The following is a 56,918-nucleotide window of genomic DNA, read 5'->3' on the forward strand; positions in this document are numbered from 1 at the left end:
GTGCGCAAGCCCCGTGGCGAAGACATCATGGCCGCCTGTGGTCAGTTGAAATCGGCGACAGAGCGCGCGCGCAAGTCGCGCAAGCAGATCGAAGCCGATGCTGGGATGAACGGCTAAGCCAATCCCGCACGGCCCCTTGCAAGGCCAGCCACAGTAACCCCCTCGGCGGTAATGTCGCCGGGGATATCTTCTCCCCGTAGCAAAGCCGCGGCAAGGCGCGCCAGCGCCGGCGCAGTCTGAATGCCATAACCGCCTTGGCCCGCCAGCCAGAAGAACCCCTCCCCCTCGGGATCATAGCCCGCCACCGGATCACCGTCGGGCAGGAAACTGCGCAGCCCGGCCCAGCGGCTTTCGATGCGGGGGCGGTGAAGGTTGAATGCGGTTTCGATCCGGTCGATACAGATCGCGATATCCAATTCCTCGGGCTGGGCGTCACAAGGGGGCGAGGGCGTGGCGTCCGCAGGTGAAATCAGCAGTTTGCCCGCATCGGCCTTGAGGTAGAACTGCTCATCGATATCCACCACCATCGGCCAACGGTCCGGTGCCATGCCATCGGGTGGCGCCACCGTCAGCGCCGTGCGGCGTTTCGGGGTGAGACCCGCAGGTGCAAGCCCGGCCAGCGTGGCGATCTCATCGGCCCAAGCCCCAGCCGCATTGACGATGACCGGCGCGTGGAAAATGCCCTGGTTCGTGTCGACCTGCCAGTCTCCTTCTTTGCGAAGTGCCCGCACCTCGGCCTTGGTTTGCAAGACACCGTCCGCGGCGCGGAAGGTCTTGAGGTAATGCTGGTGCAGCCCGTTCACGTCGATATCCGCCGCCGACGCATCGCGCAGCCCGGCACTGGCATAACCCTTGCGCAGCAGCGGCACGAGTGTCTCGATTTCGGCCCCGGTCAGCGGGGTGACATGGGGCCCCAGTTCCTCGGCGGTGCGCGCCAGCGCTGCCTGCTGATCCTGCCGCGCGACAAACACCGCGCCGCGTGGTTCCAGCAGCGGATGCTCTAGATGGGGGCTGGCGGGGGTGTGAAAGAAAGCGGCGGAGGCGCGGGAGAGGGCGCGGATCACCTCCGGCCCATAGGTCACGGTAAACAGGGCGGCAGAGCGGCCCGTGGTGTGATAGCCCGGCTGGCTTTCCCGCTCCAATAGCAGCACCCGGCGGTCGCTAGACAGTTCAGCAGCGACAGAAGCGCCCGCGATGCCCGCGCCAATGACAATGCAATCGAAACCTGCCGTAGAAATATCCATAATCCGCCCTCTCTGCGCGGAGGCTAGCACCGCCGACTGCCGTACAAAAGGGCCGATCCCCCGCTCCATTTTCGCTTCTGGGGCAGCTCGACGAAATCCGGCATATTGTTGCAATTGCATGAAGTTTTCTTGTTTTGCGCCAAAGCCGTTGACCGAACGCCCCCGCCCGGCGCAGTCTGTCACAAAGGGGCGCGCGGCAGGGCCGAACACGCCCCTCCCCACAGGAGTGCTGCCCCATGTCTTATTTGCCCCTCACCAAAACCCTTCCCGCGCTGACGCTGGCCTTTGGCCTTATGTCCTCGGCCTCTGCCGCCGCCGAGCTTGTCATCGGCATGCAGCAGGAGCCCACGTCGCTCGACCCCACGGCGGATGCCACCGCCTCCATCGACAGCATGATGACGCAAAACGTCTTTGAATCGCTGACCACCGTGGCAGAAAACGGCGAGGTGCAGCCCAACCTCGCGGCCTCTTGGGAGGTGTCCGAAGACGGGCTGACCTATAGGTTCACACTGGCCGAGGGCGTGACCTTCCACGATGGCAGCGCGCTGGATGCCGAGGATGTGGTCTATTCCTTCGAGCGTGCCATGGGCGAAGACAGCGTGAACCCTTCGAAGGATATCTTCGAGCCGATTGAGAGCGTCAAAGCGGTCGACTCGCAGACGGTCGAGATCACGCTTTCGGGCAAAGACGCCTTTTTCCTCTTCAACATGGGACAGGGCGACAGCGCCATCGTGGCCCTTGAGAGCGCGGAGACCAACAACGCCAACCCTGTGGGCACCGGCCCCTTCAAGTTCGACAGTTGGACCCGTGGCGACCGCCTGACGCTGGTCAAGAACCCCGATCACCGCGATGCCGCCGATGTGGCGCTGGACAAGGTGGTGTTCCGTTTTATCTCCGACCCCGCCGCCGCGACAGCGGCGATGATGGCCGAAGAGCTCGACGCCTTCCCCGGTTTCCCCGCGCCGGAGCTGCTGCCGCAGTTCGAAGCCGACCCGCGCTTCCGCGTCAACGTTGGCTCGACCGAGGGCGAAGTGATCCTCGCCATGAACAACGCCAAGCCGCCCTTCGACAACGTCGAGGTGCGCCGCGCCGTGGCCACCGCCATCGACCGGGACGAGATCATCGAGGGCGCGATGTACGGCCAAGCCGTGCCCATCGGCAGCTTCTACCCGCCGCATGGCACCGCCTATGTCGACCTGACGGACGCCTATCCGCATGACAGCGCCAAGGCCGAGGAGATGTTTGAAGCCGCCGGCGTGGCCGGCGCCACCATGACCCTGCGCGTGCCGCCGTTCCCCTACGCCACCCGCTCGGCTGAGATCATTCAGAACCAGCTTGCCGAGGCCGGGATCGACGCCAAGGTTGAGAATGTCGAATGGGGCTTCTGGATCGATGAGGTCTATAAGCAGAAGAACTACGACATGACCATCATCGCCCACACCAGCCCCAACGACATGGGCAATTTCGCCCGTGGGCCGGACTACTTCTACGGCTATGACAATGCCGAGATGACCGCCCTGTGGGAGCAGATCACGACAGAGGTCGACCCGGCCAAGCGCGATGAATTGCTCAAGCAGGGCCAGCAGATGCTGTCGGATCAGTCAGTTCATGCTTTCCTGTTCCAGCTGCCATTGCTCGGTGTTTTCCGTGAGGGGGTCGAAGGCTATTGGTCGTCTTCGCCTGTGCTCTACATGCCGCTCAAGGGCGTCAGCGTCGCCAATTGACCTAAACCGGCTGCGGTGCCACGCGTGCCGCAGCCATTGGACCTGACCCCGTGGCCTATTTCCTTTTCCGCCGCACGCTTGGTTTCGTGCTGACCCTGCTGGCCGTGTCGGTCGTGGTCTTTGCCGTGATGAACGTGCTGCCGGGCGACCCGGCGCTGACGATTCTTGGGATGGACGCCAGCGAGGACGCGCTGGCGGCGCTGCGCGAGCAGTTGGGGCTGAACGCGCCGCTGGTGACCCGATATGTTTCGTGGGTCTGGAACGCCTTGCAGGGAGATTTTGGGATCAGCCACTCTTTCCGTGTCCCAGTCTCAGAGCTGATTTCCGAGCGGCTGCCGATGACCATTTCACTCGCTGTGGCGGGGATGTTGGTGACGTTGGTGCTTGCCCTGAGCCTTGGCATCACGGCGGCGGCGCAGCATGGCCGCGCGGGCGACTGGGGGGTGATGTTCCTCAGCCAGCTTGGTATTGCGGTGCCAGCGTTCTGGCTGTCGATCCTCTTGGTGATGCTCTTTGCCGTGAAGCTGCGTTGGCTGCCCCCCGGGGGCTTTGCGGGCTGGGACGATCCGGTCGCTGCGCTGCGCTCGCTCATTCTGCCTACGGTGGCGCTGGCACTGGTGCAATCCGCGGTACTGGCGCGGGTTACGCGGTCTTCGGCGCTGGAGGTGATGCGGCAGGATTTCGTGCGCACCGCGCGGGCCAGTGGGTTGTCGCACCGCCGGATACTGTGGCGCCATGTGCTGCCCAATGCGTTGGTGCCGATTGTCACCATCGTCGGGATGCAGTTTGCGGCATTGGTAACGGGGACCATCGTAATCGAGAACGTCTTCTACCTGCCCGGTCTGGGACGGCTGATTTTTCAATCCATCGCCAACCGAGACCTGCCCACGGTGCAAGCGCTGGTGATGCTCTTTGCCGCCATCGTAGTAACGGCGAATTTCGTGGTCGATCTGCTCTATGTCGTGATCGACCCCCGGCTGAAGGCGCGGGCATGAGGCGGCTTCCGGCGAATTTCTTGTTGGGCGCGGTTCTGGTCAGCTTAGTGGTCGGGGTGGCGGCCCTGTCGCTGGTCTGGACCCCGCATGACCCGCAGACCATGTCGATCTCGACCAAATTCGCGCCGCCTTCGGCAGAGCATTGGCTGGGCACCGATCAACTGGGCCGCGATGTCGTGGCGCAGCTTATGGCGGCGGCGCGCAACTCGATGACCGTGGCACTGGTGGCGGTGCTGCTGGGCGGCAGTATCGGCGTGGCGCTTGGGTTGCTCGCCTCGGCACTCGGCGGCTGGGTCGAGGATGCGGTGATGCGGTTGGCTGATCTGGGGTTCGCCTTTCCGGCGTTGCTCTTCGCGATCATGCTGGCGGCAGTCTTTGGGCCGTCGCTGACCAATGCGGTACTGGCGATCTCGTTTATCAACATCCCCATCTTCGCGCGCGTCACCCGTGCCTCTGCCAACCAAATCTGGACACGCGATTATGTCGCCGCGGCACGCGCGGCGGGGCGGGGGCGCTTTGCGATCAGCCGCGATCACATCCTGCCCAATATCGCCGCGGCCATCATCGTGCAGGCCACCATCGAGTTTGCCGTAGCGATTTTGGCCGAAGCGGCGCTGAGCTATCTCGGCCTTGGCGCACAGCCGCCCGCCTCAAGCTGGGGGCGGATGTTGTCGGAGGCGCAGACGTTGATGTATCTCGCCCCGCAGCTGGCAATCTATCCCGGCCTTTGCATCGTCGTGGCGGTGCTGGGGTTCGGCCTTCTGGGCGACGGGCTGCGTGATATCACCGACCCGAGATTGGTGCGCGCGCGATGATCGATCTTAGCAATCTCTCGGTCCATTTCGGCCATGCGGCGGCGCTGCGTGATGCCAATCTGGTGATCGAGTGCGGCGACCGCTTGGGTGTCGTGGGTGAAAGCGGTTCGGGCAAGACGCTTCTGGCCCTGTGCCTGATGGGCATGGCCCCCGACAGCGCGCGCCTGACCGGACAGCTTCGCATCGACGGGCAGGATATGGCCCGCGCGGCCGAGCGGGACTGGCAGAGGCTGCGCAGCCGCCGCGTCGCGATGGTGTTTCAGGAGCCGATGGCGGCGCTCAACCCGCTGCGGCGGGTGGGCGATACGGTGATGGAGCCGATGCTGCTGCACGACGGGCTGACGCGCCGCGCGGCCCGCGCCCGCGCGCTGAGCCTGTTCGAAGAGGTGGGCATTCCCGACCCAGATCGACGCCTGCGGCAGTTCCCGCATGAGATGTCGGGCGGGCAGCGCCAGCGGGTGCTGATCGCGCTGGCCTTGGCCTGCAATCCGATGCTGCTGATCGCGGATGAGCCGACCACGGCGCTGGATGCCAATGTAGCGCTGCGGATCACCGATCTGCTGCAACGGTTGGCGCGGGAGCGCGAGATGGCGCTGGTTTTCATCAGCCACGACCTTGCCGCCGTGGCGCGTGCCACCGAAGACATTGTGGTGATGTATGCGGGCGATATGGTTGAGCGGGGCCGCACGGCAAAGGTGCTTGGCGCGCCCGCGCATCCCTATACCAAGGGGCTGTTGGGCGCGCGGCCCGATGCCGGTGTGGCGGGGCGGGATGCCCAAGGAAAACGCCGCAGGCTGCCGACCATTCCCGGCACTGTGCCGCCGCTGCATGCGCTGCCGCTGGGCTGCCGCTTCTCGGGACGCTGCCCGGCTGAACTACCCCATTGCGCCACGCAGCGCCCGGCCTTTGCGCAGACCGAAATGGGGCGCGGCGCCGCCTGTCATCTGCTGACGGAGCCGCGGCATGACTGACGCGCCGCCGCTCTTGGAGGTCCGCAACCTGACCCGCCGCTACAAGCTGCCGCGTCAAAGCCTGCTGCGCGCCCCGCCAGTACTGACCGCGCTGGAGGGGGCGGCGTTTTCGCTACACGCGGGCGAGACCTTGGGCGTGGTCGGCGAAAGCGGTTCGGGCAAATCGACATTGGCGCGGCTCATCATGGCGTTTGAGCGTCCGGACGCGGGGGAGGTGCTGTTTCAGGGGCGCGATCTGCACGAGCTTCAGGGCGAAGAGCTCCGCAAGCTGCGGCGCGGTTTTCAGATGGTGTTTCAAGACCCTTTCGACTCGCTCAACCCGCGCCGCCGCATTGGCTGGTCCATCGCGGAGCCGCTGCGCGCCAACGGAGAGACGGAGAATATCACCCATCGCGTCGCCGAAGCCTTGGAGCAGGTCGGGCTGCATCCAGCCGACGCAGGCAAATATCCGCATGAATTCTCGGGCGGGCAGCGTCAGCGCATCGCCATCGCCCGCGCCATCATCACGCGCCCTGCGCTGCTGGTGGCGGATGAGGCGGTCTCGGCCCTTGATGTCTCGGTTCAGGCGCAAATTCTTAATCTTCTGATGGACCTGCAAGATGATCTGGGCCTCGGGATGGTCTTTATTAGCCATGACCTCGCGGTGGTGGGGGCGGTCTGTGACCGGGTGCTGGTGCTGCAGCACGGCAAAACGCTTGAGAGCGGTGCGGCCGCTGATGTGTTGCGCGCGCCTAAGCACCCTTATACGAAAACCCTGCTGAAAGCCGCAGGAGTACGCCCATGACCCGTTTCGTCCACCTGACCGACCTGCATATCTCGCACCCCGATTTGGCCGACCCGCATCTGCAAAGCGATACGCCCGCCACCCTGCGCCGCGTGGTGGAGGTGATCAACGCGATGGACCCGCAGCCCGACTTTGTCGTGGCCAGCGGCGATCTGACCAATCAGGGCGACCGGGAAAGCTATGCGCTGGTGCACGAGATCACGGCCCCGCTGAAAGCGCCGCTGGTGATGGCCCTTGGCAACCACGACAAACGCGCCGGGTTCAACGAGGTCTTTGCGCCGGGGCTGGCTGATGCGCCCTATTTCCACGACGCGCCGCAGGGTGATCTGCATGTTATTGCGCTGGACAGCAGTGTACCGGGCAAGGTGGCCGGGGCGCTGGATGACGCGCAGTTCGAGTTTCTACAGGCGGCGCTGCAGCGTCACCCCGAACTGGCGAAACTCTTGGTCATTCACCACCCGCCGCGCATTGATCCCGAAGCGCTGGCGTGGGGCAGTTTGGATAAGGCCAGCAGCGCGCGTTTGGCTGCAATGCTGAAGGGACAGCATGTGGCGGGGATCCTTTCGGGCCATGTGCATGTGAACCGGGTGAGCCATTGGCACGGCATCCCGGTGGTGATCTCCAACGGGCTGCACTCCACCATCGATCTGACCGAAACCCGCGATTTGCGTATCGTTGAGGGCACCGGATTCGGGATCTGCGAATGGCATCCCAGCGGGCTGAGTGTTTCATTCGCGCCGCTTGACCCGACGGCGCGTGAATTGGCGCGGATTGATCGTGAGCAGCTAAAATCCTTTGAATAGAACGACATCCGCCGCGCACAGTCGTCGCTATAGGCCCCATGCTGCGCCGCAGTAAAAAAATTTTTGTTGACCCTCAACTTTTTTAATCTCACACAACGAGAAACGAAAAGGCTGCGCCCGGCGCAAGATCGGGCCGCTGTTCACGGGGAGGGTGAATTTGCCAACTGCCAATGGCGATAGTGTATCCACGCTTGGCGCACGTATGCGCAAGCAACGTCATCGTTTGTCCCTGACCTTGCAGCAGTTGGGCGAAGCTTCGGGCGTGTCGGTCGGTTATCTGAGCCAAGTTGAGCGGGGCCGGGCCACGCCGTCGCTGGGCACCCTGTCGCAGATTGCCGTCGCGCTTCAGGTCGAAGTCAGCTTTTTCATCCATACCCCCAAGACCCAAGACAGCCTGACCCGCGCGGATGAGCGTCCCCGCTTTGCCGTGTCGGGGTCTTCCATTGAATACGAGAAAATCGGCGCGGATTTTCCCGGCCATGAGCTGTCATCCTATATCATGAACGTGCCACCGGGCTATGCCTCCGAAGAGGTCGTGCATGAGGGCGAAGAGGTGATCTATATCCTTGAGGGTGAGATCGCGCAGGTCGTCGATGGAGGGGAGCATATCATGCGGCCCGGCGACAGCCTGCATTACCTCGGCAGCAGCCCGCATTCATGGTCCAACAAAACTGACAAGCCCGCGCGCGTCCTTTGGGTGGGCCGGATGCAATACGAACAGGCCGCTGGCGCCAACAGAATACGTCCGAATGAAGGGGCATTGGCCACCGCATTCGCGTCGTCTCGCCCGTAAGGGCGTATCACCTGCGGCGGACAAACCGCTGCCAAAAAACAAACCAATCAGGAGAGTGAATATTATGTCTTTTACAACGAAATTGGCCACCGGCGCCATGCTGGCGGCACTGGGTGCCACAGCCGCATCGGCCCAAGCGCTGGTCTATTGCTCCGAAGGCTCGCCCGAGGGTTTTGACCCCGCGCTTTACACCGCTGGCACCACCTTCGACGCCTCCAGCCACCCGATCTACAACCGTCTGGCCGAGTTCAAAGTCGGCACGACCGAAGTCGTGCCTGCGCTGGCTGAAAGCTGGGAAGTCAGCGAAGACGGCATGAAGGTCACCTTCAAGCTGCGTCAGGGTGTGAAATTCCACTCCAACGACCAGTTCACGCCGACACGCGATTTCAACGCTGACGACGTGATCTTCAGCTTTGACCGTCAGGGCAACGAGGAAAACCCCTATCACACCGTTTCCGGCGGCACATGGGAATACTACGGCGGCATGTCCATGCCCGACCTGATCGAGAGCATCGAAAAGGTCGACGATTACACCGTGGCCTTCAACCTGACCCGTCCCGAAGCGCCCTTCATCGCCAACATGGCAATGGATTTCGCCTCGATCGTGTCCAAGGAATATGCCGACGCGATGATGGAAGCTGGCACACCTGAGATGGTGAACCAAGCGCCCATCGGCACAGGCCCGTTCCAGTTCCAAGCCTACCAGAAAGACGCGGTCATTCGTTACCTGCGTAACGACGAGTACTGGGGTGACCCGGCCAAAGTCGAAAGCCTGATCTTCGCGATCACGCCTGACGCTTCGGTCCGCTACCAGAAGGTGCAGGCGGGTGAATGCCACGTCATGGCATATCCGAACCCGGCCGATGTTCAGGCGATGAAAGACGCCGAAGACATCGTCGTGATGGAGCAGGAAGGCCTGAACGTGGGCTACTTGGCTTACAACACGCAGGTTGCGCCCTTCGACAACGCCAATGTCCGCAAGGCGCTGAACATGGCGATCGACAAACAGGCGATCATCGACGTTGTGTTCCAAGGCTCCGGCGAAATCGCCAAGAACCCGCTGCCGCCGACCATGTGGTCCTACAACGACGCCATCGAAGACGACAACTATGACCCCGAGGCCGCCAAGGCGATGCTCGAGGAAGCTGGCGTCACCGATCTGTCCATGAAGATCTGGGCGATGCCGGTTCAGCGTCCCTACAACCCCAACGCCCGCCGTATGGCCGAGCTGATGCAGGAAGACTTCTCCAAAGTTGGCGTCGATGTTGAAATCGTCTCCTACGAATGGGGTGAGTATCTTGAGCGTTCCAAGTCCAAGGATCGTGACGGTGCCGTGCTGCTGGGTTGGACCGGTGACAACGGCGATCCAGACAACTTCCTCGCGGTTCTGCTGGGCTGTGACGGTGTCGAGAAATCCAACCGCGCCCAGTGGTGCAACGAGGAATTCGACGCGCTGATCCAGAAAGCCAAGGTTCTGCCAACCCAAGAAGAGCGTGCGCCGCTGTACGAAGAAGCGCAGCAGATCTTCAAGGATCAAGCGCCTTGGGCCACCATCGCGCATTCGGTCGTCTACATGACCATGCGCCCCGAAGTTGAAAACTATGTCGTGCACCCGCTGGGTGGCCACATCTTCAACCAAGTTGGCCTGAAGCAGTAACCCTGCCGCTTTGACCAAAGGGGGCGGCATTCTATGCCGTCCCCATTTTATTAACTTCGCCAGCTCGAAAGCCAGCCCATGTCCAATTCACTGAATGATCGCCTCTCGGCCTATGCCGATATCGCCGCCGCACTATCGGTGGACGCCGTGGCGCTGGTGCCCGGCCCGAATTTCACCCGCGCCGTCGACCATCTCTTTATGAGCAACGAGCGCCCCTTTCTTTTGGTAATCCCCGCTCACGGCCCGGCCGCCGCTTTGGTGCCGAACCTTGAATTGGGCAGCTGGGATCTGGTCGGCTTTGACGGTGCCGTTTTCGATTGGCGCGACCAGACAGGCTATGACGATGCCTTTGCCGCGCTGATGCAGCGTCTGAACATCACCTCGCTGGCTGTCGAGGGCCAAGTGATGCGCGTCTTTGTGCATCACGCGCTGAAGAAAGCGCAGCCCGACCTGCGGATCATAGACGCCGAGCGTGAAATTTCCGCCCCGCGCATGATCAAGACCGAGGCCGAAGTCGCCGCCCTGCAAGAGGCCATTAACATTTCCGAACGCGCCCTGCGCGCCACGCTCGACTCTGTGAAACTCGGGCAGACCGAGAAAGAGATTGAGCAGAAACTGGTGCAGATGGTCTTTGCTGAAGGGGCCGATGATCTGTCCTTCGCGCCCATCGTCGCCGCTGGCGACGGCTCGGCCCGTCCACACGCCAAAGCGCGCGAAGATTACCGCGTCAAAGCGGGCGATGCGCTGCTGATCGACTTCGGCGCGCGCAAGAACGGTTTTGCCGCCGACATTACCCGCACTGTTTTCCTCGGCCATGTCAGCGACGAGGGGCGCGAGGTTTATAACACCGTGCTGCGCGCCAACCTCGCCGGGCTGGAGGCCACCCGCGCCGGTGTCACCGCGCATGAGATCGACGATGTGGTGATTTCGGTCCTCGAAGCCTCGCCCTATGCCGACCGCATCCGCACCAAGACAGGCCACGGCCTTGGCCGCGATGTGCATGAAGCGCCTTATATCATGCGTGGCAACCATATGACTTTACCCGCCGGAACGGTGTACACCAACGAACCCGGCCTCTATGAGATCGGCAACTTTGGGGTGCGCATCGAAGATGACGTGCTGATCACCGAAGATGGCTACAAATCCCTGACCAACTTTCCGAAGGAACTGATGGTGCTCCCGTGCTGAAATATGTCTTGTCGCGCCTTGCGACCTTCATCCCGACCTTTATCGGCGTCACGCTGATTTCATTTGCCTTTATCCGCATGCTGCCGGGCGACCCGATCGTCGTCATGGCGGGCGAGCGGGGCATTTCCGAAGAGCGCTACTTGGAACTGCAACAGCAGTTCGGGTTTGATCGCCCGATCTATGTGCAGTTCTGGGACTACTTCACCGGCGTTCTGCAGGGCGATCTGGGCAACTCTTTCGTGACCAAACGGCCTGTTTGGGATGAGTTCTTCTCGCTCTTTCCGGCCACGCTGGAACTGTCGGTCTGCGCAATGATCTTTGCAGTGGCCTTGGGCCTGCCTGCGGGGGTGATTGCCGCCGTGAACCGGGGCAAGTTCTTTGATCGGGCGCTGATGTCCACGGCACTCGTGGGTTACTCAATGCCGATCTTCTGGTGGGCGTTGCTGCTGATCATCGTGTTCTCGGGCAATTTAGGCTGGACGCCAGTCTCGGGCCGGATTGATCTGCTTTATTACTTCCCCAACGCCACGGGCTTTATGCTGATCGACAGCATCGCCTCGGGGCAGGACGGGGCGTTTACCTCGGCGCTGCGGCACCTGTTGCTGCCGACGATCGTGCTGGGCACCATCCCACTGGCGGTGATCGCGCGGCAGACCCGCTCGGCCATGCTCGAAGTGCTGGGCGAAGACTACATCCGCACCGCGCGGGCCAAGGGCATGTCCTCGGGCCGGATCAATGGCATCCACGCACTGCGCAACGCACTTATCCCCGTCATTACCGTGATCGGCCTCTCGGTCGGTACGCTGCTGGCGGGCGCCATTCTGACCGAGACTATCTTTAGCTGGCCGGGCATCGGCAAGTGGATGGTCGACAGCATTTTCCGCCGCGACTACCCGGTGGTGCAGGGTGGCCTGCTGCTGATCGCCGTCATGGTCATGGTCGTGAACCTCACCGTTGACATGCTATATGGCATCATCAACCCCAAGATCAGGAAACGCTAATGGACGACGCACTTTCTGCCGAAGCCGAAATGGTACACGCGCGCCCCGGACGCCTGCGCGAATTCTGGTTCTATTTCCGCGAAAACCGTGGGGCCGTAATTGGCCTGTGGATCTTTGCCGTCTTCGCCTTTCTGGCGCTGTTCGGTCCTTGGATCGCCCCGCATGACGCGACCCAGCAGTTCCGCGCAGCCACGCTGCAGCCGCCTGTCTGGCAGGACGGTGGCACGTGGAGCCACATCCTCGGCACCGACCCACTGGGCCGCGATATGCTGTCGCGTCTGATCGTCGGTGCGCGCTACTCCTTCTTTGTTGGCATCGTGGTGGTCTCCATCGCCGCCTCTGGCGGGATCATCATCGGGTTGATCTCGGGCTTCGCGCCCAAGTGGCTCGACACGATCATCATGCGGATCATGGACATCATTCTCGCCTTCCCATCGCTGCTGCTAGCGCTGGTGCTGGTGGCCATCCTTGGGCCATCGCTGACCAACGCGATGATCGCCATCGCCATCGTGTTGCAGCCGCATTACGTGCGTCTGACACGGGCGAGCGTGCTGTCCGAGCGGCAGAAGGACTATGTGACCTCGGCCCGCGTTGTCGGTGCTGGCACCCTGCGGCTGATGGTCGTGACCGTGCTGCCGAACTGCCTTGCGCCGATCATCGTGCAGGCCGCGCTGTCGTTTTCCACCGCGATCCTTGATGCCGCCGCGCTTGGCTTCCTCGGCATGGGGGCGCAGCCGCCCACGCCCGAGTGGGGCACCATGCTGGCCGAAGCGCGCGAGTTCATTCTGCGCGCCTGGTGGGTCGTGACCTTCCCCGGCCTTGCGATCCTCGTCACCGTGCTGGCGATCAACCTCATGGGCGACGGGCTGCGCGACGCCCTTGACCCGAAACTAAAGCGGAGCTGATTGATGTCTCTTCTGCGTATCCGCAACCTCTCGGTCGATTTTGCCACCGCCTCGGGCAAGTTCCGCGCCGTGGACTCGGTTGACCAAGATGTCGACACCGGCGAAATTCTCGCCATTGTCGGCGAAAGTGGCTCGGGCAAGTCGGTGTCGATGTTGGCGCTGATGGGCCTGCTACCTTGGACCGCGACCGTCACCGCCGATGAGCTGACCTTCGACGGTCACGATCTACTGAAAATGGACCGCCGGGCCCGGCGCAAGATTGTCGGCAATGATCTGGCGATGATCTTTCAAGAGCCGATGTCCTCGCTCAACCCCTGCTTCCCAGTGGGCTGGCAGATCAAGGAATCCCTGCGCTTTCACCTTGGCCTGAACCGGGCCGAGCGGCACAAGCGCGCCATCGAACTGTTCGAGCAGGTTGGCATCCCGGACCCGGAAAAGCGCCTCTTGGTATTCCCGCACCAGATGTCGGGCGGGATGAACCAGCGGGTGATGATCGCCATGGCGATTGCTTGTAAACCCAAGCTTCTGATCGCGGATGAGCCGACGACCGCGCTCGACGTGACCATTCAGGCGCAGATCCTCGATCTGCTGACCTCGCTGCGTGACGAGACGGGGATGGGGCTGGTGCTGATCACCCACGATATGGGCGTGGTGGCCGAAACCGCCGAGCGTGTGAGCGTGCAATATGCGGGTCAGAAGATCGAAGAGCAGCAGGTGCTGCCGCTCTTCCGCGAGCCGCATCACCCTTATACGGCGGCGCTCTTGGACGCATTGCCGGAACGCGCGACCGAGAAACGCCTGCCGACGATTCCCGGCGTGGTGCCGGGCCAGTTCGATCGCCCTGCCGGGTGCCTGTTCTCCCCGCGCTGCAAGTTCGCCAACGACAAATGCCGCGCCGAGAACCCACCACCGCTGAGCGAAGACCTCGGCAAGGCGCGTTGTTTCTATCCGCTTAATACCGATGAAAGGGTCGCGTCATGACTGCCCCCGTAATGACCGCCGACGCGCTGGAGCGTCACTATCAGGTTGGTGGCGGCTTCCTGCGCAAGACCCAGACGCTCAAGGCCGTCGCGGGCCTCGATTTCCAACTGCACCCCGGCAAGACGCTGGCCGTGGTGGGCGAAAGCGGCTGTGGCAAGTCCACGCTGGCACGCATGGTCACGATGATCGAAGAGCCGACCGCAGGCTCGCTGACGCTTGACGGCAAAGCGGTCCGGCCCGAGGATTGGGCCGACCTGCGCCAACATGTGCAGATCGTGTTCCAAGACCCCTATGGCTCGCTCAACCCGCGCCAGCAGATCGGCACGATCCTGCAGGAGCCGCTGGTCATCAACCGCAAGGACATGTCCAAGAAGCAGCGCGAGGAGAAGGCGCGTGAGATGCTACGGCTGGTCGGGTTGCGGCCCGAACACTACGATCGCTACCCGCATATGTTCTCGGGCGGGCAGCGCCAGCGGATCGCGGTGGCGCGGGCGTTGATGTTGGATCCGAAGGTGCTGGTGCTGGACGAGCCTGTTTCGGCGCTTGATCTGTCGATCCAGTCGGCGATCCTGAACCTGTTGGTGGACCTTCAGGAGAAGATGCAGCTGGCCTATCTCTTCATCAGCCACGACCTCAGCGTTGTGCGCCATGTCGCGGATGATGTGATCGTCATGTATCTGGGCCGCGCAGTTGAGAAGGGGCCGAAGGACGAAGTCTTTGAGAACCCGCGCCATCCCTATACGGCGGCGCTGCTCTCCGCGACCCCACGCGCCGATCCCGAAGGCGGCAAAGAGCGGATCAAGCTGCAAGGCGAACTGCCCTCCCCACTGGCGATCCCCGAGGGCTGCCCCTTTGCGCCGCGCTGCTGGAAGGTGCAGGACGTCTGCCGGAAAGAGCGCCCCGTGCTTGAGGGGGCACCGCATCCGGCAGCCTGCTACTTCCCCGTCGACGAATGAGGCGTTGCAGGTGGTTCAGACCACCTGCGCCACCACGCCGATACAATCGCCCATCTTGACCAGCCCCGGCACATGCCGGGCGGTCAGGATGCCGCCAAGCTGCGCATGGGCGGTAATTGCGGGCTGACCGCTGCGGTCGCTGGGCCAGAGCCGCGCAATGGCTTGGCCTTCGGTCACTTCATCCCCCAAATCGACCAGCGGCTCCAGCAGCGCATTCGTCTCGCTAAAGGTGAAGCAGCGCCCATCGGGCATGTCGAGCATCACGGTCTCTGCCATCTCGGGCTCGCCTGCCAGAATTCCAGCATGGATCAACAGATTGCGCGCGCCTTTGCGGGCCACGGCGACGCTCTTGGCCGTCGACGTGCCCGCTCCGCCGAGTTCGGTGGTGACGAAGACCTTGCCCTGCTCCTCGACCTCGGTGTCGAACATGCCGCGGTTGTCGATCTCTAGCATCTTCATGGAATAGGGGGCGTTGAAGGCCTCCATCGCGGCCATGCAGGCGGCCTCTTGCGCCTTGTCGGGCAAGATATGCGCGGCGGCGAAGGGCAGGAAATCCAGCGTGCGCCCGCCTGAGTGGTAATCCAGCACGATATCGGCCAGCGGCACCAGTTCGGTCGCGATGTAATGCGCGATCTTCTGGGTCACCGTGCCGCCGGGGCTGCCCGGAAAGCTGCGGTTCATATTGCCGCCGTCGATGGGCGAACAGCGGCGGCCAGCGGCAAAGGCGGGTTGGTTCATCATCGGCAGGATGATGACGCGGCCCTTGATCTGCGCCGGATCGAGCGTTGCCGCTAGTTCCTGCAGGGCAATCGGGCCTTCGTATTCATCGCCGTGGTTGCCGCCTGTCAGCAGCGCCGTGGGGCCGTCGCCGCCGTGGATCACGGTGATGGGGATCATCACAGACCCCCAAGCGCTGTCATCGCGGCTGTAGGGCAGGCGCAGGAAGCCGTGATGTGCGCCGGGTTGGTCGAGCGGGATGGTCGGGGTGATGGGATTGCTGGTCATGCGGAAACAAACAACTTTCGCGGTGTGGTGCAGAAACATTCATGGCCGATCTCGGTGATGCGGATCGGCTCGGTGATCTCTAGCCCGCCGTCGTCAAGCCAGAGCGCGGGCATAAAGTGGAAGGTCATGCCCGGCTCAAGGATCGTCGTATCGCCGCGGCGGAAAGAGATCGTGCGCTCGCCCCAGTCGGGCGGGTAGCTGATGCCGATGGCATAGCCGCAGCGGCTGTCCTTCTCAAACCCCGCCTTGTTAAGCGTTTTGTTGAAAGCGTTGGCAATATCCTCGGCCTTGTTGCCCGGCTTGGCCTGTTCGAGCCCGGCGTCGATGGCATCCAGCACGGCGCTTTCCGCGTCGCGGTATTTTTGCGGGACATCGCCAAAGAACAGCGTGCGCGACTGCGGGCATTGATAGCGCCGGTGCGCGCCTGCGATCTCGAAAAAGGTCGCCTCGTTGGGCTGCATGGGCCGGTCGTCCCACGTGAGGTGCGGGGCAGTGGCATCCATGCCCGAGGGGGCCATGGGCACGATGGCCGGGTAATCCCCCCAGAACCCCTGAGCGCCGCGAATGCCAGTGGCATAGATCTCGGCCACCAAATCGTTCTTGCGCATCCCTGGCACGGCGACTTCGAGGATGCGAACGTGCATTTCCTCCACGATCCGAGCGGCGCGTTCCATATATTCGATCTCGCGCTCAGATTTCACGGCGCGTTCCCAGTTCACCAGCGCCGTGGCATCCAAAAAGGTCGCCTTGGGCAGCTTGGTCTTCAGCGTGTCATGGGCGCGGGCGGAGTAATAGTAGTTGTCCATCTCAACCCCGATACGCGCGTTCTCTAACCCCATTTCGCTCAGCAGGGCCGAGAGGTCTTCCATCGGGTGTTTTTCGGGGTTTTGGACGTAGCTGTCGTCGTAGCCGCGGATGCAGTCATCCTCCATGAAGACGGTGCGTCTTGCGCCAAGCGCGTCCATGCCGCGGCCCCACCAAACGGGCTCTCCCTCATGGGTCACGATCACCGCTTGGTAGACATAGAATGACCAACCGTCATAGCCCGAAAGCCAAGACATGTTCGACGGGTCGCTGACCACGATCGCATCCATGTTGCGCGCGGCCATGGTCTTGCGCGTTCGGTCGACCCGGCGCTGGTACTCGCTGTTTGTAAAATTCGCCTCATACGTGGTCATAGGCCAGCCCCTTTCATGTCTGGTTACCCGAATATTGTGATCCGGCCAGAGGGGCCGGGATCACGGAATGATGCCCTGTGCATGGGCGCTTGGCATGTCGCAGTCGAACAGACGGCCATAGCCATCGGGACGGCCTGACAGCCCGCCCATCCGTTGCAATGCCCAGCACAGCGCTTGGTTGGAGGTCACGACCGGTTTGCCCAAAGCGGCTTCGATCCGGTCGATCACGTCGACACCGCGCAAAGACGTGCAGGAGAGGAAAAATGCCTCTACTTCCGCTCCGTCCAGTGCTTTGGCGCCGTTGATGATGCTTTCGTCGTCGATCCGCGCCATATCGCGGTCGTCTTCCAAACCGAATGCGCCGTTGCGCATGACCTGTAGGCCCTGCTCTTCGAAATAGGCGGCGAGGGGGGCGGCGGTTTCGGGCAGATAGGGGGTGAGCATTGCCACACGTTTCACGCCAAGTGCTGCAAAACCCGCGATAGCGGCAGAGGCGGGGGTGATGACCGGCACGCCGGGGAGCCCTTCGCCGATGGCCTCGCGTACCGCAGGATTACCGATGGCGACAGAGGCCGAGGTGCAGCAAAAGGCGATGGCCGAAAGCTTGATCCCCGGCACCAGCAGCGCCGCTGTGCGGGCCATATCGGGGGTCATGGCGCGCAGGCGCTCGGGAGTGGTGGGGTTCTCAAACGCGATCCGCGCCACATGCAATGCGGCCTGCGCGGGGTCGATCAACCGCGCCGCGTCCCGCTCAAAGGTCATGTCGGTCGACAGTAGCAGTGCGCCAAGGCGCACGGGGTCATCTTCACGCAAACGGCACTCAAGCGTTTCGCTTTGCACAGGGGGTGTCACCTGAATATTCCTTTGATCTAGACGACAAGCACGGGGCATTTCGCAAGCCCCGTGACTTTGTGTGACACCGATCCCAGCAGATAGCTATCGCCTGTCGCCCCCAACCCGCGAGAGCCGATGACGATGAGGTCGGCATCATGTTTCTTGGCAAATTCGGTCACGGCCCGCGCGGGTCGGCCCGAGCGCACGAAAGCGCGTACATTCTCGACGCCTGCGTCTTTCATCAACTGTTTGCCGTGGCTGATGATCTCGGTCGCATGGGCCTGCATCGCATCGTCGATATTGCCCGGATCGTTCACCCGCACCATCGACAGCGACGCCTCCAGCATCGAATGATGCCGGTAGATCGTCAGCAGCGTCACCTTCGCCCCGGTCAGATTGGCCATCTCTGCCGCCTTCATCAACGCGCGATCGGCATTGATCGAGCCGTCATAGGGGGCGAGGATATGGGTGAACATGACGCTCTCCTCTTATTTCGCAAAGGCCAGATCGCGCAGGAACAGGGCGATCTGTGGGAAGAAGATCAGGGCAACCGAGACGCTCAGCAACATGATGATGAAAGGCGGGGTGCCGCGGATGACCTCCATATAGGGGCGTTTGAAGACCGCGATGGCGGTGAAGATGTCACAACCAAAGGGCGGCGTGGCCGAACCGATGGCGACTTGCAGCGTGATGACGGTGCCGACCAGCACCGGATCAAGGCCAACCGAGTCGACCACCGGCGCAAAGATCGGCACGAAGACGAGGATCACCACGATCGGATCCACGAACATACAGCCGATGAAGAAGGCGATGGAGATCACAAAGAGCACCCCAATCGGCCCCATGCTGTCGATCCCGATGCCCGCCAAAACCGCCTGCGGGATTTGCGCGAAAGAGATCACCCAAGAGAAGGCCGCGCCCGCCGCAACAAGGATGAAGACCACAGCGGTGATCAGCCCGGTGGATTTCGCCGTCTCATAGATGCCAGCAAAGTCGATCTCACGAAAGACGATCATCTCAAGGAAGATGGCGTAGAGCACACAGGCCGCCGCCGCTTCGGTCGGAGAGAAGACACCGCCGTAGATGCCGCCGATGATGATCGCCGGGAAGCCCAGCGGCCAAAGCGCTTGTTGTACCGCGCGGGCACGCTCGCCCCATGTGGCTTTCTCTTCGGTGGGGACGTTGTGGCGGTAGGCGTAGATCACGGAATAGACCGAGAAGAGCGCGAGGATCAGCAGCCCAGGCCCAATGCCCGCGATGAAGAGTTCTGCAATGGATGTGTTGGAAACGACGCCGTAGATGATCATCCCGATGGAGGGCGGGATCAGGAAGGCGATGTCGGAGGAGTTCACGATCAGCGCCAGCACAAAGCTGTCTTTGTACCCGGCCTTGAGCATCCGGGGCCGCAGGGGGGAGCCGACGGCGACGACTGTCGCCTGAGTGGAGCCCGAGACCGCGCCGAACATGGTACAGGCCGCAGCCGTGGCAACCGCCAGACCGCCCTTCATGTGACCCACGAAGGACATCACCATGTCGATCAACCGCCCGGCGGACTGGCCGCGCGTCATGATATCGGCGGCAAAGATAAACATCGGCACGGCGATCAGCGACGCGGGCCGGACGCCTGCCATCATCTGCTGCACCATCGTCTCAAGCTGGCCGAAACCGCCGAAGAGGGAATAGAAACCGACAAACGCGCCGACGATCAGCGGGATCATCATGGGAAAGCCGAGCAGCAGCAGGACGACCATAATGGAGAAAATGGTAGTAGCCATCGTTTAGACCTCCCGCTCGTTGTCGTCGTAGCCTTCCAGCACGCTGGTCGACAGGTAGATGTCAGGCTCGATGATGTTTTTGATGGCGGTCAGCAGGTATTGCAGCCCGGTCATGAAGAAGCCGAAGGGCACCCAGACCAGCGTCCACCAGACCGGCACTTGCAGCGCAGGCAACAGGCGGCCACGCCCGGCTTGGGTCATGATATATTGCAGCGCGTACCACGCGAGGCCGAACATGAAGATGGCGGTGACGAAGGCGATAAAGATCATCAGCACCTTGCGGGGGCGCGGGGGCAGGGCGTCGAAAATCGCCGACATGCGGATATGCCGCCCATGCCGCGCGGCATAGGAGATGCCCGCGAAAGTGATGAGAATGATCAGAATGCTGTTCAATTCTTCGGAAAAGAAGATCGAGCTTTGAAAGACGAAACGGCCCACCACATTGGCAATCGTATTGGCCGCCATCAACAGAACACCAGCGGCGAGCATCACAGACTCAAGCCAGCTGATTGCATTGTCGATTGTGCCCAAAGGGCCGGGGAGGGTGGATTTATAGGTGCCCACGGGGGCGTCATCGGTGCCGGTGGTATCTGTCTGCGATTGCAGTTGCGAACTGTGGTTGTCTTCCGTCACCGGCGTCATCCCGTGAATGGTTCAAAATGGATCGCGTCAAAATAAGGTCACCCCCCGGACAGTGCCGGAGGGTGAAAGGATGCGTTTACTTAACGGCTTCGAGGTCGGCCTTGAATTGCTCAAGGATTTCCTTGCCGCTGTCGCCTGTCATCTCGATAAAGGCTTCTTCGACCGATGCAGCCTTGTCTTTGAAGGGCTGGCGCTCTTCTTCGGACAGAATGTTGATCTGCATGTCAGGCTTCGCCGCTGCGATGTTTTCCAGTGACTTTTCCTGCAGGCCGGACTGGTACTCGAGGATATAATCGAATGCCGCGTCAGAAGCGTTCTGCACAACCTCTTTGTCCTCATCGGACAGACCGTCATAGAAATCCTTGTTGGCCATCACAGCGGTGGTGAAGTTATTGTGGCCGATGCAGGTAATGACCTCAGTCACTTCATACATCTTAGTGGATTCCAGATAGAAGCCCGGGTTTTCCTGACCTTGGATGATGCCGGTCTGCATCGCGCCATAGACTTCGCCCCATGGCAGCGGCGTTGGCGTGGCACCAAAGGCTTTGTAGCTCTCCACCAAAAGCGGGTTGGTCATGACGCGGAATTTCACCTCGTTGAGGTCTTCGGGCGTTTTGACCGGCTCTTGCGTGGTCATGCAGACCTCGCCTTCGGGGAACATCTTGAGCAGTTCCAGACCTTGCTCTGCATAAAGCTCTGGGAACATCTCGTTGATGGCCTTGGAGGTGCGGAAGAACTCGTTGAGTTGCTCACCGTCCTGCGGCAGCAGGTAAGGCACGAAGAACACCTGCGCCTCGGGGATCAGCGCGCCGGTAAAGCCGGGCGACTGGTCCACGAACTGCAAGATGCCGGCCTGCGCCTGCTCCATCGTGTCGACGGATTCACCCAAGGTGCCGTAGGGGAAAAGCTGAACTTCGTGGTCGGAGTTCGCTTCAACTTCTTCTTTGAACTTCTGGGCGTATTTGCCCTGCACTTCGTCCAGTGCCTCTTCGAAGGCATAGCGCCATGTGTCGGCAGAGGCCGCGCCTGCGACACTCGTCACGGCTGCGAGGATACCCCCGGTGATAACGGTCTTGAAAATAGCCATGTTACTCCCTTTCATTTATTGCCCGCGCAGCACAAAGGCCGCAGCGAAACTAATGTCCTGACTGCTAGATCATTTAAACCGATCCCAATCATGTCAATGTGAATATTGATCCATGACAATTTGAGACGCTCTCACAGTCACTCCGTCCTACCCCTGTTGCGTAATCTTGCATCGATCATGCGAATCCCGCGGGCAAATTCGGGAAAGGATTGCCCCCCGACGGCGATACGCAGGCCGGGGTGGCGGTCTGGCGGACCGATGGCAAAGCTTGCTCCATTGGCCACGGCGACGCCGCTCTCGCGGATGGATTTGACCAGTTCAGCCTCTTCGTAAATGTCACGACATGGCAGCCAAAGATGCAGCCCGTTTGGGCTGGTGCGCATGTCGAGCCCGCGAAAGACGTTTGCGGCGAAATCGGCGCGGTCGCGCAGGGCCAGTTGCTGACGGTTGAGGAGAGTCTGGGCAGTGCCTTCTTCGATCCAGCGCCCGGCGATCTCGGTCATCATATTGGTGGCCATCCAACTGGTCACCATATGCCGGTTGGCCGCTGAGGCTCCAAGGTGGTCTGGCACCACCAGATAGCCGACCCGTAGCCCCGGCATCAGGCATTTGGTGAGGCTGGTGAAATAGAGCACCCGTTCCGGGGCCATGGCCGCCATCGGCGGTGGCGGCGCGTCTTGCAGCGGCCCCCATGACTGGTTTTCGATGATCAGCAGGTCATGGCGTCTTGCCACCTCGATCACCGCGGCGCGGCGGTTTTCGGTCATGGTAAAGGCCAGCGGGTTGGCCCCGTTGGGGATTAGGTAGACGGCTTTGACAGGCTCTTTCGCGCAGACCCGCTCCAGCGCTTCGGGGCAGATGCCGCCTGCGTCAACCGTTACCCCTTGCAGACGGACGCCTAAAAAACGGGCGAGGGGGCGCAGGGTGTGGTGGCCGATGTCTTCGCTCACAATCAGATCACCGGGTTGGGCCGCCGTCATCATCGCCACGGTCATCGCGCTGGTGCTGCCATTGGTCGGGATCACTGCCATCCCCTGCAGATCCAACCCACAGAGCGAGAGCCAGCGCCGCACCGCGCTGCTGCTGTCTCCGGCGCGGAGGTCTTGGCGAAACCCGCCCATCATCGCGCGGGGCAAGGAGCGTGCCAATGCGCGGAGCGTCTTTTGCATCGCCTCTTCATGGGCGTGATCCAGCACAGGTTTGAGGATCGACATATCCAGCAACCGCCCGGCGGCCTTGCGGCTGACGAAGGGCATGGAGATATCATCGCTCGCCGCACGCACAAAGGTGCCGCGCCCCACCTCTCCGACGATCTTGCCCGCCTCGACCAGCTTGTCATAGGCGCGGCTGACGGTTTGAACGCTAAGCGACAGATCGAACGCCAGTTGGCGCTGCGTTGGCATCCGGTCTCCGGGTTTGAGCACGCCATTTTGAATCGCCGTTTCAATCGCCTGAACGAGTGATCGGTAGGCAGGTCGGGTCAGGGATCCGGGGTCTGGGCGCCATTTTGTCATGATCGGGATGATCACCACAATCATGACAATTGACAAGTCTGACCTGCGCTCTCATGAAACTGCCATGAGCTTTGTCAAACTGGATAAACGCGATATCGCGGTGCTTTCGATCCTCTCTCGCGAGGGGCGCATCGCTAAATCTGCGCTTGCCGACAAGGTTAATCTAAGTCCCACCGCCTGCGGCGAACGGCTGGCGCGGTTGGAGTCTGCGGGCATCATCACCGGCTATCAGGCCCATGTCGCCCTGCGCCGCATCGCCCCGCATGTCACCGTCTTTGTGCAGGCCGAACTGGGCAACCACCGGGCCGAGGCGTTTCAGCGGTTCGAAGCCGTGATCGCGCAGCATGATGAGATCGTGCAGTGCTGGGCTTTGGGCGGCGGGTTTGACTATCTGCTACAGGTCGTCACCGGCGACATCGACAGCTACCAACGGTTGATGGATGCGCTTTTGGATCAGCAGGCCGGGCTGACGCGCTATTTTACCTATGTGGTCACCAAATCGGTCAAATCGGCACCGCTGCCTCTGTCGCTGCTCTTGCCCGAAGACGAAAGCTGAGCCGCCGTAGTTTTTGCGGCGGGCAGGGGGCCGCGCCGCAAAACCTCCTGCCGATGGGCTGATATTCGGTCAAACCCGCGCCGCATCCTGTCTTACCTTCGGGGCAATTCATCCCAAGGAGGTGCCCGATGACCAAGATGATCCCAACCCCCGCCGATGGTCTGCCCGCGCTGACCCGGGGCGAGCTGGCCCGCCATTTCGCCTATGTCGGCGGCGCATGGGTCGCTGGCGCGCAGAGCGACGATTTTAAGGTGACTGACCCGGCAAGCGGTGCGGTCTTGGGGTCGGTTGCCAAGCTTAACGCCGACGACAGCCGCGCCGCGGTGGATGCCGCCCATGCCGCCTTTCCCCATTGGGCTGGCCTGTTGCCGCAAGAGCGTGGAGCCATCCTGCGCCGCTGGCGCGACCTGATGCTGGAGAACCGCGAGGATCTGGCGCGGATCATGACCGCCGAACAGGGCAAACCCATCTCGGAATCGCGCGGGGAGATCGACTATGCCGCGTCTTTCTTTGAGTTCTATTCCGAAGAGGCGCGCCGCCCCAACATCGAAGGCGTCACCTCGCATCTGCCGGACGCCGAGGTGGAAATCTGGCGCGAGCCGGTGGGCGTGGCCGCACTCATCACGCCGTGGAACTTCCCCTCCGCCATGCTGACCCGCAAGGCAGGTGCCGCGCTGGCGGCGGGCTGCACCGTAGTGGCGCATCCTTCGGCAGAGACGCCGTTCTCGGCGCTGGCACTGGCCGAATTGGGCGAACAGGCGGGGCTGCCGAAAGGCGTGTTCAACGTCGTCACCGGGGAGGCCCCCGAGATCGTGAAGCCATGGATGGAAGACACCCGCGTGCGGGCGATCTCCTTCACCGGGTCCACAGAGATCGGCAAGCTGCTCTACCGTCAGGCATCGGATTCGGTGAAACGTCTGGTGCTCGAACTCGGCGGCCATGCGCCTTTCATCATGTTCGATGATGCCGATATGGACCGCGCGGTCGAAGAGGCGATCGAGGCCAAGTTCGCCACCTCCGGTCAGGACTGCCTCGGTGCCAACCGCTTCTTCATTGCCCGAGACAGCTATGCGACCTTCTGCGCGCGATTCACCGCAGCGACGCAGGCGCTGACCGTGGGCGTCGGCGCGGATGATCCCGACATCGGCCCCCTGATGAACGAAAAGGCGGTCGCCAAACAAGAGGAACACGTAAAAGATGCGCTTGACCGTGGGGCGCGGCTGCTTTGTGGTGGCAAGCGGCACGCAGCGGGGCCGCTGTTCTTTGAACCGACGGTGCTGGCGGATGTGCCTGCGGATGCGCTGATCATGCGCGAAGAGACCTTTGGCCCCGTGGCCGCCATCGCGGCCTTCGACAGCGAGGATGAGGCGATCACACGGGCCAATGACACGGAGTACGGGTTGGTGGCCTATGTCCACAGCCAAGACCCACGCCGCATCTACCGCGCCAGCCGGGCGCTGTGTTTCGGCATGGTGGCCGTGAACCGCACCAAGGTGACCGGCGCGCCGATCCCCTTTGGCGGCACGAAACAATCGGGCATCGGTCGCGAAGGGTCGCGGCTGGGGCTCGAAGCCTTTACGGAAGTCAAATACGTCTGCCGTGACTGGGCCTGAGATTTGAAGATACGGCGCAAAGGCGCGTCGGAAGAAAGGAAAGACCAATGCTGAAGAACGATATGCTTGAACAATGGGACCGTGAAAATTTCTTTCACCCCTCCACCCATCTGGCGCAGCACGCGCGCGGTGAAAGCCCGACCCGTGTGATCAAGACCGCGAAGGGCAGCCATATCACCGACCGCGATGGCAACCAGATGCTCGACGCTTTTGCCGGCCTCTACTGCGTGAACGTGGGCTACGGCAGGACCGAGATCGCCGAGGCGATTGCCGAGCAGGCGCATGAACTGGCCTATTATCACTCCTACGTCGGCCACGGCACCGAGGCGAGCATCACCCTGTCTAAGATGATCCTCGACCGCGCGCCTGAAGGCATGAGCAAGGTCTATTTCGGCCTTGGCGGTTCGGACGCGAATGAGACCAACGTCAAGCTGATCTGGTACTACAACAACATCCTTGGCCGCCCCGAGAAGAAAAAGATCATCTCGCGCTGGCGCGGCTATCACGGTTCGGGTCTCGTCACCGGCTCGCTCACCGGGTTGGAGCTGTTCCACAAGAAATTTGACCTGCCGCTGGCGCAGGTCGTGCACACCGACGCGCCCTATTACTACCGCCGCCCCGACGCCAACATGAGCGAGGCAGAGTTCACCGCGCATCTGGTGGGCGAATTGGAAGCGCTGATCGAACGCGAAGGCGCCGACACCATCGCCGCCTTCATCGGGGAGCCGGTTCTGGGCACCGGGGGCATCGTGCCGCCGCCCGAAGGCTATTGGGCCGCCGTGCAGGAAGTGCTGAACAAACACGACATCCTGCTGGTCGCGGATGAGGTTGTCACCGGCTTTGGCCGTCTGGGCAGCATGTTCGGCTCGGATCACTACGGCATGAAGCCGGACCTGATCACCATCGCCAAGGGCCTGACCTCGGCCTACGCGCCGCTCTCGGGCTCCATCGTGGGTGACAAGATGTGGAAGGTTCTGGAGCAGGGCACCGATGAAAACGGCCCCATCGGCCATGGCTGGACCTATTCGGCGCACCCCATCGGCGCTGCTGCCGGGATCGCGAACCTCAAACTGATCGACGATCTGAAACTGATCGAGAACGCCTCGGACGTGGGTGGTTATCTCAACGCGCAGATGAAGGCGGCATTGGGCGATCACCCCAAAGTGGGCGATATTCGCGGCGAAGGGATGCTCTGCGCCGTCGAACTGGTTGAGGACCGTGAAGGCCGCACGCAGTTTGATCCGGCGCGCAAAGTGGTGCCGACCATCGTCGGCGATATGCTCAAGGCCGGGGTCATTGCCCGCGCCATGCCCCAAGGCGACATCATCGGCTTCGCGCCGCCCTTCTGCCTGACCCGCGAAGAAGCGGATAAGGTCGTGGGTGCCACCGCCGAGGCGATCAAGGCAAGCTTGGGCTAAGACCCAAGGGGATGAGGATAGAGCGGCCCGGCGGAAACGTCGGGCCGTTTGCGTTGAGGGGAATCACCCTTGGACGCGAAGTGGCGAGTCGTCCGATCAAAAATGAAAATGCGGTAAAGATGGCCGTTTTTCGGGTCTAATTCCCTCGATATGGAAACAGTGCCCCGGTTTGTCGCCTATTTACTAAGAATTCGTCAAAATTAGGCCACAGTTCCCAGAGAAATTAGGACAAAGCAGCGGTCCGTCCAGTTTGGGGCCCAAAGATTTTGATCTGTGGAGAGATGTAATGAAAATTCTGGCGGTGGATGACGACCCGATTATCCTCGAATTGCTCGGGCAATTTGTAGAGATTATCGGTGCGCATGAACTAACGACCGCCCCATCTGCTCTGCATGCGGTCGATATGTTGGGTGATCCCGACCTCGGTCCGATTGATTGCTTCATGCTTGATATTCAGATGCCGAGCATGGACGGGATCGAACTGGCGCAGCACATTCGCAACTCGGCGCGCCATGCCGATACGCCAATTTTGATGCTCACCGCGATGTCCGACAAACGCTATATCGACGCGGCCTTTGCCGCCGGGGCCACCGACTATGTGACCAAGCCTTTTGAGATTGCCGAGCTGAAATCACGCATCGGGCTGGTCGAAGGCATGGTGAAAGAGCGTCAGCAGCGGACCAAGAAGATTTTCGCCGCCAAGACCATAGCCGATCAGGCCACCCATATGGAGTTGTTCGAGCCGGTCCCGATCTATGATGTGGACAATGTGATCGACTACACCGCTATGGAAAACTACGTCGCGCAGCGCGCTTTTCGGCTCCACCGCCTTTGCCTTTACCATCCGCGAGGTTGACGCCTTCCACGCGACGATGACCTCATTCGAGTTTTATAGCCTTGTGTCCGATGTGGCCGAGATCCTGTCTGATACGCTTGTCGACCATCAGGTGCTCATGTCCTACGCGGGCAATGGCACTTTCGTGTGCGTTACAGAAAGCGGATGGCGTCCTAATATGGGCGGTTTGATGGATGCGGTTAACTTGGAGTTGTCTCAAACCGAATTGTTCGACAATAATGGCGAACGTGTTCACCCGCGTGTCAGCGCGGGGGAGGCCGTGCGGCTGATCTGGAAGAGCGGCAATTCCGTCATGGATGCGCTGGCGCAGGCCCATGCAAGCGCAGAGGCTGCCAGTGAAGCACATACGAAATCGCTCAATGACTTTTGGCAGAATGATCAACAAGCATGACTAAAATGTTAGCTGAACTTCCCGGCATAGAGCGCATTCGCAAGCGCTTTGTCGAAATGCTGGACGAGCGCCAGACGCTGATCGCAACCCATGGCTTGGCCGCTTGGGACGGGACGACCGTGGATGAGATCAAAGGCAATCTGGCCAGCGCGCAGGCCATTCTGCACCAGATCGCAGGCAGCGCCGGGTCGCTCGGCTTTGAAGAGCTTGGCCGTCTGGCGCGTCAGTGCGAAACCCAAATCGTCGAGCATCTCGCCGGACCTCGCGCCGAACGCGCGGATTGCCCGATCGAGATCATCTCGGAACTGGATGGTTTCGTGGCACATTGTCGGCAGCAAATCGACGCCCAAGCCTGACGGCGCGGCGGCCATGCTTTGCGCCGGCTCCATTCCTACAGACAATTTATCTAAAAGCTGCCCAATAGGGCAGGCCAAGTGGTCGCTGGCCTAGTTGGCCTGCATTGCCGCCTTGACCTGATCCGCGAGAGCGATGGGGTCGAAGGGTTTGCTGATCACGTCAGCGGCCCCCAGGTCGCGCAGCTCTTCGATCTCGTTATGCTGGGCGCGGGCGGTCATGAAGATCGCCGGCACGTCACGCAGGCTATCCATTTCGCGCATCTTCTCAAGGGTCTGGCGACCGGTCATGCCGGGCATCATCATATCGAGCAGGATCACATCGGGCGTGTAGGACTGAACCTGGTTCAGCGCCGCTTCCCCGGTCTCGCATTGGACGACGTCGAAATCGCCGCTCAGCTCAAGCGCCATCAGCGCGATTTCACGAATATCGGCGTCATCCTCGACGTGCAGCAGTTTGATCATTCCATACTCTCTCTAGGAGGCTTCGCGCAGCAACGCAGCCGGTTCCTCTGCCGCTACCTGAGAATTTTTCTTCGGCAGGGTAAAGTAAAATGTCGTACCAAATCCCTCGCGGCTGTCAAAACCTATTTTACCGCCAAGATTCTCGACGATGGCTTTGCAGACGCTAAGGCCCAACCCGGTGCCCCCATTGTCGGCCCGGTTGGAGTTGGACAGATCGGCAAACCGCTGGAACACCTTGTGCTGCTCAGAGGCCGGGATACCCGGGCCGCGGTCCGCCACAGAGATGCGCAATTCGTTCTCATTCTCTTCGGCGCGGATGGTAACGCGCTCACCGGGTTTGGAGAATTTGGACGCATTAGATAGGAAGTTCGTCAGCACCTGAATGACCCGGTTCGGATCTGTGGTCACTTTGTTCAGGTCATCCGTGCCTTCTACCTGAATGCGCACGCCGTGGCGCTGCTCAAGCGAGGCGTTCGCGGCGCTGGTCTCGTGTAGAAGTTCTGCGATATCAACCTCTTCAAGGTTGAACTCCAGCCGTCCGTTTGCGATCTTTTCCAGATCGAGGATGTCATTGATGATCAGCACAAGCCGGTCGGCATTGCGGTGAGAGATCTCTAGCAGCGCGCGCGCTTTGCTCGGCAATTCACCCGCCGCCCGCGACAAAAGCAGCCCCATAGAGCCTTTGATCGAGGTCAGGGGCGAGCGCAGTTCATGGCTGACCATTGAGATGAATTCCGACTTCATCCGCTCTTCGCTGATGATATCCGAAACGTCGTGCAACATGACCAGGAACCGCCCTGCGGCGCCGCCGGTGGGCAGAAGTTTGATGGTGACTTGGAAATGATTGCCAAACAGTTGCGTGTCGAACTGCGTCATCGCCTTGCCCGACTTTTTCAGATCTCGGCAGGCATCAATAAGGTCTGGATTGCCGCTTTTTTCTGCCAAGGTTTCGAGCGTTTGCTCGGTATAGGTGTCGGTACACCAGCCGCTTCGGCTCATGGCGACGCGGTTCATATAGCTGAAACGCTCGGTCTCGGCATCGACGATCCAAATGTCATCGCGCAGTTCATACAGCGTTTCCGCTGTGTCGCGTTCGGCCAGAAGTTCCTTGGCGTGGGTCACATCGGTACGGGCTGAGATCGACCCGGACCATGCCCCTTTGTTGTCGAAAAGGGGCATCACGGTGCATTGCGTCTGTATCACCCGACCATCGGCGCAGCGCAGCGGGGTCTCTCCCTGCCATGTTTTGCCGGCCATCAAGGTGGCCCGGATTTCTGCCAGAAGTTCGCGAAACTCATCTTGGTAAAGCATCGACACGGGCTGGCCGATCAATTGGTCGCGGGTATAGCCCGTCAGTTCGATGAACCGATCATTAACCTGTTCCAGCATTCCGCCGGTATCGACGATATTCACAATGGCGTGGCTATCAAATGCCCTAAGCCTTTGTTCCATATCGGAACGATCAGCACCCCTCTCGGGGCTTGATCGGAGCGCATTCGCGGCGAAGGGCGTTAGCCCCGCCAGAATGATCGCGCCGACGACGGGGATAACCTCCCCCGTTTGACCCGCGAAAAGCGCGGAGGTTGCGGTGTACCAACTGCCGGAAATGGCAGTGCCCAGAAAAAATGTGGCGGCGGTACGCTTGTTAAATGGCTTTGACGACACTCGTAATTCCTCGCCCCGAAGCGGACATGCTCGAACTATAGCATGACATGTGCGTTGTAATTTAAACAAAATGCCAGAGCATATTGGCAATAATATGGCATGTCGCACTTTAGCGTCACTTCGCCGTGGTGCGACAGGTTAAGAGGCGCGTGCGGTTGTTCCCGTAATTGAGTTGACCACCGAGCTGATCCCGCTTCGTGATTTTACAAGGTTGATCCCGACGCGGGGATCTGGCTCTCGGTTGTTGTCGGCGGATAGGCTGATGATCTTGGCCTCTGGGTGCAGACGAATGATGTCCTCCAACAAAGAGCGGGCATCGCCGTCAGGCAGGGACCAATCAAGGATCACCACATCAAGCTCTTCTTGGCCGATCAACTTCTGCGCTTGAGCGAGGTTGGTGACATTGGTCACCTCTGCCACGCTGTCCAAACCGGTGCGGATCACCTCGGCAAAGTCGATATCGTCTTCGATATGCAGCACGCGCAGCTTCGTGTCCCGCTCCCCGATTTCCGCGTCGGGTGCGGCGGGCGATTGGACGGTTTCGGCCTCGGCGATGGGGCAGGTGAACCAAAAGACGGTGACGCCTTTCGGGATGCTTTCAAATCCGATGGTGCCGCCCTGACGTTTGATGATCTGCCGGGTGATGTTCAGCCCCAGCCCGGTGCCGCCCTTGGCGCGGGTGTCTGACCCATCGGCCTGAGAGAACGCCTGAAAGATGCGCGGGCGGAAGTTTTCCGGCACGCCGGGGCCAGTGTTCTGGATAAAGACAATCGCCCGGTCCCCCAGCCGCTCGGCGCGAATTTGCACCTCGCTCTCGGCATCGGAATATTTACAGGCGTTTGAGATCAGATTGGCCAAGACCTGCCGCGTGCGGCTTTCATCCACCCGAACCGTCAGCGGCTTATCGGGCAGTTGCACGCCCAAGGTGTTGTTATGAGTGATCGCGAAGGGCGACATTTCGTTGACCGAGTCGTTGATCACCTTGTTCAGATCGACATCGTGGAAATCAAACTGCACCTCGCCCGACGAAATCTTTTCGAGGTCCAGAATGTCGTTCACGATATGCGACAGCCGGTCGGCATTGCTGCGCGCGATGTCGATCAGCCGGATATGCGCTGGGAGGAAGCGGCTGTTGTCGGTGGTGTCGATCAGACCCAAGGCCCCTTTGATCGAGGTCAGCGGCGTGCGCAGCTCATGGCTGACCGTCGAGACGAATTCGCTCTTGATCTGCTCAAGCTTCTTTTGGTCGGTGATGTCGTTGATTTGAACGATAAAGACATAGCCGCGCGTGTTCTTGTCAAAGGTCCACGAGACGTTGAACAGGCCCCAGCGTTCATAGCCCAGCTTGTGGGTGATGCGGTATTCGGCCTGATAGTTCTGTGAACTGCGCGAGTCGACGAGCCCGCGAACTTCACTGTAGAGCTTTTTCAAATCGCCCTCGGGCATCAGATCGCCCAGTTTGGTATTCGACAGCAGCTCTTCTTCGCTATAGCCGCAGAGCGTGCAAAGCGCGCTGTTAACGCTGTTAAACACGCCCCCTTCGCCCAGGATCGCCATGCCCACGGGGGCCGCTGCCAGCACCTGCCGAAACCGCCGCTCGCTGGTTTCAAGCGCGTTGCGGGCATGGACGATGTCGGTCACATCGGTCTGGGTGCCGACCATCCGCAGGGCGGTGCCGTTTTCATCGCGTTCGGTAACCACCGCGTCCGAGCGCATCCACCGCCATTCGCCGGTGCCAATCTTCAGTCGGTATTCGGTGACGGAACGTTGTTGCTGCCCCGAGATGCAGGCCTGATCGGTCTGGGTCAGCAGCGGCAGGTCTTCGGTGTGGACACGTTTGAGAAATTCCGCCTGCGGATCGGTCAACCGCTCGAAATCGGCCATCCCCAGAATGCGCCGCCATGTGTCGGACACCTCGGATTTCCCGGTACGCAGGTCGATGTCGAAAACGCCGATCTGCGCGCCTTCGAGTGCGAGGTCATAAAGCGCTTTGTTCTTTGCCAGTTCATCCTGCACCGCAAGTTCCGAGGTCAGATCGCGCACGATTGCCGTCACGCGCCGCTCGCCGGTGTAGGTGGTCCAACTGTTGCGTTGCAGATCAAGCTTCAGGTCTTGGCCAAAGCAGGTCTTGCCTGCCGCGTTGACCTGCTCGTGGTCATGGTCTTCGATCAAGTCGGTGACGAGAGTGCGGAAATCCATCCCCTTGAGCGCCTCATGCCCATAGCCAAAGCAGACCAGCGCCGCTTGGTTGGCAAAAAGCACGCGGTCCTCGCCGTCGAGCAAGAAAATAGGCGTCACAGCGTTCTCGATGACGGCGCGGTTTTCCTCGTCATGGGCGTCGATCTGACGTTCGCGCAGCACGGCAAGCTCGCTCAGGGCCGCGCTGCGCTGGCGCAGGCTGCGGAAGGCGACAAAGAAAAGGATCGCCAGCAATATGCCGGAAATCAACAGGACCTCCGGCACGGCGCTGTGCGTGGCGCTGTCGAAACTGACCGTGCTGACATGGACCACAGTCCAAGGGCGGCCAAAGCGCTCGATCGTTTGGGTAATGCTGTGATGCCCGCTTTCGACACCTTCGGGCGTGCTGTCGAAAATCCGGTTCTCCGGGGCGGTGGTCAGCCCATCGAAGACTTTGATTTCATAGGCCTGCCCCTGAGCCGGGGTCAGCGCGTTCAGCAGGTTTGCACCGACAAAGGGCGCATAGACCCAACCGATAAAGCCTGCCGTATCCTGCGCCGGGCGGTTGCCGGTGGCAAAGACTGGACGCAGCAACAGAAAACCGGGCTGACGGGATTTGTCCTGCACCAGCAGAATGCGCGGTGTCAGCTGCGGCTCTCTGGTCTCGCGGGCCCGCAGGGCGGCGCGGCGGCGGTCCTCGTTAAAGCTGATATCAAGGCCCACGGCCTCTGCATTCGGCCCTTGGGGGTAGATATATTGGATCACCATCTTCTCGGCGTTGCCGGTGTTGGGGTGAATCCGGAAATCTTCTATCCCGAGGGCGGTTACCTCTTCGATGAAAGCCTCTTCGGTCCCTCGGGCGACCGGGGCGACAAAGCCGATGCCGTTGATGCCGGGCAGGAAGGTGTCGATCTCCAGCGTATCGACGTAATGCGCGAAATCACTGGCGGTCACTTCGTCAGAGGCGTTCATGAAGGCGGCGATGCCGTTGAGGCTCTGCAAATAGGTGTGCATCCGCGCGTCGAGGCTTTGCAGGCTTTCCTCGGCGATCCGGTCAAAGGCCCGTTCGGTGGCAAGATCATTGCTGCGATTGCTGTAGAGAAACACCCCAAAGGTGATGGCGAGACATCCGAGAAACAGTATAAATTCGGGTCGCCGCACCAATAATAGCCCTTGTTTCTGGCCACCAGAAGGCGGCGAAATTTTAACCCCAAGGCAAAACCTAACGCATCGGGGCAATATATCCAGTTCGGCCATATTCACCTAAGGGTCGAAAAAATCAACAAACGGATGCGCTGCACGGGCAAAGCGCGGGGAATGTGGCTTTGCGGCAAATGCTGCGGCGGGCGGGCGACTTACGGCAGGGATTGTGACCTGTCGCCGGGCGCTCTACCAATGACGCGCCGGGGAGGCGGGCCAGAATATCGGGAGAGATCACCATGAATGACGAGACGCAGCTAGAGGGTCGCTATGACTATATCATCGTCGGCGCGGGCACCGCGGGCTGTGTTTTGGCCAACCGTCTCAGCGCTGATCCAGCCAATAACGTCCTGCTGCTTGAGGCCGGGGGGGATGACAACTACCACTGGGTGAAGGTGCCGGTGGGGTATCTCTATTGCATCGGCAATCCGCGCACCGATTGGATGATGAAAACCGCGCCCGAGCCGGGGTTGAACGGGCGTTCTCTGACCTATCCGCGCGGCAAAGTGCTGGGCGGCTGTAGCTCTATCAACGGCATGATCTACATGCGGGGGCAGGCGGCGGACTATGACCACTGGCGGCAACTTGGCAACACCGGGTGGAGTTGGGACGACGTGCTGCCCTATTTCCTCAAGTCCGAGGATCATCACGCGGGCGGCAATGACATGCACAGCGCCGGTGGTGAATGGAAAGTCAGCAAACAGCGTCTGCGGTGGGACATTCTGGAGGCCGTGCAGGAGGGCGCGCGGGAGTTCGGGATCGAACCGCGTGCCGATTTCAATGACGGCGACAACGAAGGGTCGGGCTTCTTCGAGGTGAACCAACATGGCGGTGTGCGCTGGAACACGGCGCGCGGTTTCCTGCGCCCCGCGATGCAGCGGCCCAACCTGCGGGTGATGACACATGCCCATACCAACGGGCTGATCCTAGAGGGCAAGCGCGTGACCGGCGTGCGCTTTACCCACGAAGGCCGCGCCCTGCGGGCCGTGGCCGAGGGCGAAGTGCTGTTGTCGGCGGGGGCAATCAACTCGCCCAAGATCCTCGAACTCTCGGGCATCGGACAGAGCGAGCTTTTGAGCGGCATGGGGATCACCACGCTGCATGAACTGCCCGGCGTGGGTGAGAACCTTCAGGACCATTTGCAGATCCGCACCGTCTATAAGGTGCAGAACACCAAGACGCTCAACACGATGACCCATTCGCTTTGGGGCAAGGGGCGGATGGGGCTGGAATATCTCATGCGGCGCAGCGGTCCTTTGGCGATGGCGCCCAGCCAGTTCGGCATGTTCACCAAGTCCGATCCGGTGCTTGAGACGCCCGATCTGGAATATCACGTTCAGCCCCTGTCGACCGACAAACTGGGCGATCCACTGCATCCCTTCCCCGCGATCACCGTTTCGGTGTGTAACCTGCGGCCCGAGAGTATCGGCTCTTGCCATCTGACCAGCCGCGACAGCGCGGTGCAGCCCGACATCCGTCTGAACTATCTTTCCGCCGAGAGCGACAAGCGCATCGCGGTCGCGGCCATGAAACAGGCGCGACACATCATGACGGCCAAGGCACTGCATCCCTACGCGCCCGAGGAAATTCTGCCCGGCCCTGCTGTGCAGAGCGACGAAGACCTGCTCGACAAGGCGCGCGACATTGCCACGACGATCTTTCACCCCGTTGGCACTTGCAAGATGGGCAGTGATCCGATGGCGGTGGTCGATAGCGATCTGCGGGTGCATGGGCTGCAGGGGCTTAGGGTGGTAGATGCCTCGATCATGCCCAAGATCGTCTCGGGCAACACGGCATCGCCAACGGTGATGATCGCCGAGAAGGCTGCCGATGCCATTCTGGCGGGGCGGTGACGGTATGGTAAGCACGCGATTGACCGAGCGGCTGAGGATTGACCACCCCATCATTCAGGCACCGATGGCCTTTGCGGCGGGCGGGCGGCTGGCGGCAGCTGTCTCAGGCGCCGGGGGCTTGGGCATGATCGGCGGTGCCTATGATGCAGGCGATTGGATCGCCGAGCAGATGGATGTGGCGGGCAACCAATCGGTCGGCTGCGGTTTCATCACTTGGAAACTGCGCGAGCATCCGCAGGCGTTGGAGCAAATCCTCGCCCGTGATCCGGCAGCGGTCTTTCTTTCCTTCGGCGACCCGGCAGAGTTCGTCCCCGCGATCCAAGCGGCAAAAGTGCCGTTGATCTGTCAGGTGCAAACCCTGCGCGATGCCGCCCATGCGATCGATCTGGGGGCCGAGATCATCGTCGCCCAAGGGGCCGAAGCCGGTGGCCACGGCGAGAAGCGCGCGACCTTTACGCTGGTGCCAGAGGTCGCCGATTACATTGCCCGCCACGCACCTGACACGCTGCTTTGTGGCGCAGGTGGCGTGGGCGATGGGCGCGGGCTGGCGGCGGCGCTGATGCTCGGGGCCGATGGGGTGGTCGTCGGCTCGCGCTTCTGGGCCTCGGAAGAGGCGCTGGTGCATCCTGCTATGCTTGAGGCAGCGATCAAAGCGAGCGGCGATGACACGCTGCGCAGCACTGTGACCGACATTATGCGCGGCTATGACTGGCCTAGACGCTATACGGGCCGTGTCTTGCGTAATGAGTTTACGGACCGCTGGCATGATGACCCTGCCGGGCTGCGCGCCGCGCTGGCGCAAGAGTTGCCGCGCTGGCAGGCGGCAGTGGCAGAAGGGGATGCCCGCACTGCCAATGCCTTTGTCGGAGAGGTCGCAGGGTTGATCGGCGCAGTCAAACCCGCGGCCGATATCCTGCGCGATATTGTCCAAGGGGCCGAAGTGGCCTTAGGCCAGACCTTTACCCGGTGACGGGGCCGGGCAAAGCCCGATCAGCCGTGATCTTCGACCTCTTCCCGGCCCGGCACATGTTCGCGGGCGGGAGCAGTTTCCCAATTCTCGATCACCTCCATCGCCTCATCCGCGCTTTCGACAAAGCGGAACAGGTCAAGGTCTTCGGCAGAGATCGTTCCGGCATCAGCCAGCGCGTCCCAGTTGATGATCTTTTCCCAGAACTCGCGGCCAAACAGCAAAAAGGGCACGCGGTTCATGCGGCCGGTCTGGATCAGCGTCAGCGCCTCAAAGAGCTCGTCCATGGTGCCGAAACCACCGGGGAAGACGCAGATCGCGCGGGCACGCATCAGGAAATGCATCTTGCGGATCGCGAAATAGTGGAAGTTAAAGCAAAGCTCCGGCGTGACATATTCGTTGGGCGCCTGCTCAAACGGCAGAACGATGTTCAGGCCGATGGAATGGCCGCCTGCATCTAGCGCGCCGCGGTTTCCAGCCTCCATCACGCCGGGGCCCCCGCCAGTGACGATGACGTTCTCCACGCCGCCGGTCTCCATCGATTTTTCGGTCATCAGGCGGGCAAAGGTGCGCGTTTCATCATAAAAACGCGACAGATCGGCCAGCGTCTTGGTGCGGGCGGTGTGTTTCTCGGCTGGCGCGGGAATGCGCGCGCCGCCAAAAAGCACGATGGTTGATTGGATGCCGTGGGCATCCAGCAGCAACTCCGGCTTGAGCAGCTCCAGTTGTAGGCGCACCGGGCGCAGCTCATCACGGCACATGAAGTCGTCGTCGGTAAAGGCCAGACGGTAGGCGGGCGCGCGGGTTTGCGGCGTGTCGGGGGCGTCTTGGGCCTTGGCGCGGTCAACATTGGCGCGGCGCAGGGGGTGGCGGTGTTCCTCGGTCATCCTCGGGTCTTTCCTTGGTCTAGGGCTTGGCTCAGGTGGCGCGATGGCCGTTCAGGTCAACATGCCTTGTTGATCACAGAATGACCACGCCCCTCATCGCCCGGCAATTGCACCCTTGGCGGTGCAAGGCTATAGCCCTCAAAAGGCCTTTTCACATTCGGAGACTTGCCCCATGTCCAACGCCCAACTTGAAACCGCCATCGAAGCCGCTTGGGATACCCGCGATCAGATCACATCCGCCACCACCGGCGAGGTGCGCGACGCTATCGAAGAGACGCTGAATGCGCTCGACAGCGGCCAACTGCGCGTGGCGGAAAAGCAGGACGACGGTCAGTGGCATGTCAATCAGTGGGCCAAAAAGGCCGTGCTGCTGGGCTTCCGCATCAAGGACATGGAACATCAAGAGGGCGGCCCGCAGGGTGCTGGCTGGTGGGACAAGGTCGACAGCAAGTTCAAAGGCTGGGGCGATGCCGAGTGGAAAGAGGCAGGCTTTCGCGCCGTGCCGAACTGCGTTGTGCGCCGCTCGGCCTTTATCGCGCCGGGCGTGGTGCTGATGCCGTCCTTCGTGAACATCGGCGCCTATGTCGACAGCGGCACCATGGTTGACACATGGGCCACCGTCGGCTCCTGCGCCCAAATCGGTAAGAACGTGCACCTGTCGGGCGGCGTTGGCATTGGCGGCGTGTTGGAGCCGATGCAGGCAGGCCCGACCATCATCGAAGACAACTGCTTTATCGGGGCGCGGTCGGAGGTCGTCGAAGGCTGCATCGTGCGCGAAGGTTCGGTGCTGGGCATGGGTGTCTTCATCGGCCAGTCGACCAAGATCGTCGACCGCGAAACCGGTGAGATCATGTATGGTGAAGTGCCTGCAGGGTCGGTTGTCGTCGCAGGCACCATGCCATCGAAGAACAACGTGAACCTTTATTGCGCCGTGATCGTGAAACGGGTGGACGCCAAGACCCGCTCCAAGACCTCGATTAACGAGTTGCTGCGCGACTGAGGGAACCAAATGCCCTGTCATAGCGTTGAGACCTGAATTCAAAGGAGATTAACGACATGACGGGTATCGGTTGGTTTGCCGCAATCATCGTGGGTGGCCTTGCAGGCTGGATCGCAGAAAAAATCATGAAATCGGACATGGGTCTGATCATGAACATCATCCTCGGCATCGTAGGTGCCTTGGTCGCGAACTGGCTCTTGATGTTGATCGTTGGCAGCACGCTGGGCGGTTGGTTCGGTCAGTTGGTGGTCGGCATCATCGGTGCCTGCCTGCTGATCTGGGTCACACGGTTGGTCCGCGGCAAGACCTGATTGCCAAGATCTAAGGGCAGGGGCTCGGCCCCTTTCCAAATCTGAGCGAAAAGGTTAGGGCTGCCGAAAGCAATCGGCGGCCCTTATCATGTCTGAACCCAAGAAAACCAAGAAACCTTCGCGCCAGCAGGTCTTTACCCTTTTGGTTCAGATCGGTCGCAAGGATGGCGATGGCCTGCCCGACAAGGCCACCGGGGCCGCGCTGATGTGTTTCGCCTCTGGTATCGACGAGGCCGAAGCCGTGCGAGAGACTGTGGCAATCCTCAAACAGGCCGACACCAACCCGCTGGACGTGACCGGCTATGGCACGCTGGAAGAGCGCGAGGCCGAGGGCCAAGAGATCGACGGCGAAGAGCGTGAGTTGATGCAGCGCGCACTAGAGGAAAACTCGGTCATCGTCGCCCAAATGACCCCGTTTTTCGACTGACCACGGCCCCACACGGGGAATTGCAGTGCGCCCCCTTGGCATCGGCGCGATTTGCCCACACAAGTTACCGGACAAGCGATAACCCCTGAAAAGGAGCCGATATGTCCGGTCTCGACCCTGTTGATCTCACCGCAAAACTGGTGCGCTGCGCCTCTGTCACCCCCGTCAACGATGGTGCGTTGGAAGTGCTGGAAGAGGTGCTGGGCGCGGCTGGGTTCGACTGCACGCGCGTGGACCGGGGCGGCATTTGCAACCTTTTTGCCCGCTGGGGCAACAAGGGCAACACCAAGTCTTTCGGCTTTAACGGCCATACCGATGTGGTCCCCATCGGGGATGAGACCGATTGGTCGATGCCCCCCTTCGGGGCCGAGATCAAAGACGGCATCATGTATGGCCGCGGCACCACGGATATGAAATCCGGCGTGGCGGCCTTTGTCGCGGCGGCGGTTGATTTCGTGAAGGACACACCGCCCGACGGTGCCATCGTGCTGGCGATCACCGGGGACGAAGAGGGCGATGCCCTCGACGGGACCACGGCGTTGCTGGATTTTATGGCCGAAAACGGCGAACGGATGGATGTCTGCCTTGTGGGGGAGCCGACTTGCCCCGAGACCATGGGCGACATGATCAAGATCGGGCGGCGCGGGTCGATGAATGCGCATTTCAAGGTGACGGGCAAACAGGGCCACGCGGCCTATCCGCACCGCGCCAACAACCCGCTGCCTGCGATGATGCGGCTGATGGACCGTTTGGCGAGCCATGAGCTGGATCAGGGCAGCGATCATTTTGATCCTTCCACGCTGGCGGTTGTAACGGTCGACACTGGCAACGAAGCCACCAACGTGATCCCGGCGCAGTGTCGTGGCGCGGTGAATATCCGGTTCAATGACCACCATTCAGGCGCAAGCCTCAGCGATTGGCTGCGCGGCGAAGCGGATAAAATCGCAAGGGAATTTGGCCTGCAGGTGGATGTGGAGATCAAGATTTCCGGCGAGAGCTTTATCACCCCGCCGGGCGCTCTGTCCGATCTGGTTGCGGGCGCGGTGGAGGCGGAGACGGGCGTAAAGCCAGAGCTTTCCACCACGGGCGGCACCTCGGATGCGCGTTTCGTCAAGGCGCATTGCCCGGTGGTGGAGTTCGGTCTGGTCGGCCAGTCCATGCACCAAGTCGATGAACATGTGCGGGTTGAGCATATCGAACAGCTCAAATCCATCTACACCCGCGTGCTGCGGAATTATTTCACGTGAAACCAACGCTCATCGTTATGGTAAAAGAACCGCATCCCGGTCGGGTGAAAACCCGGCTGGGCCGTGACCTCGGCATGGTGGGCGCGGCATGGTGGTTTCGCCACCAGACGCGCCGCCTGCTGCGCCGCATCGAAGATCCGCGTTGGCAAGTGGTGCTGGCTGTCGCGCCGGATGTCGAAGGGCTGCAAAGCCGGGTTTGGCCCGCGCATTTACCCCGCTGGCCGCAGGGCAGGGGCAATCTGGGCGACCGCATGGCACGGATGCTGCGCGCAGCACCCGGCCCGGCCTGTGTGATCGGCGCGGATATTCCGGGCATCAACCGCAAGGAACTTGCGCTGGCATTCGACGCGTTCGGACGACATGACGCGGTCTTTGGCCCCGCGCCCGATGGGGGCTATTGGCTGGTGGGGTTGAAACACCCCCGCCGCGCACCGCCCAGCCTGTTCGACGCTGTGCGCTGGTCCGGCCCGCACGCGCTGGCTGACAGTCGCGCGACCCTGCCGGGCTACCGCATCGCCACAGTCTCCACCCTGCGCGACGTGGACGAAATTCACGATTTGCCATGACGACAGGGGGGCTGCGTGCTACCTGCTTAGGTATGAGCAAGATACCCAGCAAATCCGAGATCCTCGACTGGATCGAACAGAACCCCACGCTGACCGCCAAGCGCGACATCGCCAAAGCCTTTGGCATTAAAGGTGCCGCGCGGATCGATCTGAAGCGCGTGCTGAAAGAGCTGGAGGCCGAAGGCCATCTGGAAAAGCGCAAGCGCAGCTATCAAGACCCGGATCGCTTGCCGCCGGTCTCGGTGCTGTTGGTCACGGGGCCGGACAAGGATGGCGATCTGTTTGCCAAGCCGATGGAGTGGCATGGTGAGGGGAAAGAGCCCAGCGTGCTGCTGATCCCGCGCGACAGCGACCCCGCCCTTGGCGAAGGCGACCGCATTCTGGCGCGGCTGACGCTGGTGAAGGGCGAAGACCACCACTATGAAGCGCGGCTGATCCGCCGCATTGGTAGCAACCCGAAAAAGGTGCTGGGCATCTTCCGCAAGGCTGCCGAAGGCGGGCGGATCGTGCCGATCGACAAGGGCGCAGACCGTGAATGGCGCGTCGGGGCGGACCATACCCACGGAGCCAAGGATGGCGAATTGGTCGAGGCCGAGCAGGCCGGACCAAAGGGGCGCATGGGCTCTCCCCGTGCGCGAATTGTCGAGCGGTTGGGCGACCCATCAGAGCCGCGTGCAGTGTCACTTATCGCGATCCATCAGCACGGCATTCCCGATGACTTCCCCGATGCGGTGATCGCACAAGCCGATGCAGCGAAGCCACAGGGCCTCAAGGGCCGCGAAGACCTGCGTGATCTGCCATTGGTCACCATCGACCCGTCGGATGCGCGTGACCATGATGACGCCTGCTACGCCCATGCGGATGAAGACCCCAAGAACGAGGGTGGTCATGTCGTCTGGGTCGCCATCGCCGATGTGGCCGCCTATGTCACACCCGGTTCGGCGCTGGATATTGAGGCGCGCAAACGGGGCAACTCCACCTATTTCCCCGACCGCGTTGTGCCGATGCTGCCGGACCGCCTTTCGGGGGATCTGTGCTCATTGCACGAGGGTATGCCGCGGGCCTGTATCGCTGTGCGTATGGTGTTGGACGCCAAGGGCAACAAGATCGGCCATACGTTCCATCGCGGGTTGATGCGCTCGCCCGCGTCATTGCATTACGAAGAGGTGCAGGACGCCATTGACGGCAATCCGAATGACCGCACCGGACCTCTGTTGGAGCCGGTGCTGAAACCGCTTTATGCCGCCTACGCCGCGCTGAAAACCGCGCGGGCCGAGCGGCAACCGCTGGAATTGGACCTCCCCGAACGCCGCATCGAATTGGGCGACGACGGCAAGGTGAAATCGGTCAACTTCCGCGAACGGCTCGACGCGCATAAGCTGATCGAAGAGTTCATGGTGCTGGCCAATGTCGCCGCTGCCGAGACCTTGCTGAAAAAGAAAACGCCGCTGCTGTTCCGCATCCACGAGGAGCCCTCACCGGAGAAACTGGAATCCCTGCGCGAGACGGCGCAGGCGGCTGGCTTCACGCTGGCTAAGGGGCAGGTTTTGCAGACCGCGCATCTTAACCGGCTGTTGGATCAGGCGGCGGGGACGAATGATGCGGAACTGATCAACCTCAGCACTCTGCGGTCGATGACGCAGGCCTATTACGGCCCTGCGCATATCGGGCACTTTGGCCTCGCCCTGCGGTCCTACGCGCATTTCACCTCTCCGATCCGGCGCTATGCCGACCTCATTGTCCACCGCGCCCTGATCACGGCGCATGGCTGGGGCAAGGACGGTTTGACCCCGGAAGAGATCGAAGGACTGGAACAGACCGGCGTGCATATCTCGGACACCGAGCGGCGCTCGATGGTGGCCGAGCGCGATACGACCGACCGCTACCTCGCTGCCTTTCTGTCAGAACGTGTCGGCAATGAGTTCACCGGGCGCATCAGCGGCATCGCGCGGTTCGGCGCGTTCGTGAAGCTGGACGAAACCGGCGCGGATGGGTTGGTGCCGATGCGCTCTTTGGGGCGCGAGTATTTCCACCATGATCCAGAGGCGCAGACGCTGATGGGGTCCGATACCGGCATGATCATCGGCATCGGCCAACGGGTGACCGTACGGCTGGCCGAGGCGGTGCCCGTCACCGGGGGCATCGCGCTGGAACTGCTTGAGATCGAAGATCAGAAGGTAAAACAAGGCGGGGGCGCTGGTCGGCGCAGCCCGGCGGGGCGCAACCCGCGCGGCAAGGCCGTGAAAGCCAAGCGCAAGAAGGACAAGATCAAGCGCAAAGTAACCCGCACCCGCCGCTGAGGCGGCAAACAGGCGGAGCTTCGCGGATGGCCGCGCCCCTCCCTTTCCACCGGGGCGGGGCGGGCATAGGATTTATCGCAACTCTATGAGGTGAGGCGATTATGATCCGGCACTACGCGATGATTTCAGGCATTCTTGCGACCGCAGGCATGGGGGCTCCGGCCTTTGGGTCGGGCCCTTCTGAATCCACGCGGCCCGCGCCGCGCACGTCGCAGGCCGTGGTTGTTTCCGCCACCCCGGCAGAGCAAACCACCCCTGCAGAGGTGACTGGCGATGAGGCCGGGCTGCGCGCTTGGGTGACGGAATTCCGGCCCCGCGCCCTGCAGCAGGGCATCGACCCGGATGTTTTTGACCGCGCGCTGGATACGGTGCTCTATGATACCGAGGTGATCCGCCGCGACCGCAACCAATCAGAGTTTACCAAAACGATCTGGGATTACCTCGACACCGCGACCTCGGATCTGCGGGTGCAGAACGGGCAGAAGGCATTGGCCCAGTGGGAGCGCACGCTGGAAGATATCGAAATCAAATATGGCGTGGAGAAAGAGATCGTCACCGCGATCTGGGGGCTAGAGAGCGCCTATGGCAGCTTCCGGGGCGGCGACAGCGTGCTGAATTCGCTGGCCACCCTTGCCTATGACGCGCGGCGGGCAGAATTTTTCGAAGGCGAATTGTTGGACGCACTGCGCATTTTGCAGGCGGGTGATACCGATGCCGAGCAGTTGCGCGGCTCTTGGGCGGGCGCGATGGGGCATACGCAGTTCATGCCGTCGTCCTTCCACGCCCATGCCGTCGATTGGGACGGTGACGGGCGGCGGGACATTTGGGGCGACAACCCCAGCGATGCGCTGGCCTCTACCGCGGCATATCTCAAGCATTTCGGCTGGACGACAGGTCAGCCTTGGGGTGTCGAAGTGGCCCTGCCCGAGGGGTTTGATTATCTGCTGGCCGACCGGGAGGTGACCAAGACGCCGGCTGAATGGGCCGACCTTGGCGTGACCGCGCTGAGTGGTGACGCGGTGGCGGATCACGGGCCCGCGTCAATCCTGCTGCCCGCAGGCGCGCAGGGCGCAGCCTTTATGATCTTCCCGAATTTCGCGGTGATCGAGCGCTATAATACGGCGGATGCCTATGTCATCGGGGTGGGTCATCTGGCCGACCGTATCGGTGGCGCGGGGGAGATAAAGCAAGAGTGGCCCCGCGAGGACCGCGCGCTGAGCTTTGATGAGAGGATCGAAATGCAAACCCTGCTGACAAAGGCGGGTTTTGACACGCAAAAGATCGACGCCAAGATCGGCCCGCTGACCGTCAATGCCGTGCGCAGCTATCAGCAGTCCGAAGGGATCGCGCCGGATGGCTACGCTTCGCCCCGGCTACTGGCCCGACTGCGCGACGAATAAAGGGCCGCCCCCAAACGGGGGCAGCCCGGTCGTTCAGGACGCAGCTTTCAGCATGTCCTTGTCTTTCAGGTCGGCATAGGTCGCATCTAGCGCCTTGGTCGCCCGTGCGGCGAAGATCTTGATCTCTTCGGGCGTGATGACCAGCGGCGGAGAGATGATCATCCGGTCGCCGACATGGCGCATTACCAGATTATTGGCAAAGCAATGCTCCCGGCAGGTGTAGCCAGCGACGCCCCCATCCGCGAATTGCACACGGCTTTCCTTATCCGGCGTCAGCGGCAGAGATGCCATCAGGCCGGAAACGTTGACCCCGCCAACCAGCGGATGCTCTCCCAGCTTCTCCAGCGCCTCCTTCAGCGCGGGGGCGGCGACGTCTCGCACATGGTCGACGATGTTCTCTTCTTGCATGATGCGCAGGTTTTCCAGCGCCACGGCGGCGCAGACCGGGTGACCGGAATAGGTGTAGCCGTGGTTGAATTCGCAAGCGTTGATGACCTCGGCCACTTCGTCACAGACAATCGACCCGCCAATCGGCGCGTAGCCCGAGCTGAGGCCCTTGGCGATGGTCATGATATGCGGCTTGATCCCCATGGTTTGCGAGCCGAACCAGTTGCCTGTCCGGCCAAAGCCACAGATCACCTCGTCGGCGATCAACAGAATGTCGTGTTTGTCGCAAATGCGCTGAATCTCGGGCCAGTATGTGCTGGGCGGAATGACAACCCCGCCTGCGCCCTGCACGGGTTCGGCAATGAAGGCGGCGACCTTGTCGGCACCCAGTTCGACGATCTTCGCGTCCAGCTCCTGCGCCCGTTTCAGGCCGAAGTCCTCGGGCGACATATCCCCGCCCTCGGCATACCAATCGGGCTGGCCGATATGATGGATGCCGGGGATCGGCAGGCCGCCTTGCTCATGCATATAGGTCATGCCGCCCAGACTGGCCGACCCGACCGAAGAGCCGTGATAGGCATTCTTGCGGCTGATGATATGGCTCTTCTCTGGCTTGCCCTTTTGCGCCCAATAGGTGCGGACCATGCGCAGGTTGGTGTCGTTCGCCTCTGATCCGGACCCGGCAAAAAAGACGTGGTTCAGATCACCGGGGGCGAGGTCGACCAGTTCCTTGGCCAGCGCGATGGCGGGCACATGGGTCGTTTGGAAGAAGGTGTTGTAATAGGGCAGTTCGTTCATCTGCCGCGCGGCCACCTTGCCCATCTCTTCGCGGCCATAGCCAAGGTTCACACACCACAGCCCCGCCATCGCATCGAGGATTTCATTCCCCTCGCTGTCGGTCAGATAGATGCCCTTGGCCCGCGTGATGATGCGTGCGCCCTTGTCGCCCAATTCATCGTTGGTGGTGAAAGGATGCATATGATGCGCCGCATCAAGCGCCTGAAGGTCCGCGGTGGGGAGGTGATTCGTAATGGGCGGCATGTCTGTGCACCTTCTATCTGCGTGAAAAATAAGCTTCGCTGCAGAATATGATCAAATTATAGCATGTCAATCGAATCAACGCGGAATGGGCAACCCATCAAGGGCGGCGCGGATTTGGGTCATTCCTTGTGCAACATCGCCCGCCATGACTTCACCCGCCAATGCGGCGTCGCCCTCGGCAAAGGCTGCAAGAAGCTCTGCGTGTTTATCGGGCAGATTGCTGGTGCCATAGCGCCCGCAAACCACGCGAAGCGAGGGGCCGAAACGCAGCCACAGCCGGTCCACCGTGGCGGCCATGATGGGCGCTTCGGCAAGGTCGTAGATCATCCTGTGAAAGCTGTAGTTCTGCATCAGATAGCCACCGACATCGCCCCGATCAATGGCAAGGTTCAGCGCGTTGTCGCAATCATGCAAAGCGTTCAAACGCGCGTCTGTCATGCGGTTTGCGGCGCGTTTGGTCAGTTCCGGCTCTAGCGTTTCACGCATGAATCCCAACTCTTCCAGCCCGGCGTGGGTCAGCTCTGGCACGGTGACACGGCGGTTGCCTAAATGGGTCAACGCCCCTTCGGAGATCAGGCGTCGGATGGCCTCGCGCACGGGCGTCATGCCTGCATCAAGCGCGGCGGTCAGACCTTGGATCGTAACCCCCTGTCCGGGGGCCAAATCGCCAAAGAGAATCATCTTGCGCAGACGTTCGTAAACATGCTGATGGATTGGTGTCTTGACCGCCGCATCGGCGGCGGGAAGCAATCTCGGATCGGTCTTTTCTGAACCCATGGGAGCGGTCTTTCCGTCTTGTTTCGCCGTGTGTTGCAGCATTTCATTCTGCATGAAAGCATAAACCATCTTGCCCGAGGAGGCAAAACTTGATCAAATTGACGAAAGGTGGGGATCAACCCGACCTGTCTAACGGGAGTATGAAATGAAACATGTGCTACTAAGCAGCGTCGCCGTCGCCACCTTGATGGCAGGTGCCGCCACTGCCGAAACGGTCCGCGTCTACAACTGGTCCGACTATATCGACGAATCCCTGCTGGATAAATTCGAAGAAGAGACCGGCATCGAACTGGTCTATGACGTGTTCGACAGCAACGAAGTGCTGGAGACCAAAATGCTCGCCGGTGGGTCGGGCTATGACGTGGTCGTCCCCTCGGGCACCTTCTTGCAGCGCCAGATCACTGCCGGGGCATTCCAGCCGCTGGATGCCTCCAAGCTGCCCAACCTTGAAAACATGTGGGATGTGGTTTCCTCGCGGACCGAACAATATGATCCCGACAACGCGCATTCGATCAACTACATGTGGGGCACCACAGGGATCGGCGTGAACCTCGGCAAGGTCAAAGAAGCTTTGGGCGAAGACGCCCCGGTCGATTCGTGGGATCTGGTTTTCGACCCTGCCAATATGGAAAAACTGGCCGATTGTGGCGTGCATTTCCTCGATGCCCCGGCCGAGATGATCCCGGCGGCGCTGAACTACATCGGCGAAGACCCCAACAGCCATGACCCGGATGTGATCGCGAAGGCGGAGGAGGTCTTCATGCCGGTCCGCCCCTACATCCAAAAATTCCACTCCTCGGAATATATCAATGCTTTGGCCAACGGTGATGTCTGCGTCGCAGTCGGTTGGTCCGGCGATATTCTGCAGGCCCGCGACCGCGCGGCCGAAGCCGACAACGGCGTCGAGATCGCCTATAACGCCCCCTCCGAAGGGGCGCAGATGTGGTTCGACCAGATGGCCATCCCGGTCGACGCACCGAACCCCGAAGGCGCGCATAAGTTCCTGAACTTCATCATGGACGCCGAGAATATGGCGGCAGCGTCGAACTACGTGTACTACGCGAACGGCAACAAGGCCTCGCAAGAGCATTTGGTCGAGGATGTGATCGGCGACCCGGCGATCTACCCTTCCGAAGCGGCGCTGAACAACCTGTTCACCACCACACCCTACCCGCCGAAAGTACAGCGCGTGGTGACCCGGCTCTGGACCAAGATCAAGTCTGGTACCTGATCCGAGACAGGGGGTGCGGCCAGTCTGGTCGCGCCCCTTTTTCTTGCCCCGCGACCCGATCAAAGCCCGAGCAAAGCCCGATCAAAGGATGTCTCAACCGTGAGCCCAACCGTCTTCGCCCCCTGGAACGACCCCGACGAAAAACCGCTCATTCGCTTTAAGAATGTAACCAAGAAATTCGGTGAATTCGTCGCCATCGACGACCTGTCTTTGGACATTTACGCACAGGAATTCTTTGCCCTGCTGGGCCCGTCGGGCTGCGGTAAGACAACGATGATGCGGATGCTCGCGGGGTTTGAAAACCCGACATCGGGGCGGATCGAACTGGCCGGGCAAGACATCGGCCCGGTGCCGCCGAACAAGCGGGCGGTGAACATGATGTTCCAGTCCTACGCGTTGTTCCCGCATCTTAGCGTCTGGGACAACATTGCCTTTGGTCTGCGCCGCGACAAAATGGACAAGGACGCGATTGCGGTCCGTGTGGCCGAGATGCTGAAACTCACCCGGCTAGAGAAATTCGCCCGCCGCAAACCGCATCAGATCTCCGGCGGCCAACGGCAGCGCGTAGCACTGGCGCGGTCGCTGGCAAAAGCGCCGAAGCTTTTGCTTTTGGATGAACCCTTGGGCGCGCTCGATAAAAAGCTGCGCCAAGACACCCAGTTTGAACTGATGGACATTCAAGAATCCACCGGCACCACCTTTGTCATCGTGACCCACGACCAAGAAGAGGCGATGACCGTCGCCTCCCGCGTGGCGGTGATGGACGAGGGGCGCGTCATTCAGGTGGCCACCCCGGCCGAGATCTATGAGGCACCCAATTCCGTCTATGTGGCCGACTTCATCGGCGACGTGAACATCATCGAAGCCAGCACCAAGGCCATTGGCCAAAACCAATATCATCTGAACTGGATCGACGGGCAGCCGCCGCTGACCGCGACCTCTGCCGTGCCGTTCAGCGAGGGGCAGCAGGCCCATCTGGCGATCCGGCCCGAGAAAATTCGTATCTCGACCGACCGGCCCGAGGATGCGCCCAACGCGCTACAGGGCAAAGTGCTCGACATCGCGTATTTGGGGAACCTCTCTACCTATCACGTCGAACTGCCCGGGGGGCAGGTGATCAAAGCGCAGACGGCCAACACCCGGCGCATCGCGCGGCGTGACATCACCTGGGAAGACCCGGTTTGGATTTCATGGAGCGCCACCGCAGGCGTCTTGTTGGCGCAATGAATATGCGTCGCTTCGCCCTGATCGCGGTCCCCTATTTCTGGCTGCTGGCGCTGTTTCTGGTGCCTTTCCTGATCGTTTTTAAGATCTCGCTGTCCGACACGGCGCTGGCGATTCCGCCCTACACGCCGACCATCAAGGATGGCATCGGCGCGCTGATCGCCCAATTGGATTTCGAGAATTTCACATTCCTCGCCTCCGACGATCTGTATTGGAAAGCATACCTTAGTTCGCTGCGCATCGCTGTGGTCTCAACCATCTTTACGCTGTTAGTCGGCTATCCCATCGCCTACGGCATGGCCCGCGCCCCCGAAGAGTGGCGCGCCACATTGATGATGTTGGTGATCTTACCCTTCTGGACCTCCTTCCTGATCCGCGTCTATGCGTGGATGGGCATTCTCAGCAACGAAGGGCTGCTGAATCAATTGCTGATGTGGGTGGGTGTAACGGCAGAGCCTTTACAGATCCTTAATACCAATACGGCAGTCTATATCGGCATCGTCTATACCTACCTGCCCTTCATGATCTTGCCGATTTACGCTGCGCTGGACCGTCTGGATGAATCGCTAAACGAGGCGGCTGAGGATCTGGGCTGTTCGCGGCTGCAAGCCTTCTGGCTGGTGACGATCCCGTTGTCGCGCAATGGCATCGTGGCGGGCAGTTTTCTGGTCTTCATCCCCGCCTTGGGCGAATTCGTGATCCCCTCGCTGCTGGGCGGGTCGGGCACGCTGATGATCGGCAAGGTGCTTTGGGAAGAGTTCTTTAACAACCGCGACTGGCCGGTGGCGAGTGCGGTTGCCGTGATCTTGCTGCTGATCCTGATCATCCCGATCATCCTCTTCCAGCGCAACCAGCAGAAACAGGCGGAGGCCGAACAATGAAGCGGATGACATGGTTCAACGTGACCTCGCTCACGCTGGGGTTTGCCTTTCTTTACCTGCCGATGATCATTCTGGTGATCTACAGCTTTAACGCCTCTAAACTGGTGACGGTCTGGGCCGGCTTTTCGACCCGCTGGTATGGCGAATTGCTGCAAAACGAAGCCTTCTTGAACGCCGCTTGGGTCACGATCAAGGTCGCGGTGATTTCGTCGTCGATCGCCACGGTGCTGGGTACGATGGCCGCCTATGTGCTGGTGCGCGGCGGGCGGTTCATGGGGCGGACGCTGTTTTCCGGCATGATCTATGCGCCACTGGTGATGCCTGAAGTCATCACCGGCCTGTCGCTGCTGCTCTTGTTTATCGGCATCGGGCTGGACCGGGGGGTGCTGACTATCGTGCTGGCGCATACGACCTTTTCGATGTGCTATGTCTCGGTCGTCGTGTCTTCGCGGCTGGTGTCCTTTGACCGCTCGTTGGAGGAGGCCGCGCTTGATCTTGGCTCGTCTCCTTGGGAGGCGTTTCGTCTGGTCACCCTGCCGATCATCGCACCTGCGGTGATCTCGGGCTGGCTTTTGGCCTTCACGCTCAGCCTTGATGATCTGGTGATCGCCTCCTTCACCGCCGGGCCCTCGGCGACGACGCTGCCGATCAAGATCTTCAGCGCGGTGCGTTTGGGGGTTTCGCCTGAGATCAACGCGCTCTCGACGATCATGATCGCCATCGTCACCGTGGGGGTCATCACCGCCTCGCTGGTCAGCAAGCGCTCAAGCCTACGCGCACAGGAGGAGACGCGTGCGGCGGAACGGCCTGCCACATGAGGCGCATCTACCCGGCCTTCGCCTATTCCGAAGCACCCCGCGCGGGCTGCTGGTGGGATGAAACCTGCGCCGCGCCGGATCGTCCGGCGCAGCAAGGGGACGCGCAGGCCGATGTGGTGATCATCGGCGGCGGGTTCACCGGCCTCAACGCGGCGCTGCATCTGGCGCAGGCCGGGGTAGGGGCCACGGTGCTGGAGGCCGAGCGTGTGGGTTTTGGCGCATCTGGCCGCAACGGGGGCTTTTGTTGTCTTGGCGGCGGGATGTTGGATGACCCCACGCTTGATCGCAAATTCGGGCGGGAGGAGCGGCTTGCATGGCGGCAGGCCGAGAAGGCCGCGATAGGGCAGGTAGAGAATTTCATCACCACCCGCGGTGTCGACGTAGACCGGCATTCCCAAGGCGAAACCCAACTGGCCCACCGCCCGCGCGATTTTGATGAGATGCGCGGCAAGCTGGACTATTACGCAGAGAACTACGGCGTCAGTGCGCGGCTGACTGAAAAGGCCGACTTGGCCGCTGAGGGGCTGAGCGCCGGCTTCGAAGGCGCGATCACCGTGCCAATTGGCTTTGGTCTCAACCCCCGAAAGTACGTAACCGCCCTAGCGCAGGCCGCCGAAGAGGCGGGTGCCACGATCTATCACGACAGCCCAGCCCTCAACGTGACCCGCCGCGATGGTGTATTCGATGTCACTACGCCTAGGGGGTGCATCCGCGCCGAGCGGGTGATCATCGCCACCAATGGCTATTCCTCCGAAGACCTGCCGCCGTGGCTTGCTGCGCGTTACATGCCGACGCAGTCCAGCGTGATCGTGACCCGCCCAATGACCGAGGCGGAGTTGTCTGCCCAAGGCTGGACCAGCCGACAGGCCTCCTATGACAGCCGCCACCTGCTGCATTACTTCCGGCTGATGCCTGACAATCGCATGTTGTTCGGTGTGCGCGGTGGGCTGCTGTCTAACCCAGCGTCCGAGGCGCGCGCCCTACGCCGCGCACGGGCGGATTTCGAGGCGATGTTCCCCGCGTGGCGCGATGTAGAAACCCCGCACGGCTGGTCCGGCATGGTCTGTATCGCGCGCAACCGGATGCCCTTTGTGGGCGAGGTGCCGGATCAACCGGGCATGTTCGCGGGGCTGTGTTACCATGGCAATGGCGTGGCGATGGGCAGTTATTCCGGCGCGCTTTTGGCTGATCTGGTACGCGGCAAAACGCCAGAGCGGCCCTATCCCGCTCCCATGCGCGCCCGGCTAGCACGGTTCGAGTTGGGCCGCTTTCGCCGGGCGGTCATGCCTTTTGCCTATGCGGGGTTCGCGCTGTCGGATCGTTGATGGCTTTTAGCCCTGCTCCCGCGCGGCACGTTCTTTCGCCAACATGATCTGGCGCTGACGTTCGCGGAATCGTTCCTTGTCAGCCTCCGAAGTCTCTTCCGCACACTGATGACAGGAAACGCCAGCCTCATAGGCGGGGTGTTTCGTATCCTCAGGCAGGATCGGACGGCGGCACCCGTGACAGAGCATATGCGGCCCTTCGCGCAGCCCGTGGCCGACGCTGACGCGGTTGTCGAAGACAAAGCAATCGCCTTCCCACGTGCTTTCCTGTTCGGGCACCTCTTCGAGGTATTTCAGGATGCCGCCCTTAAGGTGAAAGACATCCTCAACGCCCTGACCAATGAGGTAATTGGTTGATTTTTCACAACGGATGCCGCCGGTACAGAACATCGCGATCTTCTTATTGTGGAAGCGGTCTTTGTTCGCCTCCCACCACGCGGGGAATTCGCCGAAGCTTTCGGTCTGCGGGTCGACCGCGCCTTCAAAGGTGCCGATAGCCACTTCGTAATTGTTGCGCGTGTCGATCACCGCCACATCGGGCGAGCGGATCAATTCGTTCCACTCTTTGGGGTCGACATAGTGCCCCACCTTGGCGCGCGGATCGACATCGGGCTGGCCCATAGTGACGATCTCGCGCTTGATGCGGACCTTCATCTTGCCAAAAGGCGGCTTGTCGCTCGTCGCCTCTTTCCACTCCAGATCCGCGCAGCCGGGCAGGGCGCGGAGATGGGCGATCACCGCGTCGATCCCGGCGCGGGGTCCGGCGATCGTGCCGTTCACCCCTTCGGGGGCCAAAAGCAGCGTGCCCATGACCGATTGCGCCTCGCAAAGCGCGAGCAGCGCAGGCTTGAGCGCGGCGGGATCCTCAAAGCGGGTGAAGTGATATAGGGCGGCAATGGTATACATAAGCGTCAAATAAGCGCTTCGGGCGCAAAGCTCAATCCGGGGCGTGCCATTGACCTAACCCACCTGCAGCCCTACCCCTTTCGTTAAGGAGAATGCCCATGACCCATGCCCTGATCGTGATCGATGTCCAAAATGATTTTTGCCCCGGTGGCGCGCTGGAAGTGCCGCAAGGCGATGAGATTCTGCGTGGCATCAACGCGCTGATGCCCGAGTTTGACGCAGTTGTTCTGACGCAAGACTGGCACCCGGCGGGGCATTCGTCATTCGCGTCTTCGCATGACGGCAATGCGCCTTATGAAGTTGTCACCATGCCCTATGGCCCGCAGGCGCTTTGGCCCGATCACTGCATTCAAGGCAGCATCGGCGCGCAGTTCCATCCTGATCTGCAAACAGACCGGGCCGATCTGATCATCCGCAAGGGCTTTAACCCCGACATCGACAGCTATTCGGCGTTTTTTGAGAATGATCACAGCACCCCCACGGGGCTTGAAGGTTACCTGCGCACCCGCGGGATTGAACGGCTGACGATGGTCGGGCTGGCACTGGATTTCTGCGTGAACTTCTCGGCAGTGGATGCGGCGAAACTTGGGTTCAAGGTCGATGTGCGCGAAGACCTGTGCCGCGCGATTGATTTGGACGGATCGCTTGGCCAATCCCGCGAAGGGATGCGCGCCGCCGGGGTCACGCTGGCCTGAGCCGCCGCTTTCCACTTGCCCATCTGCCCGCCCCCTTGGCATGAAGGGGCATGCAATAAGGAACCTCCCATGGTCGACATCGCCACCCGCGTCTATAACCACAAGTGGAAGATCGACCCCATCGTGCGGTCGCTGATCGACACGGATTTCTATAAGCTGCTGATGTGCCAATCGGTGTTTCGCAACAAGCCGGACACGCAGGTTACCTTTAGCCTGATCAACCGCTCCACCCACATCCCGCTGGCCAAGCTGATCGACGAGGGGGAGCTGCGCGAGCAACTCGATCATATTCGCTCGCTCAGCCTCAGCCGGGGCGAAAGCACTTGGCTGCGCGGCAATACCTTCTACGGCAAGCGCCAGATGTTCCGTCCCGATTTCATGGAGTGGTTCGAAGGCATGCGCCTGCCGCCCTACCATCTGGAGCGGAAGGACGATCAATATGAGCTGACCTTTGAGGGCAAGTGGCACGAGGTCATGCTGTGGGAGATCCCCGCACTGGCGGTACTGATGGAGCTGCGCAGCCGTGCAGCACTTGATCCGATGGGCAAGTTCGAGCTTCAGGTGCTTTACGCCCGCGCCATGACCCGAGTTTGGGAAAAGATCGAAGCGCTGCGTGAGGTGGATAACCTCTCGATCGCTGACTTTGGCACCCGGCGGCGGCATTCATACCTGTGGCAAGACTGGTGCGTGCAGGCGATGCATGAGGGGCTGGGCAATGCTTTCACTGGCACCTCTAACTGCCGCATCGCCATGATGCGTGAGCTAGAGGCGATTGGTACGAACGCGCATGAGTTGCCGATGGTCTATGCTGCCTTGGCCGATGATGACGCCGAGCTTGCCCGCGCACCTTACGACGTGCTGTCGGATTGGCACGATGAACACGAAGGCAATCTGCGGATCATCTTGCCCGACACTTACGGCACCAAGGGTTTCCTTGATCACGCGCCCGACTGGCTAGCGGGCTGGACCGGCATCCGCGTCGACAGCGGTGATCCGGCCACGGCGGCGCAGACGGCCATCGACTGGTGGCGGGCCCGCGGCGAAGACCCGACGACCAAGCGGGTGATCTTTAGCGATGGGCTGGATGTCGACAAGATTAAGGAGTTGCACGCGCAGTTCGCGGGCAAGGCCAAGGTCTCCTTCGGCTGGGGCACCTTGCTGACCAATGACTTCCGCGGATTGGTGCCGAACGATGCGCTGGCGCCGTTCAGCCTTGTCTGCAAAGCGGTCAGCGCCAACGGGCGGCCTACGGTCAAACTCTCGGACAACCCGAACAAGGCGATGGGTCCGACGGATGAGATCGCGCGCTACAAGCGGGTCTTCGGTGTAGGGGAACAGACCGCGCAGCAGGTGATCGTCTGACAGTCAGCCGTCCGCCGTGGCGGTCATCGGGAATTCCGCCGTGGCGATCAATCCGTCGGGCTGCCAGTCATAGTGCAAAGTGCCACCGACCGCGCGGGTCAGCGATTGGATGATCCGCGACCCGCTGTCGCGATCAGACTTGGTCACCTTCGGCCCCCCGATTTCCTGCCAGACGAAACGCAGGCGGGCGGGTGCTTGATGGACTGCGATGTCCAGTGATACCTGCCCGCTCTCCGTGCTGAGCGATCCATGTTTCACCGCATTCGTCGCCAATTCATGCAGGGCCAGCGTCAGGGGTGAGACAAGCCGATGTGATATCAGCGGGTTGTCTCCAGAGAGGGTGATCTGCTCTTCGGTTGCTGAGGTATAGGCCCGCATGATCGGTCCCATTAACGTCTCGAAATCCACCTCTTGCTGGTCACTGCGGCCAATCGTGTCGAAATGCGCAGCACCCAAGGCTGACAGCCGGTCAATTACCTTATCAGCAAAGGCCCCGGGCGTGGGCTCCTCTCGGGCGGTAATGCGGACCATGGCAGTCATAACATTAACGATATTACGCAGCCGGTGCAGCAGTTCATCGTCTGCCAGTTGGCGGTGTTCGCGCTCCACCCGGCGACGCTCAGAGACATCAAGCTGAGAGCCGAAGAAATAGATCAGCTTGCCGTCTTCATCATTGATCGGGCCAAGCTGCAGCGCATTCAGAAAGCGGCTGCCGTCTTTGCGGTAGTTCACGATCTCCACCGTATCAACCCGGCGGTCCAAGAGAATCTGGCGCACCGTCTCCACGCTTTCGGGTGTCGTGTCCGGGCCTTGCAGAAACCGGCAATTCTGACCGACGATCTCTTCCATGCGGTAGCCGGTAAGGTCGGTGAAAGCCTCGTTGACATAGACAATCGGATTGTCCGGCAGCGTCGGGTCGGTGATGCACAATGGTAAGCGGGCATAGCGCACGACCTTGCCAAGAACGTCTTCGTTCAGAGCAGGCCGACTGGCGGAGACCGTATCATTGTTCATAAAGTGCCGCCCTTCGTCCGAAACTAGCCGGTAATGTGCCCCGTGCGAGGCTTCTGGGTCAACCCGCATACTGGGTTCAAGGAATGTTTATCTACTAGATACGGTATGCCTCGTGGCGTTTCGCGCGGCAGTGGGGGTGAGGGGCCAAATGCGGCTTGTCAACGCGGGTCGAAAATGCGTAATTGAACACGCTTGGTGTCCCGAGAAGCGCCTTTGGGTGTGGGACCGAAAAGGGAATTCAGTAAGGGGTCGCAAGACCCCGAAGCCGAAGCCGCCCCCGCGACTGTAAGCGGTGAGCCAATGCCCCTCGTGCCACTTGTCCATTCGGACGGGGAAGGCGGGCAAAGGCCACGACCCGCGAGCCAGGAGACCTGCCAAGCGAATGAAACGCTAGATGCCGTCGGGTGTGACGGTAAGGAGAATGAAGATGACGACAATGATTAAGACCGCCGGTGCCACGCGCAGCAAACTCGTACCGGCGCTGTTTGCCGCCGTATTGGGTGTGGCTTTGATGGCGCTGACCGGCCATGTGCAGGCCGCAGCACTGCATGATGCCGCCCATGACGTGCGCCACGCGACAGGCTTTCCCTGCCACTAAGCGCCCGTGTTCGGTATCACAGCGGTCCGGGCTGCCATCACGCAGTCCGGCTGTCTGTGATTCTGGCTTTCTTTCCATGCCCGCCTCTTGCCGATTTGCCTGCGCCCGCCCTTCACCGTGTCGGCAGGGCTTTGGCACATCTTGAGGCTGGGTA

54 protein-coding genes and 1 riboswitch (1 of these 55 running past the window's edge) are annotated in these 56,918 nt (G+C 61.2%); of the genes, 37 read left to right on the forward strand and 17 right to left on the reverse strand.

Features of this window, described 5'->3' with window-relative positions; translation table 11 throughout:
• Positions 1–117 carry the final stretch of a 23S rRNA (adenine(2503)-C(2))-methyltransferase RlmN gene (gene rlmN, locus O4H31_RS02460; protein ID WP_269342451.1) on the forward strand. 1,065 nt of this gene lie to the left of the window's left edge, so 117 of the gene's 1,182 nt are visible here — the last part of the coding sequence; the start codon falls outside the window, past its left edge; it ends in the stop codon at positions 115–117.
• On the opposite strand, the gene O4H31_RS02465 is transcribed toward rlmN, so the two are convergent.
• Positions 114–1,244 carry an NAD(P)/FAD-dependent oxidoreductase gene (locus O4H31_RS02465; protein ID WP_269342453.1) on the reverse strand — a complete coding sequence of 377 codons (1,131 nt, stop codon included), beginning with the start codon at positions 1,242–1,244 and terminating at the stop codon, positions 114–116. The genes rlmN and O4H31_RS02465 overlap by 4 nt on opposite strands.
• A gap of 236 nt (positions 1,245–1,480) precedes the next feature.
• Between O4H31_RS02465 and O4H31_RS02470 the strand changes: the two genes are divergently transcribed.
• The 13 genes from O4H31_RS02470 (at position 1,481) to O4H31_RS02530 (ending at position 14,817) form a co-directional block, all read left to right on the forward strand.
• A complete protein-coding gene (locus O4H31_RS02470) occupies positions 1,481–2,968 on the forward strand; it encodes an ABC transporter substrate-binding protein (protein ID WP_269342455.1) in 1,488 nt (495 codons plus the stop codon).
• Positions 2,969–3,018: 50 nt separating this feature from the next.
• Positions 3,019–3,963, forward strand: a complete 945-nt coding sequence (locus O4H31_RS02475; protein WP_093927513.1) for an ABC transporter permease — start codon at positions 3,019–3,021, stop codon at positions 3,961–3,963.
• Positions 3,960–4,778, forward strand: coding sequence for an ABC transporter permease (locus tag O4H31_RS02480; RefSeq protein ID WP_269342456.1), 819 nt, complete (start codon positions 3,960–3,962; stop codon positions 4,776–4,778). The genes O4H31_RS02475 and O4H31_RS02480 overlap by 4 nt, the downstream gene beginning before the upstream one ends.
• Positions 4,775–5,749, forward strand: a complete 975-nt coding sequence (locus O4H31_RS02485; protein WP_269342458.1) for an ABC transporter ATP-binding protein — start codon at positions 4,775–4,777, stop codon at positions 5,747–5,749. Before O4H31_RS02480 ends, O4H31_RS02485 begins: the two co-directional genes overlap by 4 nt.
• Positions 5,742–6,533, forward strand: a complete 792-nt coding sequence (locus tag O4H31_RS02490; RefSeq protein WP_269342460.1) for an ATP-binding cassette domain-containing protein — start codon at positions 5,742–5,744, stop codon at positions 6,531–6,533. Before O4H31_RS02485 ends, O4H31_RS02490 begins: the two co-directional genes overlap by 8 nt.
• Entirely contained in the window at positions 6,530–7,336 is an 807-nt protein-coding gene (locus tag O4H31_RS02495) for a metallophosphoesterase family protein (protein ID WP_269342461.1), read from the forward strand. The genes O4H31_RS02490 and O4H31_RS02495 overlap by 4 nt, the downstream gene beginning before the upstream one ends.
• Positions 7,337–7,538: 202 nt before the next feature.
• A complete protein-coding gene (locus O4H31_RS02500) occupies positions 7,539–8,129 on the forward strand; it encodes a helix-turn-helix domain-containing protein (RefSeq protein ID WP_067626358.1) in 591 nt (196 codons plus the stop codon).
• A gap of 64 nt (positions 8,130–8,193) precedes the next feature.
• Positions 8,194–9,786: an ABC transporter substrate-binding protein gene (locus tag O4H31_RS02505; protein WP_269342462.1), complete on the forward strand. Its 1,593-nt coding sequence runs from the start codon at positions 8,194–8,196 to the stop codon at positions 9,784–9,786.
• 78 nt (positions 9,787–9,864) lie between these two features.
• Positions 9,865–10,974, forward strand: coding sequence for a M24 family metallopeptidase (locus tag O4H31_RS02510; protein ID WP_269342463.1), 1,110 nt, complete (start codon positions 9,865–9,867; stop codon positions 10,972–10,974).
• The gene (locus O4H31_RS02515; protein WP_067938855.1) at positions 10,968–11,975 is read left to right on the forward strand and encodes an ABC transporter permease subunit; all 1,008 of its coding nucleotides are present in this window, start codon (positions 10,968–10,970) and stop codon (positions 11,973–11,975) included. Before O4H31_RS02510 ends, O4H31_RS02515 begins: the two co-directional genes overlap by 7 nt.
• The gene (locus O4H31_RS02520) at positions 11,975–12,880 is read left to right on the forward strand and encodes an ABC transporter permease subunit (protein WP_067938852.1); all 906 of its coding nucleotides are present in this window, start codon (positions 11,975–11,977) and stop codon (positions 12,878–12,880) included. Before O4H31_RS02515 ends, O4H31_RS02520 begins: the two co-directional genes overlap by 1 nt.
• 3 nt (positions 12,881–12,883) lie before the next feature.
• The gene (locus tag O4H31_RS02525; RefSeq protein WP_269342464.1) at positions 12,884–13,861 is read left to right on the forward strand and encodes an ABC transporter ATP-binding protein; all 978 of its coding nucleotides are present in this window, start codon (positions 12,884–12,886) and stop codon (positions 13,859–13,861) included.
• The gene (locus O4H31_RS02530; RefSeq protein ID WP_259946626.1) at positions 13,858–14,817 is read left to right on the forward strand and encodes an ABC transporter ATP-binding protein; all 960 of its coding nucleotides are present in this window, start codon (positions 13,858–13,860) and stop codon (positions 14,815–14,817) included. The genes O4H31_RS02525 and O4H31_RS02530 overlap by 4 nt, the downstream gene beginning before the upstream one ends.
• Before the next feature lie 15 nt (positions 14,818–14,832).
• On the opposite strand, the gene doeB is transcribed toward O4H31_RS02530, so the two are convergent.
• From doeB to O4H31_RS02570, 8 genes are all read right to left on the reverse strand, one after another.
• A complete protein-coding gene (gene doeB, locus O4H31_RS02535) occupies positions 14,833–15,822 on the reverse strand; it encodes a N(2)-acetyl-L-2,4-diaminobutanoate deacetylase DoeB (protein ID WP_269342465.1) in 990 nt (329 codons plus the stop codon).
• Positions 15,819–17,000 (reverse strand): ectoine hydrolase DoeA, encoded by a 1,182-nt coding sequence (gene doeA, locus O4H31_RS02540; protein WP_269342466.1) that lies wholly within the window; start codon positions 16,998–17,000, stop codon positions 15,819–15,821. The genes doeB and doeA overlap by 4 nt, the downstream gene beginning before the upstream one ends.
• 60 nt (positions 17,001–17,060) lie before the next feature.
• Entirely contained in the window at positions 17,061–17,852 is a 792-nt protein-coding gene (locus O4H31_RS02545) for an aspartate/glutamate racemase family protein (RefSeq protein ID WP_269342467.1), read from the reverse strand.
• A gap of 17 nt (positions 17,853–17,869) precedes the next feature.
• Positions 17,870–18,310, reverse strand: a complete 441-nt coding sequence (locus O4H31_RS02550) for a universal stress protein (RefSeq protein ID WP_067626374.1) — start codon at positions 18,308–18,310, stop codon at positions 17,870–17,872.
• A 12-nt stretch (positions 18,311–18,322) separates the two neighbouring features.
• On the reverse strand, positions 18,323–19,609 hold the full coding sequence (locus O4H31_RS02555) for a TRAP transporter large permease (protein ID WP_093927500.1): 1,287 nt from the start codon (positions 19,607–19,609) through the stop codon (positions 18,323–18,325).
• Positions 19,610–19,612: 3 nt separating this feature from the next.
• Complete coding sequence (locus O4H31_RS02560; RefSeq protein WP_201722001.1) at positions 19,613–20,251, reverse strand: TRAP transporter small permease; 639 nt, start codon at positions 20,249–20,251, stop codon at positions 19,613–19,615.
• 76 nt (positions 20,252–20,327) lie between these two features.
• Positions 20,328–21,338 carry a TRAP transporter substrate-binding protein DctP gene (dctP, locus tag O4H31_RS02565; protein ID WP_269342470.1) on the reverse strand — a complete coding sequence of 337 codons (1,011 nt, stop codon included), beginning with the start codon at positions 21,336–21,338 and terminating at the stop codon, positions 20,328–20,330.
• Positions 21,339–21,475: 137 nt separating this feature from the next.
• A complete protein-coding gene (locus O4H31_RS02570; RefSeq protein ID WP_269342472.1) occupies positions 21,476–22,852 on the reverse strand; it encodes a PLP-dependent aminotransferase family protein in 1,377 nt (458 codons plus the stop codon).
• Between the two features lie 64 nt (positions 22,853–22,916).
• Here O4H31_RS02570 and O4H31_RS02575 point away from each other — a divergent pair, with 64 nt between their 5' ends.
• The 6 genes from O4H31_RS02575 to O4H31_RS02600 all read left to right on the forward strand — a co-directional run bounded on the left by O4H31_RS02575 (position 22,917) and on the right by O4H31_RS02600 (position 28,042).
• Complete coding sequence (locus O4H31_RS02575) at positions 22,917–23,408, forward strand: Lrp/AsnC family transcriptional regulator (protein WP_269342474.1); 492 nt, start codon at positions 22,917–22,919, stop codon at positions 23,406–23,408.
• Positions 23,409–23,536: 128 nt separating this feature from the next.
• On the forward strand, positions 23,537–25,021 hold the full coding sequence (locus tag O4H31_RS02580; protein WP_269342476.1) for an NAD-dependent succinate-semialdehyde dehydrogenase: 1,485 nt from the start codon (positions 23,537–23,539) through the stop codon (positions 25,019–25,021).
• A gap of 47 nt (positions 25,022–25,068) precedes the next feature.
• A complete protein-coding gene (locus O4H31_RS02585) occupies positions 25,069–26,439 on the forward strand; it encodes an aspartate aminotransferase family protein (RefSeq protein ID WP_269342478.1) in 1,371 nt (456 codons plus the stop codon).
• Positions 26,440–26,725: 286 nt separating this feature from the next.
• Entirely contained in the window at positions 26,726–27,295 is a 570-nt protein-coding gene (locus O4H31_RS02590; RefSeq protein ID WP_269342480.1) for a response regulator, read from the forward strand.
• 52 nt (positions 27,296–27,347) lie between these two features.
• The gene (locus O4H31_RS02595; protein WP_269342482.1) at positions 27,348–27,686 is read left to right on the forward strand and encodes a hypothetical protein; all 339 of its coding nucleotides are present in this window, start codon (positions 27,348–27,350) and stop codon (positions 27,684–27,686) included.
• On the forward strand, positions 27,683–28,042 hold the full coding sequence (locus O4H31_RS02600) for an Hpt domain-containing protein (RefSeq protein WP_067940935.1): 360 nt from the start codon (positions 27,683–27,685) through the stop codon (positions 28,040–28,042). The genes O4H31_RS02595 and O4H31_RS02600 overlap by 4 nt, the downstream gene beginning before the upstream one ends.
• 90 nt (positions 28,043–28,132) lie before the next feature.
• On the opposite strand, the gene O4H31_RS02605 is transcribed toward O4H31_RS02600, so the two are convergent.
• The 3 genes from O4H31_RS02605 to O4H31_RS02615 all read right to left on the reverse strand — a co-directional run bounded on the left by O4H31_RS02605 (position 28,133) and on the right by O4H31_RS02615 (position 33,508).
• Entirely contained in the window at positions 28,133–28,504 is a 372-nt protein-coding gene (locus O4H31_RS02605) for a response regulator (RefSeq protein WP_067622348.1), read from the reverse strand.
• Between the two features lie 12 nt (positions 28,505–28,516).
• Positions 28,517–30,169: a PAS domain-containing sensor histidine kinase gene (locus O4H31_RS02610; protein ID WP_269342487.1), complete on the reverse strand. Its 1,653-nt coding sequence runs from the start codon at positions 30,167–30,169 to the stop codon at positions 28,517–28,519.
• A 138-nt stretch (positions 30,170–30,307) separates the two neighbouring features.
• On the reverse strand, positions 30,308–33,508 hold the full coding sequence (locus O4H31_RS02615; RefSeq protein WP_269342489.1) for a CHASE domain-containing protein: 3,201 nt from the start codon (positions 33,506–33,508) through the stop codon (positions 30,308–30,310).
• Positions 33,509–33,786: 278 nt separating this feature from the next.
• Between O4H31_RS02615 and O4H31_RS02620 the strand changes: the two genes are divergently transcribed.
• Positions 33,787–35,400: a GMC family oxidoreductase gene (locus tag O4H31_RS02620; RefSeq protein WP_269342492.1), complete on the forward strand. Its 1,614-nt coding sequence runs from the start codon at positions 33,787–33,789 to the stop codon at positions 35,398–35,400.
• Positions 35,378–36,370: an NAD(P)H-dependent flavin oxidoreductase gene (locus O4H31_RS02625; RefSeq protein ID WP_269342494.1), complete on the forward strand. Its 993-nt coding sequence runs from the start codon at positions 35,378–35,380 to the stop codon at positions 36,368–36,370. The genes O4H31_RS02620 and O4H31_RS02625 overlap by 23 nt, the downstream gene beginning before the upstream one ends.
• A gap of 20 nt (positions 36,371–36,390) precedes the next feature.
• Here O4H31_RS02625 and O4H31_RS02630 read toward each other — a convergent pair whose 3' ends face one another.
• Positions 36,391–37,254 carry an LOG family protein gene (locus O4H31_RS02630; RefSeq protein ID WP_067622333.1) on the reverse strand — a complete coding sequence of 288 codons (864 nt, stop codon included), beginning with the start codon at positions 37,252–37,254 and terminating at the stop codon, positions 36,391–36,393.
• A gap of 172 nt (positions 37,255–37,426) precedes the next feature.
• On the opposite strand from O4H31_RS02630, the gene dapD reads away from it, so the two are divergent.
• The 7 genes from dapD to O4H31_RS02665 all read left to right on the forward strand — a co-directional run bounded on the left by dapD (position 37,427) and on the right by O4H31_RS02665 (position 44,505).
• Entirely contained in the window at positions 37,427–38,254 is an 828-nt protein-coding gene (gene dapD / locus O4H31_RS02635; protein ID WP_269342496.1) for a 2,3,4,5-tetrahydropyridine-2,6-dicarboxylate N-succinyltransferase, read from the forward strand.
• A 56-nt stretch (positions 38,255–38,310) separates the two neighbouring features.
• Positions 38,311–38,565, forward strand: coding sequence for a GlsB/YeaQ/YmgE family stress response membrane protein (locus O4H31_RS02640; RefSeq protein WP_067622328.1), 255 nt, complete (start codon positions 38,311–38,313; stop codon positions 38,563–38,565).
• An 88-nt stretch (positions 38,566–38,653) separates the two neighbouring features.
• Positions 38,654–38,992 carry a hypothetical protein gene (locus tag O4H31_RS02645; protein ID WP_067622327.1) on the forward strand — a complete coding sequence of 113 codons (339 nt, stop codon included), beginning with the start codon at positions 38,654–38,656 and terminating at the stop codon, positions 38,990–38,992.
• Positions 38,993–39,093: 101 nt separating this feature from the next.
• Positions 39,094–40,239, forward strand: coding sequence for a succinyl-diaminopimelate desuccinylase (dapE, locus tag O4H31_RS02650; protein WP_269342502.1), 1,146 nt, complete (start codon positions 39,094–39,096; stop codon positions 40,237–40,239).
• A complete protein-coding gene (locus O4H31_RS02655; protein WP_269342504.1) occupies positions 40,236–40,805 on the forward strand; it encodes a TIGR04282 family arsenosugar biosynthesis glycosyltransferase in 570 nt (189 codons plus the stop codon). Before dapE ends, O4H31_RS02655 begins: the two co-directional genes overlap by 4 nt.
• A 32-nt stretch (positions 40,806–40,837) precedes the next feature.
• Positions 40,838–43,105 carry a ribonuclease R gene (gene rnr, locus O4H31_RS02660; RefSeq protein WP_269342507.1) on the forward strand — a complete coding sequence of 756 codons (2,268 nt, stop codon included), beginning with the start codon at positions 40,838–40,840 and terminating at the stop codon, positions 43,103–43,105.
• A gap of 101 nt (positions 43,106–43,206) precedes the next feature.
• A complete protein-coding gene (locus O4H31_RS02665) occupies positions 43,207–44,505 on the forward strand; it encodes a lytic murein transglycosylase (RefSeq protein ID WP_269342509.1) in 1,299 nt (432 codons plus the stop codon).
• A gap of 33 nt (positions 44,506–44,538) precedes the next feature.
• Here O4H31_RS02665 and O4H31_RS02670 read toward each other — a convergent pair whose 3' ends face one another.
• On the reverse strand, positions 44,539–45,933 hold the full coding sequence (locus O4H31_RS02670; RefSeq protein ID WP_269342511.1) for an aspartate aminotransferase family protein: 1,395 nt from the start codon (positions 45,931–45,933) through the stop codon (positions 44,539–44,541).
• A gap of 75 nt (positions 45,934–46,008) precedes the next feature.
• Complete coding sequence (locus O4H31_RS02675; RefSeq protein ID WP_269342513.1) at positions 46,009–46,710, reverse strand: GntR family transcriptional regulator; 702 nt, start codon at positions 46,708–46,710, stop codon at positions 46,009–46,011.
• A gap of 145 nt (positions 46,711–46,855) precedes the next feature.
• Between O4H31_RS02675 and O4H31_RS02680 the strand changes: the two genes are divergently transcribed.
• The 5 genes from O4H31_RS02680 to O4H31_RS02700 all read left to right on the forward strand — a co-directional run bounded on the left by O4H31_RS02680 (position 46,856) and on the right by O4H31_RS02700 (position 52,189).
• Complete coding sequence (locus O4H31_RS02680; RefSeq protein WP_067622306.1) at positions 46,856–47,941, forward strand: polyamine ABC transporter substrate-binding protein; 1,086 nt, start codon at positions 46,856–46,858, stop codon at positions 47,939–47,941.
• A 99-nt stretch (positions 47,942–48,040) separates the two neighbouring features.
• Complete coding sequence (locus O4H31_RS02685; protein WP_269342516.1) at positions 48,041–49,168, forward strand: ABC transporter ATP-binding protein; 1,128 nt, start codon at positions 48,041–48,043, stop codon at positions 49,166–49,168.
• A 2-nt stretch (positions 49,169–49,170) separates the two neighbouring features.
• A complete protein-coding gene (locus O4H31_RS02690; protein ID WP_067622297.1) occupies positions 49,171–50,046 on the forward strand; it encodes an ABC transporter permease subunit in 876 nt (291 codons plus the stop codon).
• On the forward strand, positions 50,043–50,864 hold the full coding sequence (locus O4H31_RS02695; protein WP_269342520.1) for an ABC transporter permease: 822 nt from the start codon (positions 50,043–50,045) through the stop codon (positions 50,862–50,864). The genes O4H31_RS02690 and O4H31_RS02695 overlap by 4 nt, the downstream gene beginning before the upstream one ends.
• Positions 50,861–52,189 (forward strand): NAD(P)/FAD-dependent oxidoreductase, encoded by a 1,329-nt coding sequence (locus O4H31_RS02700; protein WP_269342522.1) that lies wholly within the window; start codon positions 50,861–50,863, stop codon positions 52,187–52,189. Before O4H31_RS02695 ends, O4H31_RS02700 begins: the two co-directional genes overlap by 4 nt.
• A gap of 6 nt (positions 52,190–52,195) precedes the next feature.
• On the opposite strand, the gene O4H31_RS02705 is transcribed toward O4H31_RS02700, so the two are convergent.
• A complete protein-coding gene (locus tag O4H31_RS02705) occupies positions 52,196–53,095 on the reverse strand; it encodes a rhodanese-related sulfurtransferase (protein ID WP_243263231.1) in 900 nt (299 codons plus the stop codon).
• A 98-nt stretch (positions 53,096–53,193) separates the two neighbouring features.
• Between O4H31_RS02705 and pncA the strand changes: the two genes are divergently transcribed.
• Together pncA and pncB are read left to right on the forward strand one after the other, a co-directional pair.
• Positions 53,194–53,790 (forward strand): bifunctional nicotinamidase/pyrazinamidase, encoded by a 597-nt coding sequence (gene pncA, locus O4H31_RS02710; RefSeq protein WP_269342524.1) that lies wholly within the window; start codon positions 53,194–53,196, stop codon positions 53,788–53,790.
• Between the two features lie 69 nt (positions 53,791–53,859).
• Positions 53,860–55,152 (forward strand): nicotinate phosphoribosyltransferase, encoded by a 1,293-nt coding sequence (gene pncB / locus O4H31_RS02715; protein WP_269342525.1) that lies wholly within the window; start codon positions 53,860–53,862, stop codon positions 55,150–55,152.
• Between the two features lie 3 nt (positions 55,153–55,155).
• Here the strand turns inward: pncB and O4H31_RS02720 are convergent, their stop codons facing one another.
• Positions 55,156–56,166, reverse strand: a complete 1,011-nt coding sequence (locus O4H31_RS02720) for a PAS domain-containing protein (protein WP_269342527.1) — start codon at positions 56,164–56,166, stop codon at positions 55,156–55,158.
• Positions 56,167–56,342: 176 nt separating this feature from the next.
• A riboswitch (cobalamin riboswitch) is annotated at positions 56,343–56,560 on the forward strand.
• A 33-nt stretch (positions 56,561–56,593) separates the two neighbouring features.
• Between O4H31_RS02720 and O4H31_RS02725 the strand changes: the two genes are divergently transcribed.
• Positions 56,594–56,764, forward strand: a complete 171-nt coding sequence (locus tag O4H31_RS02725) for a CbtB domain-containing protein (RefSeq protein ID WP_082849519.1) — start codon at positions 56,594–56,596, stop codon at positions 56,762–56,764.
• The last annotated feature ends 154 nt before the right edge of the window (positions 56,765–56,918 follow it).

Origin of the sequence: Sulfitobacter dubius, from assembly GCF_027214245.1 — a bacterium.
GTDB classification, from domain to species: Bacteria; Pseudomonadota; Alphaproteobacteria; order Rhodobacterales; family Rhodobacteraceae; genus Sulfitobacter; species Sulfitobacter dubius_A.

Coding starts and splice junctions, on each gene's coding strand:
- O4H31_RS02465 (WP_269342453.1), bottom strand. CDS start 1,244: ATGGATATTTCTACGGCAGGTTTCGATTGCATTGTCATTGGCGCGGGC.
- O4H31_RS02470 (WP_269342455.1), top strand. CDS start 1,481: ATGTCTTATTTGCCCCTCACCAAAACCCTTCCCGCGCTGACGCTGGCC.
- O4H31_RS02480 (WP_269342456.1), top strand. CDS start 3,960: ATGAGGCGGCTTCCGGCGAATTTCTTGTTGGGCGCGGTTCTGGTCAGC.
- O4H31_RS02485 (WP_269342458.1), top strand. CDS start 4,775: ATGATCGATCTTAGCAATCTCTCGGTCCATTTCGGCCATGCGGCGGCG.
- O4H31_RS02490 (WP_269342460.1), top strand. CDS start 5,742: ATGACTGACGCGCCGCCGCTCTTGGAGGTCCGCAACCTGACCCGCCGC.
- O4H31_RS02495 (WP_269342461.1), top strand. CDS start 6,530: ATGACCCGTTTCGTCCACCTGACCGACCTGCATATCTCGCACCCCGAT.
- O4H31_RS02500 (WP_067626358.1), top strand. CDS start 7,539: ATGCGCAAGCAACGTCATCGTTTGTCCCTGACCTTGCAGCAGTTGGGC.
- O4H31_RS02505 (WP_269342462.1), top strand. CDS start 8,194: ATGTCTTTTACAACGAAATTGGCCACCGGCGCCATGCTGGCGGCACTG.
- O4H31_RS02510 (WP_269342463.1), top strand. CDS start 9,865: ATGTCCAATTCACTGAATGATCGCCTCTCGGCCTATGCCGATATCGCC.
- O4H31_RS02520 (WP_067938852.1), top strand. CDS start 11,975: ATGGACGACGCACTTTCTGCCGAAGCCGAAATGGTACACGCGCGCCCC.
- O4H31_RS02525 (WP_269342464.1), top strand. CDS start 12,884: ATGTCTCTTCTGCGTATCCGCAACCTCTCGGTCGATTTTGCCACCGCC.
- O4H31_RS02530 (WP_259946626.1), top strand. CDS start 13,858: ATGACTGCCCCCGTAATGACCGCCGACGCGCTGGAGCGTCACTATCAG.
- doeB (WP_269342465.1), bottom strand. CDS start 15,822: ATGACCAGCAATCCCATCACCCCGACCATCCCGCTCGACCAACCCGGC.
- doeA (WP_269342466.1), bottom strand. CDS start 17,000: ATGACCACGTATGAGGCGAATTTTACAAACAGCGAGTACCAGCGCCGG.
- O4H31_RS02550 (WP_067626374.1), bottom strand. CDS start 18,310: ATGTTCACCCATATCCTCGCCCCCTATGACGGCTCGATCAATGCCGAT.
- O4H31_RS02555 (WP_093927500.1), bottom strand. CDS start 19,609: ATGGCTACTACCATTTTCTCCATTATGGTCGTCCTGCTGCTGCTCGGC.
- O4H31_RS02560 (WP_201722001.1), bottom strand. CDS start 20,251: ATGACGCCGGTGACGGAAGACAACCACAGTTCGCAACTGCAATCGCAG.
- dctP (WP_269342470.1), bottom strand. CDS start 21,338: ATGGCTATTTTCAAGACCGTTATCACCGGGGGTATCCTCGCAGCCGTG.
- O4H31_RS02570 (WP_269342472.1), bottom strand. CDS start 22,852: ATGACAAAATGGCGCCCAGACCCCGGATCCCTGACCCGACCTGCCTAC.
- O4H31_RS02575 (WP_269342474.1), top strand. CDS start 22,917: ATGAGCTTTGTCAAACTGGATAAACGCGATATCGCGGTGCTTTCGATC.
- O4H31_RS02580 (WP_269342476.1), top strand. CDS start 23,537: ATGACCAAGATGATCCCAACCCCCGCCGATGGTCTGCCCGCGCTGACC.
- O4H31_RS02585 (WP_269342478.1), top strand. CDS start 25,069: ATGCTGAAGAACGATATGCTTGAACAATGGGACCGTGAAAATTTCTTT.
- O4H31_RS02590 (WP_269342480.1), top strand. CDS start 26,726: ATGAAAATTCTGGCGGTGGATGACGACCCGATTATCCTCGAATTGCTC.
- O4H31_RS02600 (WP_067940935.1), top strand. CDS start 27,683: ATGACTAAAATGTTAGCTGAACTTCCCGGCATAGAGCGCATTCGCAAG.
- O4H31_RS02605 (WP_067622348.1), bottom strand. CDS start 28,504: ATGATCAAACTGCTGCACGTCGAGGATGACGCCGATATTCGTGAAATC.
- O4H31_RS02620 (WP_269342492.1), top strand. CDS start 33,787: ATGAATGACGAGACGCAGCTAGAGGGTCGCTATGACTATATCATCGTC.
- O4H31_RS02625 (WP_269342494.1), top strand. CDS start 35,378: ATGCCATTCTGGCGGGGCGGTGACGGTATGGTAAGCACGCGATTGACC.
- O4H31_RS02630 (WP_067622333.1), bottom strand. CDS start 37,254: ATGACCGAGGAACACCGCCACCCCCTGCGCCGCGCCAATGTTGACCGC.
- dapD (WP_269342496.1), top strand. CDS start 37,427: ATGTCCAACGCCCAACTTGAAACCGCCATCGAAGCCGCTTGGGATACC.
- O4H31_RS02640 (WP_067622328.1), top strand. CDS start 38,311: ATGACGGGTATCGGTTGGTTTGCCGCAATCATCGTGGGTGGCCTTGCA.
- O4H31_RS02645 (WP_067622327.1), top strand. CDS start 38,654: ATGTCTGAACCCAAGAAAACCAAGAAACCTTCGCGCCAGCAGGTCTTT.
- dapE (WP_269342502.1), top strand. CDS start 39,094: ATGTCCGGTCTCGACCCTGTTGATCTCACCGCAAAACTGGTGCGCTGC.
- rnr (WP_269342507.1), top strand. CDS start 40,838: ATGAGCAAGATACCCAGCAAATCCGAGATCCTCGACTGGATCGAACAG.
- O4H31_RS02665 (WP_269342509.1), top strand. CDS start 43,207: ATGATCCGGCACTACGCGATGATTTCAGGCATTCTTGCGACCGCAGGC.
- O4H31_RS02670 (WP_269342511.1), bottom strand. CDS start 45,933: ATGCCGCCCATTACGAATCACCTCCCCACCGCGGACCTTCAGGCGCTT.
- O4H31_RS02675 (WP_269342513.1), bottom strand. CDS start 46,710: ATGGGTTCAGAAAAGACCGATCCGAGATTGCTTCCCGCCGCCGATGCG.
- O4H31_RS02680 (WP_067622306.1), top strand. CDS start 46,856: ATGAAACATGTGCTACTAAGCAGCGTCGCCGTCGCCACCTTGATGGCA.
- O4H31_RS02690 (WP_067622297.1), top strand. CDS start 49,171: ATGCGTCGCTTCGCCCTGATCGCGGTCCCCTATTTCTGGCTGCTGGCG.
- O4H31_RS02695 (WP_269342520.1), top strand. CDS start 50,043: ATGAAGCGGATGACATGGTTCAACGTGACCTCGCTCACGCTGGGGTTT.
- O4H31_RS02700 (WP_269342522.1), top strand. CDS start 50,861: ATGAGGCGCATCTACCCGGCCTTCGCCTATTCCGAAGCACCCCGCGCG.
- O4H31_RS02705 (WP_243263231.1), bottom strand. CDS start 53,095: ATGTATACCATTGCCGCCCTATATCACTTCACCCGCTTTGAGGATCCC.
- pncA (WP_269342524.1), top strand. CDS start 53,194: ATGACCCATGCCCTGATCGTGATCGATGTCCAAAATGATTTTTGCCCC.
- pncB (WP_269342525.1), top strand. CDS start 53,860: ATGGTCGACATCGCCACCCGCGTCTATAACCACAAGTGGAAGATCGAC.
- O4H31_RS02720 (WP_269342527.1), bottom strand. CDS start 56,166: ATGAACAATGATACGGTCTCCGCCAGTCGGCCTGCTCTGAACGAAGAC.
- O4H31_RS02725 (WP_082849519.1), top strand. CDS start 56,594: ATGACGACAATGATTAAGACCGCCGGTGCCACGCGCAGCAAACTCGTA.